Source organism: Streptococcus caballi DSM 19004 (genome assembly GCF_000379985.1).
GTDB classification, from domain to species: domain Bacteria; phylum Bacillota; class Bacilli; order Lactobacillales; family Streptococcaceae; genus Streptococcus; species Streptococcus caballi.
The window spans coordinates 1-57671 of sequence record NZ_KB904123.1; the positions used below are offsets into that span (position 1 = coordinate 1).

The 57671-nt window shown below is 41.0% G+C and carries 52 protein-coding genes, 1 other RNA gene and 3 pseudogenes (1 of these 56 running past the window's edge); 46 read left to right on the top strand and 10 right to left on the bottom strand.

Annotated features, from left to right (window positions below; translation table 11 throughout):
* Positions 1-620 precede the first annotated feature (620 nt).
* The 9 genes and pseudogenes from rimP to A3GS_RS0110900 all read left to right on the top strand — a co-directional run bounded on the left by rimP (position 621) and on the right by A3GS_RS0110900 (position 7774).
* Complete coding sequence (gene rimP / locus A3GS_RS0110865) at positions 621-1103, top strand: ribosome maturation factor RimP (protein WP_026216388.1); 483 nt, start codon at positions 621-623, stop codon at positions 1101-1103.
* 88 nt (positions 1104-1191) lie between these two features.
* Complete coding sequence (nusA, locus tag A3GS_RS0110870; protein ID WP_026216389.1) at positions 1192-2385, top strand: transcription termination factor NusA; 1194 nt, start codon at positions 1192-1194, stop codon at positions 2383-2385.
* A gap of 23 nt (positions 2386-2408) precedes the next feature.
* Entirely contained in the window at positions 2409-2705 is a 297-nt protein-coding gene (rnpM, locus tag A3GS_RS0110875; protein ID WP_018365421.1) for an RNase P modulator RnpM, read from the top strand.
* The gene (locus A3GS_RS0110880) at positions 2698-3000 is read left to right on the top strand and encodes a YlxQ-related RNA-binding protein (protein WP_018365422.1); all 303 of its coding nucleotides are present in this window, start codon (positions 2698-2700) and stop codon (positions 2998-3000) included. Before rnpM ends, A3GS_RS0110880 begins: the two co-directional genes overlap by 8 nt.
* Positions 3001-3019: 19 nt before the next feature.
* Positions 3020-3112 (top strand): annotated as a pseudogene (locus A3GS_RS13365) (translation initiation factor IF-2 N-terminal domain-containing protein); the annotation flags it as partial.
* Positions 3113-3283: 171 nt separating this feature from the next.
* Positions 3284-5863, top strand: a pseudogene (gene infB / locus A3GS_RS0110885) (translation initiation factor IF-2); the annotation flags it as partial.
* A gap of 359 nt (positions 5864-6222) precedes the next feature.
* A complete protein-coding gene (rbfA, locus tag A3GS_RS0110890) occupies positions 6223-6573 on the top strand; it encodes a 30S ribosome-binding factor RbfA (protein WP_018365424.1) in 351 nt (116 codons plus the stop codon).
* 89 nt (positions 6574-6662) lie between these two features.
* Positions 6663-7223 carry an LOG family protein gene (locus A3GS_RS0110895; RefSeq protein ID WP_018365425.1) on the top strand — a complete coding sequence of 187 codons (561 nt, stop codon included), beginning with the start codon at positions 6663-6665 and terminating at the stop codon, positions 7221-7223.
* On the top strand, positions 7223-7774 hold the full coding sequence (locus A3GS_RS0110900) for a nucleotidyltransferase family protein (protein WP_018365426.1): 552 nt from the start codon (positions 7223-7225) through the stop codon (positions 7772-7774). Before A3GS_RS0110895 ends, A3GS_RS0110900 begins: the two co-directional genes overlap by 1 nt.
* Positions 7775-7824: 50 nt before the next feature.
* Here A3GS_RS0110900 and A3GS_RS0110905 read toward each other — a convergent pair whose 3' ends face one another.
* Positions 7825-10509, bottom strand: a complete 2685-nt coding sequence (locus A3GS_RS0110905) for an SEC10/PgrA surface exclusion domain-containing protein (protein WP_018365427.1) — start codon at positions 10507-10509, stop codon at positions 7825-7827.
* A 636-nt stretch (positions 10510-11145) separates the two neighbouring features.
* On the opposite strand from A3GS_RS0110905, the gene A3GS_RS0110915 reads away from it, so the two are divergent.
* From A3GS_RS0110915 to A3GS_RS0110945, 6 genes and pseudogenes are all read left to right on the top strand, one after another.
* Positions 11146-11940, top strand: a complete 795-nt coding sequence (locus A3GS_RS0110915) for a DUF6261 family protein (protein WP_018365429.1) — start codon at positions 11146-11148, stop codon at positions 11938-11940.
* Between the two features lie 227 nt (positions 11941-12167).
* Positions 12168-12605 carry a CopY/TcrY family copper transport repressor gene (locus A3GS_RS0110920; RefSeq protein ID WP_018365430.1) on the top strand — a complete coding sequence of 146 codons (438 nt, stop codon included), beginning with the start codon at positions 12168-12170 and terminating at the stop codon, positions 12603-12605.
* Positions 12602-14836 (top strand): heavy metal translocating P-type ATPase, encoded by a 2235-nt coding sequence (locus A3GS_RS0110925; RefSeq protein ID WP_018365431.1) that lies wholly within the window; start codon positions 12602-12604, stop codon positions 14834-14836. Before A3GS_RS0110920 ends, A3GS_RS0110925 begins: the two co-directional genes overlap by 4 nt.
* 80 nt (positions 14837-14916) lie before the next feature.
* Complete coding sequence (locus A3GS_RS0110930; protein ID WP_018365432.1) at positions 14917-15120, top strand: heavy-metal-associated domain-containing protein; 204 nt, start codon at positions 14917-14919, stop codon at positions 15118-15120.
* A gap of 108 nt (positions 15121-15228) precedes the next feature.
* Positions 15229-15762, top strand: a pseudogene (locus A3GS_RS11930) (trimeric intracellular cation channel family protein).
* A 13-nt stretch (positions 15763-15775) separates the two neighbouring features.
* The gene (locus A3GS_RS0110945) at positions 15776-16585 is read left to right on the top strand and encodes a Cof-type HAD-IIB family hydrolase (protein ID WP_018365433.1); all 810 of its coding nucleotides are present in this window, start codon (positions 15776-15778) and stop codon (positions 16583-16585) included.
* A 297-nt stretch (positions 16586-16882) separates the two neighbouring features.
* Here A3GS_RS0110945 and A3GS_RS0110950 read toward each other — a convergent pair whose 3' ends face one another.
* Positions 16883-17452: a TetR/AcrR family transcriptional regulator gene (locus A3GS_RS0110950; RefSeq protein WP_018365434.1), complete on the bottom strand. Its 570-nt coding sequence runs from the start codon at positions 17450-17452 to the stop codon at positions 16883-16885.
* 121 nt (positions 17453-17573) lie between these two features.
* Between A3GS_RS0110950 and A3GS_RS0110955 the strand changes: the two genes are divergently transcribed.
* A complete protein-coding gene (locus A3GS_RS0110955) occupies positions 17574-18419 on the top strand; it encodes a DegV family protein (protein WP_026216391.1) in 846 nt (281 codons plus the stop codon).
* Between the two features lie 26 nt (positions 18420-18445).
* On the opposite strand, the gene A3GS_RS0110960 is transcribed toward A3GS_RS0110955, so the two are convergent.
* The 3 genes from A3GS_RS0110960 to A3GS_RS12090 all read right to left on the bottom strand — a co-directional run bounded on the left by A3GS_RS0110960 (position 18446) and on the right by A3GS_RS12090 (position 20417).
* Positions 18446-18937 carry a YgjV family protein gene (locus tag A3GS_RS0110960; protein WP_026216392.1) on the bottom strand — a complete coding sequence of 164 codons (492 nt, stop codon included), beginning with the start codon at positions 18935-18937 and terminating at the stop codon, positions 18446-18448.
* 1 nt (position 18938) lies between these two features.
* A complete protein-coding gene (locus A3GS_RS0110965) occupies positions 18939-19520 on the bottom strand; it encodes a hypothetical protein (RefSeq protein WP_018365437.1) in 582 nt (193 codons plus the stop codon).
* An 87-nt stretch (positions 19521-19607) separates the two neighbouring features.
* Positions 19608-20417, bottom strand: coding sequence for a RodZ family helix-turn-helix domain-containing protein (locus A3GS_RS12090; RefSeq protein WP_018365438.1), 810 nt, complete (start codon positions 20415-20417; stop codon positions 19608-19610).
* A 228-nt stretch (positions 20418-20645) separates the two neighbouring features.
* On the opposite strand from A3GS_RS12090, the gene A3GS_RS0110975 reads away from it, so the two are divergent.
* From A3GS_RS0110975 to nadE, 24 genes are all read left to right on the top strand, one after another.
* Positions 20646-20888, top strand: a complete 243-nt coding sequence (locus A3GS_RS0110975) for a hypothetical protein (RefSeq protein ID WP_018365439.1) — start codon at positions 20646-20648, stop codon at positions 20886-20888.
* A 114-nt stretch (positions 20889-21002) separates the two neighbouring features.
* Positions 21003-22151, top strand: coding sequence for an N-acetylglucosamine-6-phosphate deacetylase (gene nagA, locus A3GS_RS0110980; protein ID WP_018365440.1), 1149 nt, complete (start codon positions 21003-21005; stop codon positions 22149-22151).
* 296 nt (positions 22152-22447) lie between these two features.
* Positions 22448-23365, top strand: coding sequence for a glycine--tRNA ligase subunit alpha (gene glyQ, locus A3GS_RS0110985; RefSeq protein ID WP_018365441.1), 918 nt, complete (start codon positions 22448-22450; stop codon positions 23363-23365).
* Between the two features lie 210 nt (positions 23366-23575).
* Positions 23576-25612 (top strand): glycine--tRNA ligase subunit beta, encoded by a 2037-nt coding sequence (glyS, locus tag A3GS_RS0110990; protein WP_018365442.1) that lies wholly within the window; start codon positions 23576-23578, stop codon positions 25610-25612.
* 319 nt (positions 25613-25931) lie between these two features.
* A complete protein-coding gene (locus tag A3GS_RS0110995; protein WP_018365443.1) occupies positions 25932-26189 on the top strand; it encodes a DUF896 family protein in 258 nt (85 codons plus the stop codon).
* A 142-nt stretch (positions 26190-26331) separates the two neighbouring features.
* Positions 26332-28317: a transketolase gene (gene tkt, locus A3GS_RS0111000; RefSeq protein ID WP_018365444.1), complete on the top strand. Its 1986-nt coding sequence runs from the start codon at positions 26332-26334 to the stop codon at positions 28315-28317.
* An 886-nt stretch (positions 28318-29203) separates the two neighbouring features.
* Positions 29204-29458 (top strand): bacteriocin immunity protein, encoded by a 255-nt coding sequence (locus A3GS_RS0111010; protein ID WP_018365446.1) that lies wholly within the window; start codon positions 29204-29206, stop codon positions 29456-29458.
* A gap of 49 nt (positions 29459-29507) precedes the next feature.
* Positions 29508-30251 (top strand): ABC transporter ATP-binding protein, encoded by a 744-nt coding sequence (locus A3GS_RS0111015; RefSeq protein WP_018365447.1) that lies wholly within the window; start codon positions 29508-29510, stop codon positions 30249-30251.
* Positions 30248-31852, top strand: coding sequence for a hypothetical protein (locus A3GS_RS0111020; protein ID WP_018365448.1), 1605 nt, complete (start codon positions 30248-30250; stop codon positions 31850-31852). The genes A3GS_RS0111015 and A3GS_RS0111020 overlap by 4 nt, the downstream gene beginning before the upstream one ends.
* A 64-nt stretch (positions 31853-31916) precedes the next feature.
* A complete protein-coding gene (proB, locus tag A3GS_RS0111025; protein WP_018365449.1) occupies positions 31917-32717 on the top strand; it encodes a glutamate 5-kinase in 801 nt (266 codons plus the stop codon).
* 13 nt (positions 32718-32730) lie between these two features.
* Positions 32731-33981 (top strand): glutamate-5-semialdehyde dehydrogenase, encoded by a 1251-nt coding sequence (locus tag A3GS_RS0111030; protein WP_018365450.1) that lies wholly within the window; start codon positions 32731-32733, stop codon positions 33979-33981.
* Between the two features lie 21 nt (positions 33982-34002).
* Positions 34003-34425 carry a hypothetical protein gene (locus tag A3GS_RS11940; RefSeq protein ID WP_018365451.1) on the top strand — a complete coding sequence of 141 codons (423 nt, stop codon included), beginning with the start codon at positions 34003-34005 and terminating at the stop codon, positions 34423-34425.
* Positions 34426-34514: 89 nt separating this feature from the next.
* Positions 34515-35465: a 16S rRNA (cytosine(1402)-N(4))-methyltransferase RsmH gene (gene rsmH / locus A3GS_RS0111040; protein ID WP_018365452.1), complete on the top strand. Its 951-nt coding sequence runs from the start codon at positions 34515-34517 to the stop codon at positions 35463-35465.
* Positions 35466-35476: 11 nt separating this feature from the next.
* A complete protein-coding gene (ftsL, locus tag A3GS_RS0111045) occupies positions 35477-35800 on the top strand; it encodes a cell division protein FtsL (RefSeq protein ID WP_018365453.1) in 324 nt (107 codons plus the stop codon).
* Between the two features lie 3 nt (positions 35801-35803).
* Positions 35804-38041 (top strand): penicillin-binding protein PBP2X, encoded by a 2238-nt coding sequence (gene pbp2x, locus A3GS_RS0111050; RefSeq protein ID WP_018365454.1) that lies wholly within the window; start codon positions 35804-35806, stop codon positions 38039-38041.
* Between the two features lies 1 nt (position 38042).
* Positions 38043-39053 carry a phospho-N-acetylmuramoyl-pentapeptide-transferase gene (gene mraY / locus A3GS_RS0111055; protein WP_018365455.1) on the top strand — a complete coding sequence of 337 codons (1011 nt, stop codon included), beginning with the start codon at positions 38043-38045 and terminating at the stop codon, positions 39051-39053.
* A gap of 120 nt (positions 39054-39173) precedes the next feature.
* Positions 39174-40520 (top strand): DEAD/DEAH box helicase, encoded by a 1347-nt coding sequence (locus A3GS_RS0111060; protein ID WP_018365456.1) that lies wholly within the window; start codon positions 39174-39176, stop codon positions 40518-40520.
* 140 nt (positions 40521-40660) lie between these two features.
* Complete coding sequence (locus A3GS_RS0111065) at positions 40661-41482, top strand: transporter substrate-binding domain-containing protein (protein WP_018365457.1); 822 nt, start codon at positions 40661-40663, stop codon at positions 41480-41482.
* A 141-nt stretch (positions 41483-41623) separates the two neighbouring features.
* Entirely contained in the window at positions 41624-42427 is an 804-nt protein-coding gene (locus A3GS_RS0111070) for an amino acid ABC transporter permease (RefSeq protein ID WP_018365458.1), read from the top strand.
* Positions 42427-43170 (top strand): amino acid ABC transporter ATP-binding protein, encoded by a 744-nt coding sequence (locus tag A3GS_RS0111075; protein ID WP_018365459.1) that lies wholly within the window; start codon positions 42427-42429, stop codon positions 43168-43170. The genes A3GS_RS0111070 and A3GS_RS0111075 overlap by 1 nt, the downstream gene beginning before the upstream one ends.
* 65 nt (positions 43171-43235) lie before the next feature.
* Positions 43236-43460 (top strand): DUF4059 family protein, encoded by a 225-nt coding sequence (locus tag A3GS_RS0111080; RefSeq protein ID WP_018365460.1) that lies wholly within the window; start codon positions 43236-43238, stop codon positions 43458-43460.
* Between the two features lie 60 nt (positions 43461-43520).
* Positions 43521-44435 carry a thioredoxin-disulfide reductase gene (trxB, locus tag A3GS_RS0111085; protein WP_018365461.1) on the top strand — a complete coding sequence of 305 codons (915 nt, stop codon included), beginning with the start codon at positions 43521-43523 and terminating at the stop codon, positions 44433-44435.
* A gap of 119 nt (positions 44436-44554) precedes the next feature.
* The gene (locus tag A3GS_RS0111090) at positions 44555-46012 is read left to right on the top strand and encodes a nicotinate phosphoribosyltransferase (protein ID WP_018365462.1); all 1458 of its coding nucleotides are present in this window, start codon (positions 44555-44557) and stop codon (positions 46010-46012) included.
* Positions 46012-46836, top strand: a complete 825-nt coding sequence (gene nadE, locus A3GS_RS0111095; protein ID WP_018365463.1) for an ammonia-dependent NAD(+) synthetase — start codon at positions 46012-46014, stop codon at positions 46834-46836. Before A3GS_RS0111090 ends, nadE begins: the two co-directional genes overlap by 1 nt.
* A 51-nt stretch (positions 46837-46887) precedes the next feature.
* Here the strand turns inward: nadE and A3GS_RS0111100 are convergent, their stop codons facing one another.
* From A3GS_RS0111100 to A3GS_RS0111110, 3 genes are read right to left on the bottom strand one after another with little or no spacing between them, the layout of a single operon-like run.
* Positions 46888-47907, bottom strand: a complete 1020-nt coding sequence (locus tag A3GS_RS0111100; protein ID WP_018365464.1) for an ABC transporter substrate-binding protein — start codon at positions 47905-47907, stop codon at positions 46888-46890.
* A 21-nt stretch (positions 47908-47928) separates the two neighbouring features.
* Positions 47929-48678, bottom strand: a complete 750-nt coding sequence (locus A3GS_RS0111105; protein ID WP_018365465.1) for an ABC transporter ATP-binding protein — start codon at positions 48676-48678, stop codon at positions 47929-47931.
* The gene (locus A3GS_RS0111110) at positions 48672-49634 is read right to left on the bottom strand and encodes an ABC transporter permease (protein WP_018365466.1); all 963 of its coding nucleotides are present in this window, start codon (positions 49632-49634) and stop codon (positions 48672-48674) included. The genes A3GS_RS0111105 and A3GS_RS0111110 overlap by 7 nt, the downstream gene beginning before the upstream one ends.
* A gap of 172 nt (positions 49635-49806) precedes the next feature.
* Between A3GS_RS0111110 and pepC the strand changes: the two genes are divergently transcribed.
* Positions 49807-51141 (top strand): aminopeptidase C, encoded by a 1335-nt coding sequence (gene pepC / locus A3GS_RS0111115; protein ID WP_018365467.1) that lies wholly within the window; start codon positions 49807-49809, stop codon positions 51139-51141.
* 88 nt (positions 51142-51229) lie between these two features.
* Here the strand turns inward: pepC and pbp1a are convergent, their stop codons facing one another.
* Both pbp1a and recU read right to left on the bottom strand, forming a co-directional pair.
* Positions 51230-53398: a penicillin-binding protein PBP1A gene (gene pbp1a / locus A3GS_RS0111120; protein WP_018365468.1), complete on the bottom strand. Its 2169-nt coding sequence runs from the start codon at positions 53396-53398 to the stop codon at positions 51230-51232.
* Between the two features lie 7 nt (positions 53399-53405).
* A complete protein-coding gene (gene recU / locus A3GS_RS0111125) occupies positions 53406-54005 on the bottom strand; it encodes a Holliday junction resolvase RecU (RefSeq protein WP_018365469.1) in 600 nt (199 codons plus the stop codon).
* Between the two features lie 78 nt (positions 54006-54083).
* On the opposite strand from recU, the gene A3GS_RS0111130 reads away from it, so the two are divergent.
* The 5 genes from A3GS_RS0111130 to A3GS_RS0111145 form a co-directional block, all read left to right on the top strand.
* On the top strand, positions 54084-54602 hold the full coding sequence (locus A3GS_RS0111130) for an SLOG family protein (protein WP_018365470.1): 519 nt from the start codon (positions 54084-54086) through the stop codon (positions 54600-54602).
* Positions 54603-54715: 113 nt separating this feature from the next.
* The gene (gene gpsB, locus A3GS_RS0111135; protein ID WP_018365471.1) at positions 54716-55051 is read left to right on the top strand and encodes a cell division regulator GpsB; all 336 of its coding nucleotides are present in this window, start codon (positions 54716-54718) and stop codon (positions 55049-55051) included.
* 18 nt (positions 55052-55069) lie between these two features.
* Positions 55070-55434, top strand: an RNA gene (gene rnpB, locus A3GS_RS12580) — RNase P RNA component class B.
* An 88-nt stretch (positions 55435-55522) separates the two neighbouring features.
* Positions 55523-56677, top strand: a complete 1155-nt coding sequence (locus tag A3GS_RS0111140; protein WP_018365472.1) for a THUMP domain-containing class I SAM-dependent RNA methyltransferase — start codon at positions 55523-55525, stop codon at positions 56675-56677.
* An 18-nt stretch (positions 56678-56695) separates the two neighbouring features.
* Positions 56696-57671, top strand: partial view of a cell division site-positioning protein MapZ family protein gene (locus tag A3GS_RS0111145; RefSeq protein WP_018365473.1) — the 5' portion only. 542 nt of this gene lie beyond the right edge of the window; only the first 976 of its 1518 coding nucleotides appear in the window; its start codon is at positions 56696-56698; its stop codon lies off the right edge, out of view.

Here is a 57671-nt window from a genome sequence, read left to right on the forward strand (position 1 = left end):
AACCAAATAAAAAATCAAAAAGCCAGATTTTATAGGCTTTTTATCCAGTTAATTTCTGCATATTCAGGTACTGCAATCCCCTCCTCTCCTTTTATCCCCTTGATGTTACAAGGGCTTTTGTATATTCACCCGTTTTCCATCCGTCAAATTTGAGGTTTAGGAATTACCTAGAGCTAATTGTCTGGATTAAAACAAAAAATCTGATTGTTAAAGTATCGTCAGTTTCATTTGATCTTGGAACGAAAAACTAGATGTTAAGCAAAGTAATACAAACTCAAGTAAAAACTGATCAGATGATTAAGCTGCTCAGAAGCTGGCCGTTTGGGTGAATGTTGAAGAGTTGTTTTGTTACATACCATGGTTGGAATTTTCCTGTGATAATGTTAGCTAACTTTAGAATTGAATGAAGGTAAGAAGAACTTAATTCTGAATTGGATTTATCAGCCTATTAATATCTTTAGAAGTGAGTTTTTTTCTTTGCATTTTCAAATAGTTGTGCTATAATACATATTAATAATACAGAGAGGGGCGGAGTTGATTCTTCGCCTCTTATGTGTGTCATTATCTTTTAGCTTGAAGAGAGGCTTTGTAGACTCTGTTCTGTTTTAGTTAAGGAGGGGATAGCAATCGCAAAAGTTGATATTATTGATATCGTGACGCAAGTTGTCGCACCAGTTATAGAGGCACCTTTTGAACTAGTTGATGTCGAATATGGAAAAATGGGCGGCGACTATGTACTCAGTATTTTAGTAGATAAGCCTGATGGTATTACGGTTGAAGATACGGCTGTTCTAACGGACATCATTAGTCCGCTGTTGGACACCATCAAGCCTGATCCATTTCCCGACCAGTATATGCTGGAGGTTTCCAGTCCTGGTTTAGAGCGCCCTTTGAAAACAAAGGAAGCTCTTAAAAATGCCATTGGTTCTTACATTAATGTTAGTCTCTACAAAGCCATTAATAAGGTTAAGGTTTTTGAAGGTGACTTGGTTTCTTTTGAGGATGGGACTTTAGTTATTGATTATTTGGACAAGACTCGTCACAAGATGGTGGAAATCCCTTACGAGGCAGTAGCTAAAGCACGTATGGCCGTTAAATTATAAGTGTTAGGACAAGTTTAGCTAGCTGGATTTGTCGAGTTTTAGAAAGAAAGGATGCTAGCTCTGCTATTGGGCACGAGCAAGAAAGAAAATGAGCAAGGAAATGCTAGAAGCCTTCCGTATTTTGGAAGAAGAAAAACACATTAACAAAGAAGACATCATTGATGCTGTTACTGAGTCATTGAAATCTGCTTACAAACGTCGCTATGGTCAATCAGAATCATGTGTCATCGAGTTCGATGAGAAAACAGGCGACTTTAGAGTTTTCACAGTGCGTGAAGTGGTTGAAGAAGTTTTTGACAGTCGTCTTGAGATTAGCCTGTCAGATGCTCTGAAAATTAGTTCAGCTTATGAACTTGGCGATAAAATTCGCTTTGAAGAATCTGTTGCTGAATTTGGTCGCGTCGCTGCGCAATCAGCTAAACAAACTATCATGGAAAAAATGCGCCGTCAAATGCGTGAAGTGACTTATAATGAGTACAAACAGCATGAAGGTGAAATCATGACTGGTACGGTTGAACGCTTCGACCAACGTTTCATCTACGTTAATCTTGGCTCTTTGGAAGCTCAACTGTCTCATCAAGATCAAATTCCCGGTGAAACATGGAAATCACATGACCGTATTGAAGTTTACGTTTATAAAGTTGAAAATAATCCAAAAGGTGTCAACGTTTTTGTCAGCCGTAGCCATCCCCAATTCATCAAACGCATCATGGAACAAGAAATTCCTGAAGTTTTTGATGGAACAGTGGAAATTATGAGCGTATCTCGTGAAGCGGGTGATCGTACTAAGGTTGCCGTTCGCAGTCATAATCCTAATGTTGATGCTATCGGAACCATTGTTGGTCGTGGTGGTTCAAACATCAAGAAAGTCATCAGCAAGTTCCATCCAAAACGTTACGATGCTAAGACTGGTGTCGAAGTGCCAGTAGAAGAAAACATTGATGTTATTCAATGGGTTGACGATCCAGCTGAATTCATCTACAATGCTATCGCGCCAGCTGAAGTTGACATGGTTCTCTTTGATGATGAAGATTCAAAACGTGCGACAGTTGTTGTTCCTGACAACAAATTGTCACTTGCTATTGGTCGCCGTGGTCAAAACGTTCGCTTGGCTGCTCACTTGACAGGCTACCGCATTGACATCAAGTCAGCTTCTGAGTACGAAGCCCTCGAAGCAGAACGTGAAGCTCAAGCTGCCGCTTTAGAAGAAGCCGCACCAACAGAAGCAGTGTCAGCCGAAGAAGCAGCAGTTGAGCCAGAAGTATTAGAAGACGCAGAATAAAAAAAGAAATACAGAGGTGTTTTATGGCCAAAACAAGAAAAATACCTTTAAGAAAATCAGTTGTTTCAGATGAAGTGATCGATAAGCGTGATTTGCTTCGCATTGTCAAAAACAAAGAGGGTGAGATTTTTATCGACCCGACGGGCAAGAAAAACGGCCGTGGTGCTTACATCAAGCTAGACAATGAAGAAGCTCTCCTAGCGAAGAAGAAAAAGGTCTTCAATCGCAGTTTCTCTGTAGAAGTTCCAGAAGAATTTTACGATGAATTGATTGCCTATGTCGATCACAAAGTCAAAAGAAGAGAGTTAGGACTTGAATAATTTAGATCACTTGTCAAATCTTATTGGCCTTGCGCAGCGTGCAGGAAAAGTCATTTCAGGTGAAGAGCTAGTAGTGAAGGCCATTCAAAATGGTAAGGCACAGCTTATTTTCCTAGCTAGTGATGCAGGCCCAAATCTGACTAAAAAAGTAACTGATAAAAGTCACTATTATAAAGTAGAAGTCTCCACAGTGTTTGATACACTGGAATTAAGTGCTGCACTCGGTAGACCGCGCAAGGTGGTCGCTATTGCAGACGCTGGATTTTCAAAGAAAATGAGGACTCTTATGGTATAAAAGAATAGGAGGACATCAATTGTCAAAGAAAAGATTACATGAAATTGCTAAAGAAATTGGCAAAACCAGTAAGGAAGTTGTTGAGCATGCGCAAGCACTTGGGCTTCCTGTTAAGAGCCATTCTTCTAGCGTTGAAGAAAGTGATGCTAAGCGCATCGTAGCAAGTTTTGGCGACAAGCCTAAGGCTGAAAAGTTAGCACCTGCTACGGTTGAAAAAGCTACATCAGCACCTAAACAGGAAAGTAGGCTAGGAGCACAGCCTCAAGCAAAAGCTGAGGTGCAAGCTGCTCCTGCCAAACCGGCTGAGGAAGCACCTGTTAAGCCAAAACCTCAAAGCCGTAATTTCAAGGCGGAACGCGAAGCGCGTGCTAAAGCAGAAGCGGAACGTCGTGCTAACGGTGGTGGGCGCGATAATCGTAATGGCAATCGCAATAATGATCGTCGCGATAACCGTCGTAATAATAACCGTAACCAGAGTCACAACGACCGTAATCAAGGTAATGGTCGTCAGGATAATCGCAACACCCAAAGTCGTGACCGTAATTTCCAAGGAAATAATCGGAACGACAACCGCCGCAATGACAATCGCAATCAAAATCGTCAGCAGCAGACTGGACCACGTATTGATTTCAAGGCGCGTGCAGCTGCTCTGAAAGCGGAGCAAAATGCGGAGTATTCCCGTACTAGTGAAGCCCGTTTCCGTGAACAAGAAGAAGCCAAGCAGCGTGCTGTTCGTGAAGCACAGGCTGCGAAACAAGCTGCTATCAAAGCTCAAGAAGCGGAGCGTCAGGCACAATTAGCTGCGCAAGCACAGGCTGATGCTCCTAAGAAAGCAGAAGCTAAGAAGCAAACTGTAGCTACTCAAACAGCGCCAAAGGTACAGGATACTCGTCGGAAGAAACAAGCTCGTCTAGAGAAATCACGCGACCATGATTATCGTCATGAGGATGGACCAAAGCAAGCTAAGAATAAAAAGTGGAATAGTCAAAACCAAGTGAGAAATCAAAGAAATAGTAACTGGAATAACAGCAAGAAGAATAAAAAAGGGAAGAATAATCGTAACGCAGCGGCTAAGCCAGCTACCGAGCGTAAATTCCATGAATTACCTAAGGAGTTTGAATATACTGAAGGTATGACAGTTGCGGAAATCGCAAAACGTATCAAACGCGAACCTGCAGAAATTGTAAAAAAACTCTTTATGATGGGTGTCATGGCAACTCAAAACCAATCTTTAGATGCAGATACCATTGAGCTCCTTATGGTGGATTATGGCATTGAAGCTCACAAGAAGGTTGAGGTGGATAATGCCGACATCGAACGTTTCTTTGTTGATGAAGACTATCTCAATCCGGAAAATATGGTTGAGCGTGCACCAGTCGTAACCATCATGGGACACGTTGACCACGGTAAAACAACCCTTTTAGATACTTTGCGTAATTCGCGTGTAGCAACAGGCGAAGCTGGTGGTATCACTCAACATATTGGTGCTTATCAAATCATTGAAAATGGTAAGAAAATTACTTTCCTTGATACACCAGGACACGCGGCCTTTACATCAATGCGTGCACGTGGAGCTTCAATCACTGATATTACTATCCTGATTGTTGCTGCGGATGATGGTGTTATGCCACAAACTATCGAAGCTATCAATCATTCAAAAGCTGCTGGAGTTCCAATTATTGTTGCTATCAACAAGATTGATAAACCAGGTGCTAATCCAGAGCGTGTTATCGGGGAATTGGCAGAGCATGGTATTATTTCGACTGCATGGGGCGGTGACTGTGAATTTGTTGAAATTTCAGCTAAATTCGGTCAAAACATCGAAGAATTACTTGAAACAGTCCTTCTTGTTGCTGAAATGGAAGAACTAAAGGCAGATCCAACAGTTCGTGCTATCGGTACAGTTATCGAAGCTCGTCTTGACAAAGGTAAAGGGGCAGTTGCAACCCTTCTTGTTCAACAAGGTACCCTTCATGTTCAAGACCCAATCGTTGTTGGAAATACCTTTGGGCGTGTCCGTGCTATGGCTAACGACCTTGGCCGTCGTGTGAAATTCGCAGAGCCTTCAACGCCAGTTTCTATCACAGGTCTGAACGAAGCACCTATGGCAGGTGACCACTTTGCCGTTTATGAAGATGAAAAAGCTGCGCGTGCAGCAGGAGAAGAACGTGCTAAGCGTGCTCTCATGAAACAACGCCAAAAAACACAACGTGTATCACTTGAAAATCTCTTTGATACCCTCAAAGCTGGTGAAGTAAAATCTGTCAATGTCATCATCAAAGCTGATGTTCAAGGTTCTGTTGAAGCCCTTGCTGCCTCGCTTCTCAAGATTGATGTTGAAGGTGTCAAAGTTAATGTAGTTCATAGTGCAGTCGGAGCTATCAACGAGTCAGATATTACCCTTGCTGAGGCATCAAATGCTGTTGTCATCGGATTTAACGTCCGCCCTACACCGCAGGCCCGTCAACAAGCTGAAACAGATGATGTGGAAATCCGTCTTCACTCTATCATTTACAAGGTGATCGAAGAAGTAGAAGATGCCATGAAAGGGATGCTTGACCCAGAATTTGAAGAAAAAGTCATCGGTGAAGCTATTATCCGTGAGACCTTCAAAGTTTCCAAAGTGGGAACTATCGGTGGATTCATGGTTACTAGTGGTAAAATCACTCGCGATTCAAGTGCTCGCGTTATCCGTGACGGTGTCGTTGTCTTTGATGGCAAACTTGCTAGCCTTAAACATTACAAAGATGATGTGAAAGAAGTTGGTAATGGTCAAGAAGGTGGTCTCATGATTGAGAACTATAACGATATTAAAGTGGATGATGTGATTGAGGCTTATGTCATGGAGGAAATTAAGCGCTAATTGAAGAGCCAGTCAGTTTATCTTTTATGACTTCGGTAAGTTGGTTTATCCTACTCAAGTACAGTCTTCGCCTCCTGGCCGTGTGCTAAATGAAAACTGAACATACATGTATATTGTTGTTTGGTGTTTCCTAAAATCTTGCTCCCACCTTGCCTATTGTTTGAGGCTTTATAAAAAAGAAAAAGCTAGACTGTCTAGGTCTGGCTTTTCTAACAAGGCTGGTTTATCAGCTCTAAGACAAAAGAAAGGAATGGAACCCGAGCGGAAAACTAAGAATTAGAGGAGCCCCTTCTAGAATCAGACTTTCAGGCGACTTTCCAAATTTCAGTTGTTTTCTGTTTGTTCTTGGTATCATAATTATGGCTAACCATCGTATTGACCGTGTTGGTATGGAAATCAAGCGTGAAGTTAATGAAATCTTGCAAAAGAAAGTGCGTGACCCACGTGTGCAAGGTGTGACCATCACTGATGTGCAAATGCTGGGTGACTTGTCTGCGGCTAAGGTTTACTACACTATTCATAGTGATTTAGCTTCTGACAATCAAAAAGCACAAATTGGACTGGAAAAAGCAACAGGCACTATCAAACGTGAACTGGGTAAGAATTTGACCATGTACAAGATTCCAGATTTGATTTTCATTAAAGACGAATCCCTCGAATATGGAAACAAAATTGACCAGATGCTTCGTGACCTTGAAGCTAAAAAATAAGGAAAATCATCAAAAGGACTGGGCGCAGACGCTCAGTCCTTTTGTGCTATAATAAGGAGTGGTTTTTAGATTGGAGTTGTAAGTTTGACATGAATATTACAGTTTATCTCGGTGCCAGTCTTGGTAAGGACAGCATCTATGAAGAGGCAACTATTGAGCTTGCCAAATGGATTGCGGCTAGGGGCAATAGCCTCGTTTACGGTGGTAGCAAGGCTGGTCTCATGGGCGTCCTCGCTGATACTGTTTTGGCAAATGGCGGTAAGGCTATTGGCATTATTCCTGAATTTCTCAAAGAGCGCGAAATTGCCCACGACAAGCTGACATCACTGACAGTGGTTGAGAGTATGAGTGAGCGTAAGCATCTGATGATGGAGATGGGTGATGTCCTCATTGCTCTGCCTGGTGGTCCGGGCACGCTTGAGGAAATCACGGAGGTCATCTCGCTGGCCCGGGTTGGCAAAAACAGCAAGCCCTGCGTATTACTCAACATCAATGGCTACTATAACCCGCTCAAGGCTCAGTTTGACGCCATGGTGGCAGAAGGCTTTTTGACGGCTGATGCCCGCGCTAAGATCCTCTTCACTGACAACTTCGAAGCTATTGAGCGCTTCGTTGCGACCTACATCCCACCTGCCTGGAGGAAATATTGATGGATTTGCATAAACTTTTTGAGAGTGACCCAGAACTGATGCGCCTTTTGAGGATAATAGCAGAGCTAGGCTTACAAGACTGCTGGCTGGCAGCGGGCACTCTGCGCAACTATGTCTGGAATGTCCTATCAGACCGACCAGGCTTAGAAGACGCCAGTGATTTAGATGTGGTTTTCTATGACCAAGCAGTTTCCTATGAGGACACGCTGGCGCTGCAGGCAGACCTCAATCACCGCTACCCCACCTATCAATGGGAAGTCAAAAACCAAGTCTATATGCATAGCCATAGCCCCAATACCCAGCCCTACCAGTCGGCTACTGATGCAATTTCCAAGTATCCTGAACGCTGCACTGCAATTGCTGCGCGCTTGAACGAACAAGGCCACATAGACCTTTTTCTTCCCTACGGCGCAGCAGACATTGAGCAATTTATCGTGCAGCCTACCCCGCACTTTGTTGCAGATCCTGAGCGCATGACCGTCTACCGCAAGCGCATGGCAAAGAAAGACTGGGCGGATAAGTGGGAGAAGTTGAGAGTGGAAGAGATGTAAACAGAAAAAAGCATTCGATCTATGAGCGAATGCTTTTCATTAGGGATAAATTAGTTTTCTTTGCGTTTCCAAGCTAGACCAAGTGTTCCAATGAGGGCTAGTCCTGTGAGAGTGAAGGCAATAGATCTATCTTCACCTGTAACGGGAAGTTGTGTTTTGTAGCTTGCTGCTGTATCACGATGGTTAGTAACCTTTTGAGTGACTGATTTGGTAATAGTCGCATTGTAAGCAGTTTGAATTTGCTTAGCTGTAGGCATTTGTGATGCAGCAGTTGGTTTACTAGCTTGAACAGCTTTGATAGGTTGTTTAGTTGGTTTCTCTGGTTCAACAAGTTTACTGATATCAAGCGTAGGTTTTTCTTCTTCGGTAGGAGCATCTTTCGGAATAGCAACGATAGTACCATCTGGGAGTGTTGAGATAATGCTAGTCTTTGCTTTTTCTTCCAAATCTTTGGCCTTGTTATAGTCAGCTAATATCTTGTCATAAGATGTTTTAGCACTCGTGTAGGCTGCTTGTGCGTCAGCTTGTTTGGCTTTAAGGTCAGCCAAGCTTGCTTCCTCAGTCGCGAGGTTTTCTTTGGCTGTAGCCAATGTGGCTTGCGCTTGGTCATAAGCTGTTTGAGCTGTCGCTAGCTTGTCCTTAACTGTGAGGAGAGCTTTATATGCCGCTTCGGCATCAATGAGCTTAGCCTGAGCCGTTTGTAAGTCTTGATTAGCCTTGTCACCGTTTTCCTTAGCTTGCGCAAGTTGCGTGTTAAGGTCGGCTAGGCTTTGTTTAGCATCACTAACAGCTTTTTGCGCCACTTTTTGGTCTCCTTGAGCGGATGCCAATGTTTCAGCTGTAGCTTTTGCTTTCGTCGTAGCAGTTGTTACAGCACTTTGAGCGTCCTCAACAGCCTTAGTTGCCGCATTTAATGTTTCTTTAGCTGTCGCCAGTTCTTTATTGAGGTCATCCGGACTAATGAGTTGTGCTTTTAAGTCACTGAGTTTTTGTGCTTGACTATCATAATTAGCTTGAGCAGCAGTTACATTGTTTTCAGCGTTTCTTGTAATGTCCTTTACTTTATTTACGAGCGCATTTTTTTCATTGGTCAATGAAGTAGCTTGTTTTTCAAATTGAGTAATTTGATTTTGTAAGTCAGTAACAACACTTGTATCTGGAATCTTGATTTCAGTAGTGTTGAAAGTTGATGTCTCAGAAGTAGCTTCGCTTTCTGGAATGGTGAAGAGTCTGACATAGTAGTTTTGGTCATCACTAGATACGGACACTGCTAAGTAGCCATTTACATCAGTGATGTTTTTGAAGTTATCAGGATCTTTTAAGTATTGATCAACTAAGTCATAGGCAGCATATCGAATCTTGTTTAGGCTTGTATCATCATAGCTGTATTTAGTCTCACTTCGTGAATAACCGTTGATAGTGATAGTGCTAATTGACCGACCAGTTATATTTCGATTGTCCTTGGTGCCGTAGTTACTAATTTTTGAATTATCTAAACCTTGCTTTTTAGCCGCTAGTCGTTTAGCATTGAGTTCTTTAAAAACATAATTGCTATCTTGGAAATTAGCGGTATAATCACTTGCAAAATCTAAACTACCTTCAGCAAGTCTCACTTTGGATTTACCTAATTGATTTAAAATACTGTTGATTAAGCTAGCAACATAAACATTTAGGTTTTTACTGTCTTCGCGGTTAATATCAGCAGGATCGTTATAACCTCGATCATATTGACTAACTGATTGGTACGTATTTGAAGCGTTAGTTAAATCTTCGAGAGCTTTATTCCAATCAGTGCTCTTGCCATTGACGTAGTCAACGTAACTTTGAGGTAAAGTGTAAGTTCCTAGACCAGAGAGCTGGCTTTGAGCAGTTTCCTGTTTTTGTTTAAGGCTAGTAATGCTGTTATTAACAGATGCAATGTCATTCTCTTTAGCTGTAATCTCTGCTTGCAGTTCATTGGCCTGTGCGATAGCTTCAGACTTATTAGCATTTGCTTGCTTGAGTTCATCGTTAGCCTTTGCCAGTACTGTTTCTTGTGCTTGGATATTCTCAGCAGTCTTTTGGTTTTTGGCTGGAATTTCAGCAATTTCTGTTTCGATAGATGAAACGCTATCTTGAGCTTTTTCTTCCTGCGCTTTAGCATCAGTCAATGCAGCTTCAGCCTTTGAAAGAGCTTCTTGAGCACTCACATTGGCAGTAGCGGCTTGACTGACAGCATCATTGGCCTTGTCCTGTTTAGCTTGTGCTTGCGCGGCTACGGCGGTTTGGCTGTCTACGGCTGCTTGTATAGCGCTTTGTGTAGTTGATGTAGTAGCTACTTCTGATGTTGCGGTAGCCACTTCTGTTTGCGCTGTGGTGATGGCTTGGCTAGCGGCAGCGATATTTTCTGATGTTGCCTCTTTAGCCGCTTCGCTAGTAGCTGCCAAGGATGAGTTTGCTGTGTCAGCTGCACTTTCAGCGGTAGCCACTTGTGATTGAGCATCAGCGACAGCTTGTTCTTGTTTAGCGACAGCTTGATTGGTTTGTGTCACATTAGCCTGCGCATTAGAAACAGTTGTTTCTTGTTTAGCGACTTGTCTAGCCAGTTCTTGTGCCATTGTTGCAGTGGCATAGCTGGTTTGGTCGGCGTTTGCTGTCGTGTCAACAGCATCGTCAGCAAATGTGGTGTTAGCAAGACTAACTGCTGCAATGGTAGTTGTTGAAAGGGTGAGTGATTTAATAAGCGTCTTTTTCATGTAAAACTCCTTTTTTGAAATTAGATTATCGTACAACGGAATATTAAATTAATGCCATACCAAAGACCTCCAAAATTTTTAAACTCTCTCTCTTTTCAAGAGAGTTTAATGTATAATACTACCATATTATACATTAAACTACTTGTCCTTCTGACGCTCTCTTATAGATCATTGAGTTTTGCTGATGTGACTTGTTGGTGTAGGAATTTTCTGAAAAATGTTAGTTTTCTCTTGCCATAAGTTTAGGGTCTATGGTATGATTAAACCTCTCTTAATTTTGCCAACGTTTTCATTTACTTCGTTTGACTGGGACAGCGTGCTGTTCCTTTATAAGGGAGCCCTTTTTCTTTGGTGCAGGAGGCCGATCCCCCAGGGGTTTTTACTCTCACACGCATGCAGGAGGCCGATCCCCCAGGGGTTTTTACTCTCGCGCACATGCAGGAGGTCGATCCCCCAAGGGGGTTATCTCTCGCACATTTGCAGGAGGTCAAACCCCTGAGGATTTTGTTTCTTGCATGCTTGCTTTGAGCACTTCCCTTTGAAAAGCTGCTCTAAGGCTGGCTACTAGGGTATCAGCTCTGCTATTTCCCATCAAAAAAAGAAAGAGAGGGTGCGGCAAGGCGAGGAGAGAAAGAAATGATAAAAGACTGGAGATTTGCCATGGAAAAAGACAAATACAGCCTAACGGTTTTAAATACCAAGAACCTTCCCCTTGTGGATGCGGCACAGTTGTTGCAGCGCTTTGTCACACAGGTGGATGAGGAGCAGTTGACCCTTGGCGGTGACGAGGTTATTGAAACCTTGATGTCCGCTATTCGCACCCAGCTTCCCCTCTTTCAAAATAGCCTCAATAAGGTCAAGGGGAGTAGCGAGACCAGCACATTGCTTGATTTGGATAGGGAGCGCGACCAAGATTTGCAGGTGCTCTTTGATGCGATTAGCCTGCATCGCTATACCAAAGACCTCAATAAGAAAGCGGCCTATGACTATCTGCGTCGCTTATTTGCCTCTTATAAGGGGATCAAGCGTGCTGACTACGAACGTGAGTCCGCTCTGCTGACAGGTCTGTTGAAAACTCTGGCTCAAGGAGAGGCAAAAGAAGCCGTTGAAGCCCTGAACATCAAGCATTATGTGACGGCTTTGGAAAATAGCCAAGCTGCTTTTGAAGAGATCTTTAGCAAGCGAGCAAGAGTAGAAAGCAAGAAAGTCACCATTGATAGCAGGCAGCTGCGCGACGATCTCTTGAAGTCCTATCGTAAGCTTGGGCTTTATCTAGAATTGCGTGCCGATGTCATCAAAGACCCAGTTGCCCAAAATTTATTGGTCGCTTATAATTCAGGCCGCAAATACTTGGCTGATAAGCTGGCACGCCAAACGATCAAGAAAAAAACAAAACCATCTGATGATGAAGCAGACGATAAAGAACAGTAAGAAGCAGACAGGTCGTTTTAACTGACCTCTAGCTGACTTTCCTGACAGGAGCAGGGGCTAGTGATGGCTAGCTGGTCTTGCTCTGAAAAGACTTCTTTTAGCCGATAAAGCGTCATCTGTCTGTCAGAAAAACTCACCTTCACGAACTAAGGTGAGTTTTTATTGTTGACAAATGTAGACGATGGGGTTATAATAAATCTACAAATGTAGACGAAAGGAGTGCTGATATGACCATTTCCAATAGTGAATGGGAAATCATGCGGGTGGTGTGGACTAAAAGCCAGACCACTAGCAGCGAGATTCTAGCGGTCCTCAGTCAAAAGACAGACTGGACAGCCTCAACAATCAAAACCCTGCTCAAACGCTTGGTGGATAAGGGTTATCTGACCACGACTAGGCGCGGTAAATCCTTTATTTACAGTGAGCTCATGTCAGAAGAAGATGCCCAGAATGCGCAGGCTGATGAGCTTTTTGATAAATTCTGCCAGCGCAAGCATGGGGCTATCATCAGGCATTTGGTGGACAAAACGCCCATGACCCTAGATGATATAGACCAGCTGCAAGCTCTGCTATTAGCCAAAAAAGCCAGCGCCGTGGAAGAGGTAGCTTGTAATTGTGTACCAGGACAGTGCCGCTGTCATGAGCATGTGGAGGTGAGAGAATGAAGGAAGAAACGTTTGTGATTGAGGGCATGACCTGTGCGTCCTGTGCTCTCACAGTAGAAAATGCGGTGAAGAAGATACCCAATGTCCAGTCGGCCGTGGTCAACTTGACGACTGAGAAGATGACGGTGGACTACGATCCAGCCAAGATTTCTGAGGCAGAGATTGAAAAAGCTGTCGCTGATGCGGGTTATGGTGCTAGCGTCTTTGACCCCGCTACTGCTAAATCTCAGGCAGAGCGCCAAGACGAGGCCACCCATAATATGTGGCACAAGTTTCTCTGGTCAGCCGTCTTTGCGGTGCCCCTGCTTTACCTGTCTATGGGCAGCATGATGGGGGCTTGGGTGCCAGATCTGCTTAACATGTCTACCCACCCTATGACCTATGCCTTAGTGCAGTTGCTCTTGACCCTGCCTGTCATGTATTTTGGCCGTCGTTTCTATGTCAATGGCTTTCGCACTCTCTTCAAGGGCCATCCTAATATGGACTCGCTTGTAGCCTTGGCTACTTCGGCCGCCTTTCTTTACAGTCTTTATGGCATCTATCACATCGCTTTGGGGCATGGCCATCACGCGCATGAGCTTTACTTTGAGTCGGTCGCCGTTATCCTGACCCTCATCACGCTGGGCAAGTATTTTGAAACCCTGTCAAAAGGTCGCACGTCAGATGCTATCCAAAAGCTCATGAAGCTGTCCGCCAAGGAAGCGACTGTCATCCGAGATGGTGTGGAAATGGCCGTGCCTATCGAAGATGTGGTTATCGGTGATGTGATGATCGTGAAACCTGGTGAAAAGATTCCTGTGGACGGTGTCGTTGTTTCCGGTCATTCGGCTATTGACGAGTCCATGTTGACAGGGGAATCTATTCCTGTGGAAAAGACCATAGACGACAAGGTTTACGGTGCTTCCATAAATGGACAAGGTTCACTCACCCTGCGTGCCGAAAAAGTCGGCGATGAGACCCTCTTGGCTCAAATCATCAAGCTGGTAGAAGACGCTCAACAAACCAAGGCGCCTATCGCCAAGATTGCAGACAAGGTGGCTGCGGTCTTCGTACCTGTGGTCATAGCCATTGCCCTTGTTTCTGGCCTCTTCTGGTACTTTGTCATGGGAAAAGATTTTGTCTTTGCCATGACCGTCGCCATTGCTGTGCTCGTTATCGCCTGCCCTTGTGCTCTGGGTCTGGCTACTCCAACGGCTATCATGGTCGGAACTGGCCGTGCTGCTGAAAACGGTATTCTCTACAAACGCGGTGACACGCTAGAAAATGCTCACCACATTGATACCATTGTCTTTGACAAAACTGGAACTATTACCCAAGGCAAACCTGAAGTTGTTGATGTCTTTACTTATGCGGGGGATGCTGGGGAACTTTTGGCTCGGGTAGCCTCTGTTGAAAAACTGTCTGAACATCCTCTTAGTCAGGCTATTGTGGAAAAAGCTGCCGCAGACGGCCTTGATTTGCAGGTAGTGACCAACTTCACCTCGCTAACAGGACGAGGCTTACAAGCTGACCTAGCTGGGCAAACCCTCTATATCGGTAACCGCAAGCTCATGCAAGACCAAAAGGTTGACCTAAGCGCAGCTGAATCAGCGGTGCTGGCAGCGACAGAAAAAGGACAGACGCCGATTTTCGTCTCGGCTAATGCGCAACTACTTGGCTTCATCGCTGTAGCTGATACCGTCAAAGAAGATAGCAAAGCTACCGTTGCTAGACTGCAAGAGAGAGACATTGACGTGGTCATGCTGACAGGGGACAATGCTAAGACTGCGCAAGCTATTGCCAAACAAGTTGGCATTAAAACCGTCATAAGCGAAGTCTTGCCAGACCAAAAATCGCAAGCCATCCAAAACCTGCAAAGTAAGGGCAAGATGGTTGCCATGGTCGGTGATGGCATCAACGATGCGCCCGCTTTAGCAACGGCTGATATCGGTATTGCTGTTGGTACAGGGACGGATATCGCTATTGAGTCGGCTGACATCATTCTCATGAAGCCTGAATTGTCCGACATCATCAAGAGCCTAGCTCTTAGCCGCCTGACCATCAAGGTCATTAAGGAAAACCTCTTCTGGGCTTTTATTTACAATATCTTGGCTATCCCAGTTGCTATGGGTGTCCTCTATCTATTCGGCGGTCCTCTGCTCAATCCAATGATTGCCGGTCTGGCCATGAGCTTCAGTTCAGTCTCCGTTGTCCTCAACGCACTGAGATTGAAATACATCAAGCTGAACTAGTGGCTTACTGATCCCAGAAAGAAAATCCCCTACTGGGTTAAAATCAAAAACACGTTTTTAAATAGCAAAGGAGTTTTAAAATGGAAAAAACATACGGAGTTATTGGCATGAAATGTGACGGTTGTGCCAAGACCGTTACTGAAAAATTATCCGCTGTCAAAGGTGTGGAAAAAGTTGTGGTTGACTTGGACAAAAAACAAGCAACCGTCACTGGGAAACCTTGGACCTTGTCCCTTAAACGTGCCTTGAAGGGCACTAAATTTGCCCTCGGCAAAGAAATTTAAAAAAGGTGGCGCAAGCCCCTTTTTTTCTATGATAAAAATGATACACTAGAGAAGTATGATAGTAGTCTTGGGTAAGGTAAGATAATGATAGATGTTTGATAGATTTTAATGATAATTGGAACTATCGCTTTTGTCCTCTCAGGATCTTTTGTTGCTATGAGTGAAGATTTTGGCATCCTGAGGATGTTCATCTTGGACTTTGTGACGGCCTTCGGTGGGGGAGTTATTCGTAATCTTCTCATCGGTCTGCTTATTAGTGCCCTCTGGAGCTAAGGTTCAGATTCCTATTTTGCCTTGGGGACTTGCTCATTTGCTGTTTCCAAACAGCATTGCCAAGGGGTGGATGAAGGCGGAGGTACTGGTCTTTCGGTCGTTAGCATTCAAGGTGCCTTGCAGGCAATCACATTAGGGCAATCTTTAAGTGCAGTGATTGTGGCAGCAGTCTTGACGGGAGCTGTTGGAGGTGTGGTTCGTGATGTCTTGGCTGGACGCAAACATGGTGTTCTCCGCAGTGAAGTCTATGCTGGCTGGTCTATTTTAGATTAGCATGGCACGCTGGATTATTATATACTAGTTGTCCTCTTGACCAGCCTGCGCATGATTGGCCGCTGGCGTCAAAGGTACTTACCCAAAATCAAATGAAAGGTAGAAGAAAATGATCAAACTAATTGCAATTGATATGGATGGCACCCTGCTCAACTCTAAAAAGGAAATTCCTACGGAGAATATTGAGGCCATCCAAAAAGCGGCAGCAGCGGGTGTTAAAATTGTCCTCTGTACTGGCCGGCCAAAATCAGGTATCGTGCCGTACTTTAACCAGCTTGGCTTGACTGAGGAAGAATATATTATTATGAACAATGGCTGTACCATTTACAATACCAAAAATTGGGAGTTGATTGACTACGCTCAAGTATCTCATCAAGAATTAGACATCCTCTATGCGGCTACTCAAAATCATCCAGAGGTCTGCCTGACTTTGACAGGTGAGAAGACTTATTTTGCGGTTGGTGACCGTGTGCCAGACCTTGTCCAGTACGATGCAGGTTTGGTCTTTGCTAGGGCCAAGGCTATCTCTTTTGAAAAACTAAAGGCAAATGATGAGATTATCTTCCAAGCTATGTATATGGCTGAAAAACCTTTACTTGATCCTTTTCAAGCTGAAAAAGAAGCAGAGCTGGCAGAGGATTTTTCTGTGGTGCGTAGCCAACCTTATATCTTTGAGGCTATGCCTAAAGGATTTACTAAAGCAACTGGTCTCAAGATTCTGGCTGACCAGCTAGGCTATTCTTCCGAGCAAGTCATGGCGTTAGGTGATGCAGCCAATGATCTTGAGATGCTAGAATTTGCCAGCCACAGCGTTGCCATGGGCAATGCCAGCGATGATATTAAGAAACATTGCCGCTATGTAACTAACAGCAATGATGAAGCAGGTGTCGCACAAGCTATCTACGATTATGTACTGTAGAGGAAAAATCTATAAAGTTACTCCTAGTTTTAAATCTCAGGTACACTATGATTTTGAGCTAAATGTGTTTTAAAATCTGTTTGAAAAGCCCAAATTGAGTGATCTGGCGGATTTTAAATAAAGATTTTTCGCTGTGATAAAGAAGCCTAAAACCACATGTGGTTTTAGGCTTTCAGAACTCATTTATTAGGAATGAAAATTTGACGGAAGTCATTACCGTCTGCCATCCCCTAAAGACGGTCTAAATTTTTGTTTACAAGCTAAGGCTAGGAAATCTTCCTAGCCTTGATTTTATAGTTAATTATCGGTCAGCGGAGACAAGGGAAGTCCGATTGAGGCCAAATCTTCTGCCGACACGGTCAGGTCATCAGCTACCCAATTGGACAGTACCGAGACAATGGCATTGCTCCAGAAGGAATTAGCATAGTGGGAATGTTGTCTACGTTTGTAACGTTGGTAGGCCTTGAGACGTTTGGAGACTACGGCGGTCAAGTTTGATTCAAGTTTTTGCTTGAAAATAAGTCTTAAAACCTGCGCTTCTTTTTGGGCTTCTGTCAGCAAGAAGAGCCAAGCCTGATAAGCCTGCGTTGTCAGATTGAAAGCTTTGATTCCTCTGAAAATACGTCGCACAATGTTAGATAAAATCCTATCAAAGATAGCTTCCTTGGAAGAGTAGTTGCGGTAGAAGGCATTTCTAGATACCCCAGCCTTGACAACTAGTTCGGATATGGTGATTTGTTGGAGTGGCTTCTTTTCTAGTAGCAAGAGCAGAGCTGTCTCAATGGCTTCGCGAGTGATTTTGCGAGCCTCTTGATTAGACTGCTGCAGATTTTGCAAGGATTTTTTAGATAATTTTTTTTCGGTCATTACAAATCCCTCCCAACTGTTACACCCGACGGTTTTTATGAGTAAATCAAAGTTTATAATGATATAATTTTAGGAGAAAATACTTTGTTTGTCAAACAAAAATCAGATCGGAGACTTTACTATGTCTTGGAAAATTGTTACAGATTCGGGTTGTGATTTCAGAAGTTTAGAAGATTTGTCACCTTACACGCAATTTCAGAATGTTCCTCTGACCATCCAGATTGGGTCGGAAGTTTTCATCGATGATGAAGGTCTTGATGTGGATAGGATGATGGCCAGCATGTATGCGTCGCAAAGCTCGGCCAGTTCAAGCTGTCCTAGCCCAGATTCCTTTCTAGAAGCCTACAAGGGAGCGGAGAATGTTATTGTTATCACTATCACAGGCTCTCTATCGGGCAGTCAAAATAGTGCGCAGCTAGCTAAGAATATCTTTTTAGAAGATCATCCTAACATCAACATTCACGTTATTGATTCCTTATCAGCAGGTGGTGAGATCGACTTGATTGTTTTGGAGCTCAATCGTCTGATCAAGCAAGGTTTATCTTTTGAAGAAGTGGTCGAGGCTATTACAGCTTATCAAGCTAAAACCAAGCTATTGTTTGTCTTAGCAAAAGTTGACAATTTGGTGAAGAATGGTCGTCTAAGTAAGTTAGTTGGTAAGGTAATTGGTCTGCTCAATATTCGTATGGTTGGGGAGGCTAGTGACCAGGGCACCTTGAAACTGTTGCAGAAGGCGCGCGGTCAGAAGAAGGCTGTACAGGCCAGCTTTGATGAGATGGTTAAAGCTGGCTATCAAGGCGGCCGTCTGGTTATTGCTCATGCTAACAATGAAAAAATCTGTCAGCAAATTTCTGAGAAAATTCGCGCGCGGTTTCCGGGTGCTGATATTATTTGCCAGCCTACCTCAGGTCTTTGCAGTTTCTATGCGGAAGATGGTGGTATTTTGATTGGCTATGAAATTGTTTAATATAAAAAAGGACTGAGTTGTAAAATTCAGCCCTTTTTAGCATGTTTTCGGATGGCAATTAGTGTAGTTAGAGTGATGAAAATATCCATGAGCAGGGCTGGATAGGCTTTGATGGTAAAATCATAAAAGGCCCAGAGTAGCATATTTTCAATGATAACCCAGCGCAGCCATTGAACCTTAGAGGTTAAAAAGGTTGTCACTGTGTAGGAAATGGATGATATGATGGGTAGCATCCCAATTATTCCCAAAGTGTTGACATAGCTACCTAAGGCCACTTGAATGACCACCAAAATGATGGTTGTCAGTAAAGAATCCCATTTCTTAATCATGAGAAGATTTCTGATAGTGGAGACAGCGATAGAAATAGCACCTGAAAAGCCACCCAGTAAGATGTTGGCAATCATGGTGAAAAAATAATCGGCAATCTGCCAAGTTAACATGCTTTCCTTGTTTTTGGCGAAGGAAGATGTAGCTAGACAAATAGCGCCGATTGTTGAAAATAGAAGTCCGATTGACATCTTATTGACCGCTGACTTCAGAATAATTAGTGCTAGTATCTGCTGTTTGCGACGCATAGGTTGCATTCGCTTCGGCACTGTAGCTGCTGACACTTGATTGAGCAGCAGTTTGATTAATAGCCTCTTGAACAGCATTTAGCCTGTTTTGTAACTCATTTTTCTTAGCTTCATTTGTCAAAGTATCAACCATAGTTTGAGCTTGTTCAACTTTAGTAGTGTTTTGATCTGCCTCTGCTTCACTGACAGCCCGTTCAGCTGTTTCTTGATTACCAACCTCGGTTGCTACTGCCTCAAGTCGAGTTTGCAATTCTTTTTTCTTGCTATCATCTTTGAGTTTATCAACAATTTCTTGTGTCAATGTAAGTGCTTTACGAGAAGGATTAGCTTCTAGGTCAGACAACAGAGCTTCTGCGTGGACCACTAGGTCTTCACTTGAATCTGAAGAAGATGAGCTTTGTTGTGTCTTGGTTACTGGTGACGATTCTGTTGTCTTGTGACCAAAGACGAAGTAGGTTCCGCCGGCAACAGCAATTAGGATAATACTAAGAATTAAATAAGCTATTTCGCTTTTTGAAGTTTTCATCTAGGCTCCTTTTTTATTTATCTATAAAATAAAATCATCTTACCTATTATAACGTGATTTAAGGAGAAATGAAACAGAAAAGTGAAATTATTCATTAGAATCAGTGGTAGGTACTTGGTTACTGTTATTATTACCTGAAGCAGGAGTTGGTATATCTGATGTACCACTATTGTTATTAGGCACTTCAGAAGGTGGAACGGGTGTTGTTTGATTAGAGCTACTTGGTGTAGGTACTGCTGATGGCTGGTTTACTTGATTGTTCTGAGCTTGGCTAGGTGTGGCAGGAGCAGCGGGTTGGTAATAAGGAACAGAGTTATCATCATCAGATGTATCATCGCTAGATTGGTAATAGCTTGAATCACTTGTAGCGCTTGCTTCAGTATAATCCGGTGATGCTTGTATTTGAGCATTTAGGGCTTGAGCCTCTAAAATAGCTTTCACGGTGTCGATGCGAGCCTGAAAGGCATCCTTTTTATCTTTCGTTTTAACCTTATTAATGCTATCTTGAGCAGCAGTCAGATTAGCATTGTTCTGCTCCTCTTCCAGTTTTTTTACAGCTGTTTCAGCTGATTTGATAGCCTTTTCTTCGGCTTTTTTTTCGGCAAGCTTGATTTTGATTTCATCTAACTTATTTCGCAATTTTTTCTTTTTATCTGAATCAGGAAGCTTGTTAAATTCTTTGTCAATAGCATTAATAGCAGATTCTGTCGGATTTTTCTCGATGTTGGTCAGTTCTTTTTCAAGCTTAGACCAGCTAACTTGTTGAACACTATGAGTTGCTTTTCTTTCCTTACTGCCTAATTTGGTACTTCCAAAATTAAAAAAGATAATTGTTGCACAAAGAAGCAATAGTACACTTGCAAGAAGGGCCCAGAGTTCTTTTTTTTCCAGTTTCATAATCTCTCCCAATGTTAGTTAATTTTTATCATTATATCATAAAATAGAGATTGTTTTATGGGATTTTCCTAATTTTATCCAATAATTGTTGTTGAAAATAGTTTCACAGCGTAGGACTGAAAGAAGCAAGCTTTGCTTATAGTCCGTGTTAGCGTTACTTTAAGGCTTTTTTAATCTATAATCTGATGCCTCTATAAAAATAGCGGCTACTTAAAAAATGGAATTTAGATGTTATTAAGAGTTGTAGCTGATACTGATTGCTACCTAGCCGAGGAGCTGGTTGACTGCCACAAAAAGACTGCTCATTTTGAGCGTAAAATTCGCAAGAGTCAAATTGAAGGTAAACGTATGAATAAAGGTGAATGCACTCCACTTGCTGGTATCAATTTCATTGATTTAATCACCCCCTGCACGAATATTACTAATCATGCTATGAACTTAGCAGAGAAGGTTCTTGAAAATATGATTTAATAGAGGGACCTTGCAATTTGAAAGGATTTCTTTATTTTTGAGTTTTGGTATAGACCGTTTACAAAGAAGATCAATAAGCGTATAATGGAGACGAGAAAATACGGAGGCTAAGACATGAAACAATTTGTAAAAGCAGACAAATTTTACTATCCGACAGAGACTAAAGAAGGCGGCTACTTGGCTTTGATTGATGGACGTTTTGGACAATGGCAGAGTCATGTGCCAGATGGAGCGGATGTTCTTGATTATTCAGGCTACCAAATTGCGCCTGGGTTGGTAGATACTCACATTCACGGCTATGCTGGTCACGATGTCATGGATTGTGACCCAGAGGGGATTTTAAAAATGAGTCAGGGTCTGCTCTCAACTGGTGTGACATCATTTCTCCCAACGACACTCACGTCCTCATTTGAACAGCTAGCAGAGGCTTCGGCAGTGGTTGCGGCAGTTGCTGGGACTGAGAAAGGTGCTAAAATCCGTGGTATCTATTTTGAGGGACCTTATTTTACTGAAAAGTACAAAGGAGCTCAAAATGCTTCTTACATGAAAAATCCTAGTTTGGAAGAATTCAATGTCTGGCAAAATGCGGCGCAAGGTCTTATCAAAAAAATCGCGCTAGCTCCTGAGCGTGAAGGGGTCGCAGACTTCGTCTCAACCCTGACAGCGCAAGGTGTGACGGTGGCGCTTGGTCATTCTAACGCAACCTATGACGAAGCTAAGGCCGCTGTTCAAGCAGGTGCTTCGGTCTGGGTGCACGCCTATAATGGCATGCGCGAACTTAATCACCGCGAACCTGGTATGGTGGGAGCAGTCTACAATCTTCCTAACACCTATGCTGAGCTGATTTGTGACGGTCACCATGTTTCACCTGTGGCATGCGATATTCTCATGCAGCAAAAGGGGCACGACCATGTGGCTATGATTACCGACTGTATGGCAGCTGGTGGTCAGCCAGATGGCGACTATATGCTGGGTGAATTTTCGGTGCTTGTAGAAAATGGTACAGCTAGGCTCAAGGATGGGGGAAATTTAGCTGGTTCAATTCTCAAACTAAAAGATGGGCTTAAAAATGTTGTTACTTGGGGGATTGCTAGTCCAGAGGAGGCTGTGCGCATGGTCAGTCTTGTTCCAGCTGTTTCAGTAGGTGTTGATGATGTCTGCGGACAAATCAAAGGTGGCTATGCAGCAGATTTTATCGTTTTGGACGAAGAGCTCAACCTAGTGGCAACATATCTGGATGGACAAAAGGTCTGGGAAGGGTAAATTCTGATTTTTCCTAGACATTCAAATGCATTTGTGCTAAAATAATCGTCAAGAAAGAATATTATTTCTAACCTTCTCTCAAGCGAGTTCGAGATAGTGGGAGTCGAACAGAGATGAGAAGTAATTGGCGCTTTCTCTTGATAGATTATCAAGTACAATCAGATAAAATGAAGTAATAAATTAGGGTGGAACCGCGTTTCAGACGCCCCTATGTCAGTTGGCATGGGAGCGAAGAAGACGGGGTTCTTTTGATTTCCCAGCGTCAGCTATTTTACAAAAATAAAAAAGGAGTTTATATGTCTAAAAAACTAACCTTCCAAGAGATTATCTTGACATTGCAACAATACTGGAATGACAAGGGTTGCATGCTGATGCAGGCTTACGATAATGAAAAAGGTGCTGGTACTATGAGTCCCTACACTTTCCTGCGCGCAATCGGTCCTGAGCCATGGAATGCAGCTTATGTTGAGCCATCACGTCGTCCTGCTGATGGCCGTTACGGTGAAAATCCTAACCGTCTTTACCAACACCACCAATTCCAAGTTGTCATGAAACCATCTCCATCTAACATCCAAGAACTTTACCTTGAATCATTGGAAAAATTGGGCATCAATTCGCTTGAACACGATATTCGCTTTGTTGAGGATAACTGGGAAAATCCGTCAACTGGTTCAGCTGGTCTTGGTTGGGAAGTTTGGCTCGATGGTATGGAAATCACGCAGTTCACCTACTTCCAACAGGTCGGAGGTTTGGCAACCAACCCTGTCACAGCTGAGGTGACTTATGGTTTAGAACGTTTGGCGTCTTATATTCAAGAGGTGGATTCTGTCTACGACATTGAGTGGGCACCGGGTGTTAAATACGGTGAAATCTTCTTGCAGCCAGAATATGAACATTCAAAATACAGCTTTGAAGTGTCTGACCAAGATATGCTGCTTGAGAACTTCGAAAAATTTGAAAAAGAAGCAGAGCGAGCTTTAGAATTAGGTCTGGTTCATCCAGCTTATGACTATGTTCTCAAATGTTCACATACCTTTAACCTGCTTGATGCACGCGGTGCGGTTTCAGTAACAGAGCGTGCTGGTTATATTGCTCGTATCCGTAATCTTGCTCGTGTTGTAGCCAAAACTTTCGTTGCAGAACGCAAGAAACTCGGCTATCCACTCTTGGACGAAACGACACGGGCAAAATTGTTGTCTCAAGAGCAAGAATAATAGTATATGACAACGATAGAGCAAATGGAGTGAGCCTACACTAGATCATTACCGCATATAACAGTATCATAAGCATTGCTCCTGACAACACGAGGAAACTAGCAAGACTTTAGAATCGACATGGTAGCAATGGAATACTAAAAGCAGTCGCTTATGTCCCCACTGCATAAGGTAATGACTACAAAGAAAGTAATTCTCGGAGAAATAAACATGACAAAAAATTTACTCGTAGAACTTGGTCTGGAAGAACTACCAGCCTATGTAGTTACACCAAGTGAACAACAATTGGGTCAACAGATGGCAGACTTTTTGAAGGAAAATCGTTTGTCTTTTGATACCATTCAAACTTTTTCAACGCCACGTCGTTTGGCAGTGCGTGTGATTGGACTTGCTGACCAGCAGACAGATCTGACTGAAGATTTTAAAGGGCCTTCTAAGAAGATTGCTTTGGACGCTGAAGGTCATTTCTCAAAAGCAGCGCAAGGCTTTGTTCGTGGTAAAGGCTTGACTGTTGACGATATCGAATTTCGCGAAGTCAAAGGCGAAGAATACGTTTACGTGACTAAACATGAAGCAGGAAAGCCAGCTCGCGAAGTGCTTGCAGGTATTCCAGAAGTGCTTGCCAGTATGACATTCCCAGTCAGCATGCACTGGGCTGGCAACAGCTTTGAGTACATCCGTCCTGTCCACACCTTGACCGTTCTTCTCGATGATGAGGCTTTGGATATGGATTTCTTGGACATTCATTCTGGTCGCATCAGCCGCGGACACCGTTTCCTTGGTCAGGAAACAGAGATTGCTAGTGCAGATAGCTATGAAGATGATTTGCGTAAAGTCTTTGTCATTGCAGATGCCAAAGAACGTGAAGCGCTGATCGTTGAGCAAATCAAGGCTATCGAAAAAGAGCAGAACGTTGTCGTAGACATTGATGCAGAGCTCCTTAATGAAGTACTCAACTTGGTTGAGTACCCAACTGCCTTCATGGGTTCTTTTGACACCAAATACCTTGAAGTACCTGAAGAAGTTTTGGTGACTTCTATGAAAAATCACCAGCGTTACTTTGTTGTCCGTGATTTGAATGGCAAGCTGAAACCAAACTTTATCTCAGTCCGTAATGGTAACGCAGAATACTTGGAAAATGTTATCAAAGGGAACGAAAAAGTTCTTGTTGCCCGCCTTGAAGACGGTGAATTCTTCTGGCGTGAAGACCAAAAGCTTAAAATTGCTGACCTGGTAGCTAAACTCGACCACGTCACCTTCCATGAAAAAATTGGTTCACTTTCTGAACATATGGAACGCAGCCGTGTTATCGCCAAGTATTTGTCAGAAAAAGCTGGTCTTTCTGCTGATGAAGCGGCATCTCTTGACCGTGCCGCTCAAATCTACAAATTTGACCTTTTAACTGGTATGGTGGGTGAATTTGATGAACTGCAAGGGATCATGGGTGAAAAATATGCTCTCTTAGCTGGTGAAGATGCGGCCGTTGCAGCGGCTATTCGTGAGCACTATTTGCCGAATTCAGCTGATGGAGATCTCCCAGAGACCAAGGTAGGGGCTGTTTTGGCTTTGGCGGATAAATTGGATACGCTGTTGAGTTTCTTCTCAGTTGGTCTCATTCCGTCAGGTTCAAATGACCCTTATGCGCTTCGTCGCGCGACTCAAGGAATTGTTCGTATCCTAGATGCTTTTGGTTGGCATATTCCAATGGATGAGCTTATTAATAGCCTATATGCTTTAAGTTTTGACAGTTTGACTTATGATAATAAGGTTGATGTTATCAATTTCATTAAGGCACGCGTGGATAAGATGATGGGCAAAACACCTAAGGATATCAAAGAAGCAGTCTTATCAGGTTCCACATTTGTCGTGCCAGATATGTTGGCAGCAGCAGAAGCGCTTGTAAAATCTGCTAAAGCTGACAATTACAAACCAGCGGTTGAATCCTTATCACGCGTCTTCAATTTGGCTGAAAAAGCTGACGCTGATGTGTCAGTTAACAGTAATCTCTTTGAAAATGATCAAGAAAAGGCTTTGTTTGACACTGTTTCAGCTCTTGAACTCAAAGGTACAAAAGCAGAACAACTTGCACAGCTATTTGCCCTTAGCCCAGTCATTGATGCCTTCTTTGACAATACCATGGTCATGACTGAAGATGAGAAAGTCAAAAATAATCGCTTAGCTATTCTCGTAACTCTAACCGATAAGGCTAAAACGGTTGCAGCTTTTAACAAGCTGAATACTAAGTGAGAAAACTTATAATATATATCGTTAATCTAACTTACACTAAACAACTTGAGGTTGTGGAAGAATATTTACCAAAACATATTTGATTTTTAGAGAAATATTATGCATCTAGGAACTTTATCTGTTATGGGAGAAAAGTCCACGGACAGGTGATATTATCCTCTGCTATGCGGAAACGAGAGAGAACTTGGATAAGATGATAGCAGATGATTCTTTTTTCAAAAATCAAGTAGCTAGCTATGAGGTAACAGAGTTCTTTCCAACAAAGTATGCAACTGATTTTAAACCATTTATTAACTCAATAAAGAAAGGAGACTTTCTAATGGAACCTAAAAAAATCGCTCGTATCAATGAGCTTGCTAAAAAGAAAAAAACAGTTGGTTTGACCAGTGAAGAGAAGGTTGAGCAAGCGAAACTTCGCGAAGAATACATTGAAGGTTACCGTCGCTCTGTTCGACACCATATCGCAGGCATTAAGATTGTCGACGAAGAAGGAAATGATGTAACACCAGAAAAACTCAAACAATTGCAACGTGAAAGAGGATTGCACGGCAGAAGCCTTGATGATCCAAATTCGTGATTTTCCTGAAGACGAATAAAGTGGCTGTTAGGCCACTTTTTTGTTTGTTTTTCTCAACCGTTTTCAGAAAAATATGTTAATTTGTGTTACAATAGAAGTTGGAAATCGTTTATTTGTTTTTTAATAGAAAGGTTGTGTCGTCATGACATTTGATGCTATTGATCAATTGGCAGTAAATACTGTCCGTTTCTTGTCTGTCGAGGCTATTCAAGCTGCGAATTCTGGTCACCCAGGTCTTCCTATGGGGGCTGCGCCTATGGCCTATGTTTTATGGAATCATGTGATGAATGCTAATCCTAAAACTAGCCGTACATGGACTAATCGTGACCGTTTTGTCCTTTCAGCTGGACATGGTTCAGCTTTGTTATACAGTTTGCTCCATCTTTCAGGCTACGATCTTAGTCTAGATGATTTGAAGAATTTCCGTCAATGGGCCTCTAAGACACCAGGTCATCCAGAAGTGGGTCATACTGATGGTGTTGAAGCTACGACTGGTCCACTTGGTCAAGGGATTGCTAATGCCGTTGGTATGGCTATGGCAGAAGCGCATTTGGCTGCAAAATTCAACAAACCAGGTTTTGATATCGTTGATCACTACACCTACGCCCTTAATGGTGATGGCTGTTTGATGGAAGGTGTCAGTCAAGAAGCTGCAAGCTTAGCAGGTCATCTAAAACTTGGCAAATTAGTGCTTCTCTATGATTCAAATGATATCTCCCTTGATGGTCCAACATCTATGGCATTTACCGAAGATATCAAAGGGAAATTTGAAGCTTACGGCTGGCAACATATCCTTGTCGAAGATGGTAATGACTTGGAAGCAATTGCTAGCGCTCTCGAAGCTGCTAAAGCTGAAAAGGAAAAACCAACCATTATTGAAGTGAAAACTATCATCGGTTTTGGTGCCGAAAAACAAGGAACGTCAGCGGTCCATGGTGCGCCGCTTGGTCAAGAAGGTATTGATTACGCAAAAAAAGCTCTTGGTTATGATTATCCTGTCTTCACTGTTCCAGGTGAGGTCGCTAAACGTTTTGAGGTAGGAATCAAGTTCCGTGGCGAAGCTGCTGAAAATGCTTGGAACACTAAGTTCCGTGAATACGAAAAAGCCTATCCAGAATTGGCTGCAGAATATAAGACGGCTTTCGCTAATGAAGCTGCACAAGTCAAATTGGCTGCACATGAGCTTGGTACAGCAGTAGCTAGCCGCGTTTCAAGCCAAGAGGCTATTCAACAAATCTCAGCACAGTTGCCAAACTTTTGGGGAGGTTCAGCCGACTTGTCAGCTTCAAATAATACCATGGTAAAAGCCGAAAGCGACTTCCAGTCAGATAATTATATTGGCCGCAACATTTGGTTTGGTGTTCGTGAATTTGCTATGGCTGCTGCAATGAATGGTATTGCTCTTCATGGGGGTACTCGCGTTTACGGAGGGACTTTCTTTGTCTTCTCAAACTATCTTCTTCCTGCTGTTCGTATGGCTGCACTGCAAAAATTACCAACTGTCTATGTCATGACGCATGATTCTATTGCCGTTGGGGAAGACGGACCAACTCATGAACCTATTGAACAGCTTGCAAGTGTTCGTTCAATGCCAAATCTCAATGTTATCCGTCCAGCAGATGGCAACGAGACCAATGCTGCTTGGCAACGTGCGCTTGCAGAGACAGATCGTCCAACCATGCTGGTTTTGACGCGCCAAAATCTTCCTGTTCTTGAAGGAACCAAAGAATTGGCTGCTCAAGGTATCAATAAAGGGGCCTATATCTTGTCAGAGGCTAAAGGAAAACTTGATGGTATCCTTATTGCCACTGGTTCAGAAGTTAAATTAGCGCTTGATACGCAAGCTGCTCTTGAAGAAGAGGGTATTTATGTACGAGTTGTTTCAATGCCAGCCCAAAATATCTTTGATGAACAAGATGCGGCCTATAAAGAGGAAGTTTTACCAGCCAAAGTGACTAAACGCTTGGCCATCGAAGCTGCTTCAAGTTTTGGTTGGGGCAAATATGTGGGCTTAAATGGTAAAACATTAACCATTGATACTTGGGGAGCTTCTGCACCAGGTAATCGAATCTTTGAAGAATATGGATTCACTAGCGAAAATGCAGTTAAGCTTTACAAATCATTGTAACTTGTGTGTTCTTTCTAGTAAGAGCATAGAAATTAACAGACTATAAAAAGATAGGTTAGAATGAAGCTTATCCTAATAAGACTATCGGGGGATAGTGAATGAAAAAACTATCCCCTTTTTGGCGACAGGCCTTTCACTTTTAACCTTGGTAGCTTGTGATTTTGATGATAGAGAGATCAGGTTCAGACTTATTCGTCAAGTCTGGTCTCATCAAGAAGTTCTGCTGCGTCATCATCAGCTTCTAGTGTTAGTTCATCTGCATCAGCCAGTATCTCAGAAGATGCTACCAAAAAGACAGCTCTTGCGGGTGCAGGTCTTTCAGCAGACCAAGTCACTTTTACGAAGGTCAAACAAGACTTAGAAGATGGCAAAACAGTTTACAAACTTGAATTTGTTAAAAATTTAGTGGAATATAGTTATACTATTGACAGTCGCGACGCTGCTATTCTTGAAAAAGAATCAGAAATTGTTAATGACTAGCCCTAATATGAGGAAACTTAGAAAGAAAAGCTGAAGAGTTGAGCTCGATGAGTTCAGCTCTTTTTTGCTAGCCTCAAATCTGCTAATCTGAGAGTTAAAGAGAATGGCTGAGCGCAGATTGTTTATTTAGGTCTGTTAGTTGCCTTTGTAGCACTGCAAAGCCATTTTTGCCAGCTCAAAACTTCTTCTGTAGTAGTCAGAAAATTAGTTCATTAACAAAATTCATTGTCCTGGACTGATCCTTACCAGTTTATGACAAAAGGATGTCAAGCGTTAATTTTTTATCATATTACCCTCATTTTACAGGAAATTGATTGACAAAAAAGAAGTTTTTTTGTATGATTTAGATAATTATTTTGTATTATTTTTGTAGTACAAATAATTTTATATCAAGAGGAGGGAAGCTATGGAAAAGGCTTGTCAAGCTCTATACAATGAAATTAAGTCAGTCTATGATAATAAGGATATTCGTTCCAATCCAGCCTTATCAAATATCCTGTTGAAGGCCTTGAATAAACTGATTAAGGCTAAAAATGTTCAGCAGATAGCGCTTAGTCTAAATCGCGAACTTCGCCTTTATGAAATGAGCCAGAAGGTACTAATGCCCAAGGATCTGCTTTTCTTAAAAAGCCTGACAAGAAAATTGTCAGCAGCTGGCTAAAATTGTTTTACTAAAGTCTAAGATGAGATTAGAAAAGAAGGGAATAACAATGATTGAGTTTAAACATGTTTCAAAACTATATGGTGATAAGACTGCTCTCAGTGATTTATCTCTGACAATCAATAATGGTGAAATTTTCGGTCTGATTGGTCACAATGGCGCTGGCAAGACAACGACAATTAGTATTTTGACCTCTATTATTGAGGCTAGCTATGGTGAAGTTTACGTTGATGGGGATTTATTAAGTGAGCATCGCGATGCTATCAAGAAAAAAATTGGTTATGTTCCAGATTCACCCGATATTTTTCTTAATTTGACAGCTAATGATTACTGGCATTTTTTGGCTAACCTTTATGAAGTTCCCAAAGAAGCGGCTGACCAGCGCATTAGTGAATTAAGCCGCCTGTTTGACCTGACTGAACAGTCTAATGATACGATTGATAGCTTCTCACATGGGATGCGACAAAAGGTTATCGTTATTGGAGCTCTCGTTTCCAATCCCGATCTCTGGATTTTGGATGAGCCTTTAACAGGACTAGACCCCCAAGCCTCTTTTGACTTAAAAGAAATGATGAGGGAGCATGCGAGAAGCGGAAAAACCGTCCTTTTCTCAACTCATGTCTTGTCTGTAGCGGAACAATTATGCCATCGTATCGGTATTTTGAAACAAGGGAAGCTCATTTTTGTCGGTACCTTGGAAGAATTAAAGACTAGTCATCCTGGTCAGGATTTGGAGAGCATTTATCTGGATATTGCAGGACGTAAAGCCCAAGAAGAGGGGGGAGTATCATGAGATGGTCTACCGTTTGGGAATTATTTAAAATTAATATTCTCTACTCTAATCCACAAGCTCTTACCAATATTAAAAATAAGCAGAAAAAGAGACCCAAGAAGAATTTTTCAGCCTATAAAAGCGTCTTGAACCAGCAGATTATGACCATGGTTCTTTTCCTCTTTATCTATATTTTTATGTTTGTTAATATAAACTACAAAAACTACCCTGGTTTCTTTTCCTTTTATATGGCTATCTTTTTTATGCTATCCTTGGTGTCTGCTTTTTCGGCTATGTACTCCGTTTTTTACGAAAGCAATGATGTCAAACTCTATGTTTACTTGCCAATCAAGCCATCAGAGCTCTACTTAGCTAAATTATTGTCCTCAATGGGCATGGGATCTATTTTCTTGATGCCGATTTTGCCTTTAATGCTCATAGCTTATTGGCAAATCTTAGGTGGACCGCTAGCAATCTTTCCAGCCCTTTTGAATTTCATCGTTATGGTCGTTAGTTCAAATGCCCTGTCTCTTTATATCAATAGTTTGTTTGGAAAAATTATTATGAGGAGTCCTCATCGTAAGCTAATTTCAACGATTTTGTTGCTTCTTTCGACTATGGGCGCTATGGGATTTGTTCTTTATTTGAATGTTATTAATCAATCTAGTCTTTCAAGTCAAGGACAGCTTACAGATCGTGCTTTGATTCCTTATTTTAGAGGTTTTTATGATGTAGTTCATGTTCCTTTCAGGTTGGTAACTCTTGTTAATTATTGGTTGCCTCTTATACTTGTCGCAGGGCTGATTGTCCATATCATCAAATCTGTCATGCCTAAATACTATGAAGAGAGCCTCTATCAGACAATCTCAGGATCTAAAAAGAAGGTTAGGACCTTTAAGGAGCAAACCATCACTAAAGTGATGGTCAAACACCATTTGTCTACGCTGGGCAATGCCTCTCTCTTGGTTCAGTCTTTCATCATGCCTATTACTTTCTTCATTATTTTTCTGACACCTAGTCTGTCTAATGGTCTTGACTTTGCTGCCTTGATTCCTTGGCAATATTTTGGGGTAGCTCTCTTGACTGGTGCCCTTATCGGGACAACTTGTTCCCTCCCCACCTCACTTTTAGCTGTTGGCATGTCCTTGGAAAAAGATAATTTCATTTATTTTAAATCCTTACCCCTGAATTTCAAGCAATTCTTGAAGCAAAAATTCTTGGTTCTCTATTTAGTTCAAATCGGAGTGCCTCTCCTTATCTATCTTTTGGTGACGCTCTTATTAATGCATTTAAATCCTCTCATTGTCCTCTTTTTCCTACTTGGGCTTGCCTTAGGAACCCTCATTCAAGGACAGTTCATGTACAAGCGTGATTACAAGAATTTGGTACTTAACTGGCAGGATATCACCCAGCTGTTTTCTCGCAGTGGTGGACAATGGCTGAGCTTCGGTCTGATGATGGGAGATTTCTTTTTAGGAGCCATACTGATTGGATTAACTGTTTTCCTATCTCTAGTGACCAATGCCTTGGCTGTTAACCTTGTTTTAGTCATTTTAGTGGTCTTTGCCGGTCTTCTTTTGCAAGTTTTTCTTCATAAGAGTTTCTGGGCAAAGCTAAAATAATAAGTCAGCACTAATTTAGTAAAAATTAGTGCTTTTTAATATTTATTTATGCTATAATCGTCTTATGAAACGAAATTTTGAAGCTATAAAACGTATTGTTATTAAAATCGGGACCAGTTCACTGGTTTTGCCAAATGGGAAAATTAATTTGGCGAAAATTGACCAATTGGCTTTTGTTATTTCAAGCCTGATGAATAAGGGATTGGAAGTTACCTTAGTCTCATCAGGTGCTATGGGTTTTGGGCTGAATATGCTTGACCTAGCTAAGCGCCCCAAAGAACTTGCTCAGCAACAAGCAGTTTCTAGTGTTGGTCAGGTGGCCATGATGAGCCTTTATTCGCAGATTTTCTCTCACTATCAGACCACCGTATCGCAAATTCTATTGACACGGGATGTTGTGGAGTATCCAGAAAGTCTAGGAAATGTTACCAATGCCTTTGAGAGCCTCTTCAAACTGGGCATTGTTCCCATTGTTAATGAAAACGACGCCATCAGCGTCGAAGAAATGGATCACATCACCAAATTTGGTGATAATGACCGCTTATCGGCTGTTGTTGCTAAAATCACAAAGGCAGATTTGTTAATTATGCTGTCAGATATTGATGGTCTCTTTGACAAAAATCCAACAGTTTATGAAGACGCTCAATTGCGCAGCTATGTTCCTGAAATTACTGATGAGATCCTTAAATCAGCTGGTGGAGTAGGTAGTAAATTTGGAACGGGTGGCATGCTCAGCAAAATCAAGAGTGCCCAGATGGTTTTTGAGAATGGTGGTCAGATGGTCTTGATGAATGGAGAAAAACCACGCGATATTCTGCGTGTTTTAGATGGTGCACCACTTGGAACCCTCTTTGCTCAGAAATAGAAAGGGAGCAGCTATGACATATATTGAAGAACTAGGAAAAAAGGCCAGACAGGCTAGCACAGACTTAGTTAAGCTTGGAACAGCACAAAAAAATGCCCTTCTCATACAAGTTGCGGCTGATTTGATTGAAAATACTGATTATATCTTGTCTGAAAATCAGAAAGACCTCGACTTAGCTGAAAAACACGGTATTTCGTCTATCATGTTGGATCGCTTACGCCTAGATGCTGACCGTTTGCAAGGCATTGCCCAAGGTGTGCATCAGGTAGCCGATTTGCAGGATCCCATTGGTCAAGTGGTTCGCGGCTATACTAATTTAGATGGTTTAAAGATTGTTCAAAAACGCGTACCCCTTGGTGTCATTGCTATGATTTTTGAAAGCCGTCCAAATGTTTCTGTAGACGCTTTTAGTTTGGCTTTCAAGACTGGCAATGCTATTATTCTTCGTGGTGGTCGTGATGCTATCGCCTCAAATACAGCTTTAATCAATGTCATTCGTCAAACCTTGGTCAATGCTGGAATTAATCCCAATGTTGTGCAATTAGTAGAAGATACAAGTCATGAAGTGGCCGAGGAGCTCATGCAAGCCATCGCTTACATTGATGTTCTTATTCCACGTGGAAGCGGTCGTCTTATCCAAACTGTTAAGGAAAAATCCAAAGTTCCTTTCATTGAGACAGGCGTTGGTAATGTGCACATTTATGTTGACGATTCAGCGGATCTTGAAATGGCGGTGCAAATTGTAATAAATGCTAAGACACAGCGTCCTAGCGTTTGTAATGCAGCAGAAAGCTTAGTCGTTCATCGAGCGATAGCAGAGCAGTTTCTGCCAAAATTAGAAGAAGCTTTGGATGCTGTACAAGCAGTGGAATTTCGTGCAGACTCAGCAGCGCTAGCTATTTTCCGAAAGGCAGTTCCAGCTGAAGAAGAAGATTATGGTACAGAATTTTTGGACTATATCATGTCTGTCAAAGTGGTTGACGACTTAGATGAGGCGATTGGGTGGATAAACAAGTATAGCAGCCACCATTCGGAAGCTATTGTGACGCGCGACATCACTCATGCAGAACAATTCCAAGAACAGATTGATTCAGCCGCTGTTTATGTTAATGCTTCGACACGTTTTACAGACGGATTTGTCTTTGGATTGGGTGCAGAAATCGGTATTTCAACGCAAAAACTACACGCGCGTGGGCCAATGGGCTTGGAAGCTTTGACCAGTACAAAATTCTATATCAATGGGAATGGTCAAGTTAGAAAGTAAGTAAGCTGTTAGGTGAGATTGATGAGCAGGAAAAAGGAATTATTGGAAGCTAGAAGCGCTTTAGAGAGGGCTTTAACTCAAGTGACATTAGTCAAAAAAGAGGTTCAATCAGCTCAAAATTGGGGTCTTTTTGATATTTTTGCAGGTGACTTCTTTATTAGTCTCCTTAAGCGAAATAAGATTACTCGAGTCAATGAGTACATGGAACAATTAAAACAAACCTTGGTTCAAGCGCAAAAAGAGTTGGCTGATATCAACATGGAGCTGCTTACGGATATTTCAAACAACTCAAGCGATTATTTCTGGGATGTTTGGTTTGATAATATTTTCACCGATTTTCGTGTCCAAGGTCAGTTAGATAAGGTTGCAGATCAGCTGGAAAAACTGGAACATCAGCTGAAGTTCATATTAAAGGATATTCAAAAAATTTTGACGACTTTGTAAGAAAAGATAAATCAGGAGCTTGCTATTAAGGCGGTCCCTGATTTCTTTTTTCTTTTATAAAATAGATAAATTATGGTAAAATAAGAGCTATGACAAGAGATTTTCATCATATTACTGTGCTCTTACGTGAGACGATTGATATGCTTGATGTCAAACCAGATGGCATCTATGTTGATGCTACGCTTGGAGGAGCAGGGCACAGTAAATACTTACTTTCGCAATTAGGCCCAAATGGACATTTATATGCCTTTGATCAAGATCAAAAGGCAATTGATAATGCTAAAAATCGTTTGAAAGATTATGTAGACAATGGTCAAGTGACGTTTATCAAAGATAATTTTAGAAATCTTCAATCTTCCTTAGCTGATTTAGGTGTTACAGAGATTGACGGAATTTGTTACGATTTAGGTGTTTCTAGTCCGCAGCTGGACGAGCGTGAGCGTGGCTTTTCTTACAAACAAGATGCTCCGCTCGATATGCGAATGAATCAAGACCAGCCTTTAACAGCTTATCAAGTTGTTAATACTTATGACTACCATGATTTGGTGCGCATTTTCTTTAAATACGGCGAAGATAAATTTTCAAAACAAATTGCTCGAAAGATTGAGCAGGCTAGGCAAATCAAGCCCATTGAAACAACGACTGAACTGGCTGAGATTATCAAGTCAGCTAAGCCAGCCAAAGAATTGAAGAAAAAAGGGCATCCTGCTAAGCAAATTTTTCAAGCTATTCGTATTGAGGTTAATGATGAGCTAGGAGCAGCAGATGAGTCCATTCAACAGGCTATAGATTTGTTGGCGGTGGACGGACGTATCTCGGTGATTACTTTTCATTCGCTTGAGGATCGTTTGACCAAGCAATTATTCAAGGAAGCTTCAACAGTTGAGGTTCCTAAGGGATTACCTTTTATTCCAGAAGATTTGCAGCCTAAATTAGCATTAGTCAATCGCAAACCCATCTTGCCAAGCCAAGAAGAATTGGAAGTTAACAATCGTGCCCACTCAGCGAAGTTAAGAGTGGCTAGAAAAATTCGACAATAAAGTGAAATCTTATGACAAATGAAAAACAAACTGAAGCGTTGACAGATGTCTTGCAAAGAAGAATTAGAACTTTCTCCCGTGTGGAGAAGGTCTTTTATGGTTCTATCATTCTAACAGCTATTACCATGGCTATTGGCATTATTTTTCTACAAAGTCGCAATCTACAAGTTCAACAGGATATTACTAGCCTGAATAAAGCCATTAGCGAGCAACAAGTACAGCTTGATAATGCCAAACAGGAAGTCAATGAGTTATCTAACCGTGATCGCATTACTAAGATTGCTGAGAAAGCAGGCCTTAGTAATCAGCAGAATAATATCCAAAAGGTGGACTAGTCAATGAAGAAATTAATCAATCGCTTTTTAGACTATGCCACGAGAGATAGGAAAACGCCAGCTCAAAATCGTGAGCGTGTTGGACAAAATTTGATGATTTTAGCGATTTTTATCTTCTTTGTCTTCATCATCAACTTTATTATTATCATTGGTACCGACCACAAGTTTGGGGTTGACTTATCAAAAGGTGCATCTAATGTTTATCAGCAGAAAGTGCGTGTTCAGGCCAAACGTGGAACCATTTATGATCGAGATGGAAATCCTATCGCAGAAGATGCAACAACTTACAGCATCTATGCCATTATTTCTAAGTCGTATGTGTCCACGACGGGTCAAAAACTTTATGTTCAACCTTCTCAATATGAAAAAGTAGTTGAGATTCTTAATAAAGAATTGGGAATCAAGAAGAAGGAAGTTCGTAAACAACTAAACCAAAAGAATCTTTTTCAGGTTTCTTTCGGTACTAAGGGCTCAGGCCTTTCTTACAGCACCATGACAGCCATTCAAACTGCTATGAAGGATGCTAAGATTGAAGGTATTGGTTTTACAACTAGTCCAGGGCGTATGTATCCAAATAATATATTTGCCAGTCAATTTGTAGGACTTGCTCAGCTTGAGGAGTCTGAAAATGGCTCAAAGTTGGTTGGTAAATCTGGCTTGGAGTCATCTCTTAATGATATTTTGTCTGGGACAGACGGCCTTGTGACCTATCAGAAGGATAAAAATGGCAATGTTCTGCTAGGAACAGCCACAACGGTTAAAAAGGCTGTTGATGGGAAGGATGTTTACACAACCTTATCAGAACCCCTTCAGACAAGGCTTGAGACCCAGATGGACGTTTTCCAAGAAAAGGCCAAGGGTAAGTTTGCCAGTGCAACTCTTGTCAATGCTAAAACGGGGGAAATCCTCGCAACCACACAGCGTCCGACTTATAATCCCAGTACCTTAGATGGTTACAATAAGGATAACTTGCAAACGTGGAATACTCTCCTTTTCCAAAACTATTACGAACCTGGTTCAACCATGAAGGTCATGACTCTGGCATCTGCTATTGATAATGGTACCTTTAATGCAAACGAGGTTTTTGACAGCTCAGGTATTAAAGTTGCTGATACGACTATTCAAGACTGGGATGTCAATGAGGGAATTTCAACTGGGCAGTATATGACTTATGCTCAAGGTTTTGCTCACTCTAGTAACGTTGGGATGACTAGTCTTGAGCAAAAAATGGGTAATGATAAATGGCTCAATTACTTGACTAAGTTCCGCTTCGGTTACCCCACTCGTTTTGGGATGGTCGGAGAAACTGGCGGAACGTATCCATCAGATAATGAAGTAACTACAGCCATGAGTTCCTTCGGCCAAGGTATCGGGGTAACTCAGGTGCAGATGTTACGGGCATTCTCGGCTATATCAAATAATGGGGTCATGCTTGAGCCGCAATTTATCAGCAAAATCTATGATCCTAATAGCAAGACAACGCGAACATCCAGTACAGAAGTGGTTGGTAAGCCTGTTTCTTCCGAGGCAGCGAGCAAAACGCGTGATTATATGGTGACAGTTGGTACCGATCCTTATTATGGAACCTTAATTTCAGGAGGGGTTCCTATTATTCAGGCGGGCAATGAGTCTATTGCCGTTAAATCAGGGACAGCTCAGATTGCAGAGAATGGGGCTTACTTGGAAGGTAATAACAACACGCTGAACTCTGTTGTAGCTATGGTGCCGTCCGCTGATCCTGATTTTATCATGTATGTGACCATTCAACAGCCACAAAATTGGCAAGCTATCTTCTGGCAAGATGTGGTTAATCCGATTTTAGAACAAGCTTTACTGATGAAGGATACCTTGATGACATCAGCAGCAGTTGAAACAAGCGGTCAGACATCGTATAAACTAGCAAATGTTATAGGAAAAGATCCAGGTAACACTGCTGAAGAGATGCGGCGTAATCTTGTACATCCAATTATCATTGGCACAGGCAGCAAGATTGCCCATGTTTCTAAAAAAGTTGGCTCCAATCTGACTGAAGGTGAGCAAGTATTACTTATGACCAACAAACTTACAACCATGCCAGATATGTATGGATGGACCAAGAAGAATGTCAAGAAATTTGCTAAGTGGTCTGGTATTAAAATTAAATTTAAAGGTTCCAAGTCAGGAACTGTAAAAAAACAAAGTTTAGATATCGGAAAGAATCTTTCAAAGACTAAAAAATTAACAATAACAATAGGAGAATAAGATGTTTTTAAGTATATTAGCGGGGCTGATGGCTTTTGCCTTGACAGTCTTCGCTATGCCTCACTTTATTAAATTTTATCAGCTGAAAAAAATTGGTGGTCAGCAAATGCACGAAGATGTTAAGCAACATTTGGCCAAGGCCGGTACGCCAACAATGGGAGGAACGGTCTTCCTAGCTGTTGCCCTACTTGTTAGCTTGATTTTTTCTTTCTTAATTTTGAAAACAGAGGGCGCTGCTGTTGGTGCAACGGTGGGGATTCTTCTTGTTGTTCTCATCTACGGTATCATCGGATTTTTGGATGATTTCTTAAAAATTTTTAAGCAAATCAATGAAGGATTGACTCCTTGGCAAAAATTAGCTTTGCAAATTATTGGTGGCTTGCTCTTTTATTTTATTCATGTTAGACCGAGTGGAACAGGCAGCCTCAATCTCTTCGGTTTCAATTTGCATCTGGGAATTTTATATCTACTCTTTGTTCTTTTCTGGGTTGTTGGCTTTTCCAATGCTGTTAATCTGACAGATGGTATCGACGGACTGGCCTCAATCTCAGTTGCCATTAGCTTGGTTGCGTACGGCGTTATCGCCTATGTTCAACAGCAATTTGATGTGTTACTGATTATTGTTACGATGATTGGTGCTCTTCTAGGCTTCTTTGTTTTCAATCATAAACCCGCTAAGGTTTTTATGGGAGATGTCGGCAGTTTAGCGTTAGGAGCTATGTTGGCTGCGATTTCCATTGCTCTGAGACAAGAATGGACCTTACTTATCATTGGTATTGTCTATGTCTTTGAAACAAGTTCAGTCATGCTGCAAGTTTCTTATTTCAAGTATACCAAAAAGAAATATGGTGAGGGACGGAGGATTTTTCGCATGACGCCTTTCCACCATCACTTGGAACTGGGGGGCTTATCTGGTAAAGCTGAAAAATGGTCTGAATGGAAAGTTGATACTTTCCTTTGGACAGTGGGTGCGTTAGCAAGTTTGATTGTACTAGCTACTCTTTATTTATAGAGTAAAAATCAGCCTCTTCGGCTGATTTTTTATACTTGAGTCTTGAAAGGAGACTTGTTCTCTTTGCTAAAATGCACTTTTTAATGCTATAATGTTTAGGAAGAAAAAACGAGGTAAGACATGTCATTATTTACAGATTTTAATTTTAAGCCCTACATCCAGGAGGCTTTGGACGATCTTAAGTTTGTCAAGCCAACAGATGTTCAACAAAAACTAATTCCGGTCGTTCGTTCAGGCCGTGACTTGGTCGGTGAATCAAAAACGGGTTCTGGGAAAACGCACACTTTTTTGCTGCCTATTTTTGAAAAACTAGATGAGACTAGCAAGGATGTTCAGGTGGTTATCACAGCTCCAAGCCGTGAATTAGCGATGCAGATTTATCAAGCCACTAAACAAATCGCTGATCATGCTAAGGAAGACATCCGTGTGGTCAACTATGTTGGTGGAACAGACAAGCTTCGACAGATTGAAAAGCTTAAAACAGCACAGCCACATATTGTGATTGGGACACCTGGTCGTATTTATGATTTGGTTAAGTCAGGTGATTTGGCTATTCACAAGGCGCATACCTTTGTTGTTGACGAAGCGGATATGACACTTGATATGGGCTTCTTAGACACGGTTGATAAGATTGCGGCTAGTCTACCAAAAAATGTCCAAATTTTGGTCTTTTCAGCAACCATTCCGCAAAAATTGCAACCCTTTTTGAAAAAATACCTGACTAATCCAGTCGTGGAACAAATTAAGACAGCCACTGTTATTGCGGATACTATTGATAATTGGCTGATTTCAACTAAAGGACGCGACAAAAATGCACAGATTTTAGAGATTGCTAAGACGCTCAATCCATATCTAGCTATGATTTTTGTTAATACTAAGGAACGTGCGGATGACTTGCATTCCTACCTATCAAGTAACGGGCTTAAGGTCGCTAAGATTCATGGTGGTATTCCACCACGTGAACGCAAGCGTATTATGAACCAAGTTAAAAACTTGGATTTCGAATATATTGTGGCGACTGACTTGGCAGCGCGTGGCATTGATATTGAGGGTGTCAGTCATGTCATCAACGATGCCATTCCTCAAGATTTATCATTCTTTGTGCACCGCGTCGGGCGTACTGGTCGTAATGGGCTATCAGGCACAGCTATTACCCTTTACCAACCAAGTGACGATTCTGATATCAGAGAACTTGAGAAGATGGGCGTAGCCTTTGTGCCAAAAATTCTTAAAAATGGCGAATTCCAAGATACTTATGACCGTGACCGCCGTGCCAACCGCGAAAAATCTTATCAGAAATTGGACACTGAAATGATTGGTTTAGTTAAGAAGAAAAAGAAAAAAATCAAGCCAGGTTATAAGAAAAAAATCCAATGGAAAGTTGATGAAAAACGTCGCAAGGAACGTCGTGCAGCTAATCGTGCCAAGGGTCGTGCTGAGCGTAAAGCTAAAAAACAAAGTTTTTAAGAGTGGGGGAGCTGGACAAGGGTTCAGCTCTTTTTCAATTGTGATATTGATTGTCTATCAGCTGATAGACAATAGGTATTGGTCAAAGTCAACTGTGAGTGATAAACTAGAAGCATAAATATATTTAGGGAGATTAAGAGATGAAAAAGATTTATCAATTATTTTTATTAACGGCTCTTGCTGCTCTGAGCCTTGCAGGGGCTAGTCAAGCTCAGGCTTCAAGCAAGAAAGTCTTGAAAGTAGCGACGGATTCAGATACAGCACCATTCACTTATAAAAAGGATGATAAATTTAAAGGATATGATATTGATTTGATCAAAGCTATTTTTAAACATTCAAATTACAAAGTTACTTTTCAGACAGTGCCTTTTGATACCATTTCAACTGGGATTGATGCTGGGAAATACGATTTGGCTGCTAATGATTTTAATTATAATAAGGAACGAGCTGAAAAATACCTTTTCTCAGACCCAGTTTCAAAATCCAACTATGCTGTGACAGGAGCGAAAGGTAAAAAGTATGCATCTTTGAATGATTTATCTGGCAAAACAACGGAGGCTCTTTCAGGTTCAAATTATGCACAGATTTTAGAAAATTGGAACAAGGAAAATCCCAATAAAAAGCCGATTACAGTTAATTATGTTTCAGGAACAACCGGTATTTCAAATCGTTTGAAAGACATTGAAAATGGAAAGATTGATTTCATTCTCTATGATGCCATTTCATCTAGCTATATTGTCAAAGATCAAGGGCTGGATTTAACGGTTTCTCCGATTAAAGAAAGTCTAGGAGAATCAACAGATGGCTTGGAGTATATCTTGTTACCCAAGGACGAGGAAGGTAAAAAGTTGCAAAAGTTTATCAATCGCCGTATCAAGGTCTTGTTGGATGATGGCACTCTATTAAAATTGAGCAAAACCTACTTTGGTGGTGACTATGTTTCAACGATTAACAAAGATTAAAAACACTTCTGTTCAAAATACTTCTCGAAAACTATCATCAAAGTGATAGTTTTTCTTTATCACTATGATAGGTATTTCTTATTTTACATGTTTTCTAGAGCATGATAGAATTAAAAGATAAGATATGCAAAGGAAAAAACAATGAATTTTTTAACTTTAACAACCGATTGGACTTGGTATGATAAACTCATTGCCCATATTCCTAAAGGACGATTATTTAGTTGGCATGCGGTTTTTGATGCCATTCCATCTATTTTGCAGCATTTACCAACGACGCTTGGACTGACCGTTGCAGGTGCCTTTTTTGGTTTGATTTTAGCCCTCCTTTTTGCAATCGTTAAAATCAATCGTGTCAAGATTCTTTATCCTATTCAGGCCCTTTTTGTCAGTTTCTTGCGTGGGACACCTATCTTAGTTCAGCTCATGCTGACCTATTATGGGATTCCGCTTTTCTTAAAATATTTGAATCAAACTTATGGTTTCAATTGGAATATCAATGCCATTCCAGCATCTATTTTTGCGATTACGGCCTTTGCTCTGAACGAGGCGGCTTACACTAGCGAAACCATTCGTGCGGCGATTCAATCAGTAAATACTGGTGAAATAGAAGCTGCGCGCAGTCTTGGTATGACATCAGCTCAAGTCTATCGCCGTGTTATCATTCCTAATGCGGCAGTTGTAGCGACACCAACTCTGATTAACACCTTGATTGGTTTGACTAAGGGAACTTCACTGGCTTTCAATGCTGGCATTGTGGAAATGTTCGCTCAGGCTCAGATTCTCGGGGGAGCGGATTACCGTTACTTTGAACGCTATATTTCAGTGGCACTTGTTTATTGGGCAATCAGCATCATTATTGAAAATGTTGGTCGCTTGATTGAAAAACGCATGGAGATCAATTCTCCTGAAAATATTACTGATGAAATTGCAGGAGGTGTCCGTTAATGATTAAGATTAGAAATTTGACTAAGGAATTTTCTGGTCAGAAAGTCTTAAATGGTCTTGACTTGGACATTGAGAAGGGAGAGGTAGTTGCTCTTGTAGGTGCTTCAGGAGCAGGGAAGTCAACTTTCTTGCGTAGTATGAATTATCTAGAAGAACCAGACTCTGGCACCATTGAAATTGATGATTTTAAGGTGGATTTTGAAAAAATCAGCAAAGAAGAGATTCTAACACTACGTCGCAAGCTAGCGATGGTTTTTCAACAATTTAATCTTTTTGAGCGACGCACAGCCCTTGATAATGTTAAAGAAGGGTTGAAAATTGTCAAAAAAATCTCAGATAGTGAAGCGACAGCCATTGCGAAGGAAGAGTTGCGTAAAGTCGGCTTAGCTGACCGTGAAAATCACTACCCACGACATTTGTCAGGTGGTCAAAAGCAACGTGTTGCTTTGGCGCGTGCTTTGGCTATGAAACCAGACGTTCTCTTGCTTGACGAGCCGACATCAGCTCTTGACCCAGAATTGGTTGGTGAGGTTGAAAGATCTATCGCTGACGCTGCTAAGTCAGGTCAAACCATGGTTTTAGTCAGTCATGACATGAATTTTGTCTACCAAGTAGCTGATAAGGTACTTTTCCTTGAAAAAGGGCATATTTTAGAGCAAGGTACACCAGATGAGGTTTTTAATCATCCTAAGGAAGAACGTACTAAAGAATTCTTTGCCAGTTACACAAAAACATATATTTAATGATATAATGAAAGTTGAGAAAAAATCTCAACTCTTTTTATAGTTGAGATGACAAGGTGAGAGTTATGTTTTTGAAAATTTTTGGCTTTTATATACAAGGCCTTCTAATGGCTGTTTTCTTTGTTTTGTTAATTGGTTTGTGTTGGATTTTATGGCGTGCTAGACAACATAAGGATAAGACAGTCAGGGAACGTCAGGCTTTTCTCTATGAGGTTCTTATGATGGCTTTGGTGACAGCGCCCATCCTATCTTTTGCTTTCATGGCCATTATAATGATGCTCAAGTCATAATTTTTGCAATTTACTGTACCAATTGGTACAATGAGGAAAACAAAGTAATGAGGTTAAGTTATGTATGATACGCTGATTATCGGGTCTGGACCTGCAGGAATGACAGCTGCACTTTACGCTGCTCGTTCTAACTTGAAAGTTGGGATTATTGAACAAGGTGCTCCTGGTGGGCAGATGAATAATACCTTTGAAATCGAGAACTATCCTGGTTATGAACATATTTCAGGACCCGAATTGTCCATGAAAATGTATGAGCCTTTGGAAAAATTTCAGGTTGAAAACATTTATGGGATTGTACAGAAAATTGAAGTTGATGGTAATGTTAAACGTGTCATCACAGAAGACAATAGCTACGAGTCTAAGACGATTATCCTTGCAACAGGAGCTAAATATCGCCTTCTGGGTGCTCCTGGTGAGGAGGAGTACACTAGCCGTGGTGTTTCCTATTGTGCAGTTTGTGATGGTGCTTTTTTCCGAAATCAAGATTTACTTGTTGTCGGTGGTGGCGATTCAGCAGTCGAAGAGGCTATCTATCTGACTCAGTTTGCTAAGTCCGTGACAATTGTTCACCGTCGTGATGAATTGCGTGCGCAAAAGGTCATCCAAGACAGAGCTTTTGCTAACGAGAAAATCAAGTTCATCTGGGATTCTGTCGTCAAAGAAATCAAAGGGAATGACATCAAGGTTTCTAGCGTCATGGTTGAAAATGTCAAAACAGGTGAACTCAGTGAACATGAGTTTGGTGGGGTCTTCATCTATGTTGGCATGAACCCAGTAACTAGTATGGTGGCTGATTTGGCAATCACTGATGATGCTGGCTGGGTTTTGACAGACGATAAGATGCAAACAAGTCTTTCAGGTATTTTTGCTGTAGGTGATGTTCGTCAAAAGGATCTCCGTCAAATTACAACAGCCGTTGGAGATGGCGCTATTGCTGGCCAAGGCGTTTACAATTATATTGTTGAACATAGTTAATAAGAGTAGCTCAGACCGTTCCTAGGTTTGAGTTTTTTAGTAGACAGATATAAACTTTTAGAAGCTGTCTTGACAGCATTATGTTATAATAGTAACAATAAATATAAAGGAGAAGATGTATGTATAAGGATGATAGTTTAACCTTACATACAGATTTGTATCAGATTAACATGATGCAGGTCTATTTTGACCAAGGAATTCATAACAAAAAGGCTGTTTTTGAAGTTTATTTCCGCAAGGAACCTTTTGCCAATGGCTACGCTGTATTTGCGGGATTACAGCGCATGATTGAGTACCTGCAGAGCCTACGTTTTTCTGATACGGACATTGCCTACTTAGAAGAATTAGGTTATCCAGCAGATTTTATAACTTACCTAAAAGAACTGACTTTGGACTTAACAGTTCGCTCTGCGCAGGAAGGTGATTTGGTCTTTGCGAATGAGCCTATTGTTCAAATTGAAGGACCGTTGGCGCAGTGTCAGCTAGTTGAAACGGCTCTACTAAACATTGTCAATTTTCAAACCTTGATTGCAACCAAGGCTTCTCGTATTCGTTCGGTTATCGCTGATGAACCGCTTTTGGAATTTGGGACTCGTCGTGCTCAGGAAATGGACGCCGCCATTTGGGGAACTCGCGCAGCAGTTATCGGTGGTGCTAACGCAACTAGTAATGTTCGCGCAGGAAAACTTTTTGGTATTCCTGTATCTGGTACGCACGCTCATGCTCTTGTCCAAGCCTATGGTGATGATTATAAAGCTTTCAAGGCTTATGCGGCAACGCACAAAGACTGTGTTTTTCTTGTGGATACCTACGATACGCTTCGTATCGGTGTCCCAGCAGCTATTAAGGTAGCCAAGGAACTAGGCGATAAAATTAATTTTCTCGGTGTCCGTTTAGACTCCGGAGACTTGGCTTACCTGTCTAAGAAAGTACGCCAGCAGTTGGACGATGCAGGTTTTACTGATGCAAAAATTTACGCTTCAAATGACTTGGATGAACACACTATCTTAAACTTAAAAATGCAGAAAGCTAAAATTGATGTTTGGGGTGTGGGGACTAAGCTGATTACAGCATTTGATCAGCCTGCTCTAGGAGCAGTTTACAAAATTGTTTCTATAGAAGATGAAGATGGCGTTATGCAGGATACTATCAAGTTGTCAAATAATGCGGAGAAGGTTTCTACACCAGGCAAAAAACAGGTTTGGCGTATTACTAGCCGTGAAAAAGGCAAGTCTGAGGGAGATTATATTACATTCACAGACATTGATGTCAATGAATTAGATGAACTAGATATGTTCCATCCAACTTACACTTATATTAGTAAAACAGTTCGCGACTTCGATGCCGTGCCGTTATTGGTAGATATTTTTGATCAAGGTAAATTAGTTTATAAACAACCTAGTCTATCTGAAATTCAAGCTTATGCTCGTAAGGAATTTGACAAGCTTTGGGATGAATATAAACGCGTCCTTAATCCGCAGGATTACCCAGTTGACTTGGCACGTGATGTTTGGCAAAATAAGATGGATCTTATCGACCGCATCCGCAAAGAAGCCTATGAAAAAGGAGTGAAATAATGTCTTTACAAGAAGAAATAATAGCCTACGAAGGTGTTCAGGCTTCCATTGATCCCAAGGAAGAAATTCGCAAATCCATTGATTTTCTTAAAAATTATATGCTCAAACACCCATTTTTGAAGAGTTATGTTTTGGGAATTTCTGGTGGACAGGATTCTAGTCTAGCCGGGCGCTTAGCGCAGTTAGCAATGGAAGAATTGCGTGAAGAAACTGGTAATCACGACTATAAATTTATTGCTATTCGTCTGCCTTATGGTATTCAAGCTGATGAAGAGGATGCTCAAAGAGCTCTGCAATTCATCAAACCTGACTTCAGTTTATCGGTAAATATTAAACCAGCTGTTGACGGTCAAGTGGTAGCTTTAGCAGAAGCCGGGGTTGATGTGTCAGACTTTAATAAAGGTAATATTAAGGCACGTCAACGCATGATTACGCAGTATGCCGTTGCTGGTGAAAATAGTGGAGTTGTCATAGGTACTGACCATGCTGCTGAAAATATCACAGCATTCTTTACTAAGTTTGGTGATGGCGGAGCTGATATCTTGCCGCTTTATCGTCTCAATAAACGTCAAGGAAAACAACTCTTGGCGGAACTAGGCGCAGATCCGGCCATCTATGAGAAAATTCCAACGGCAGATTTGGAAGAAAATAGGCCAGGCATTGCTGATGAAGTTGCACTTGGTGTAACTTACAATGACATTGATGATTATTTAGAAGGTAAACAAGTTTCGGAAGAAGCACAGTCTAAAATAGAAAATTGGTGGCATAAAGGTGAACATAAACGTCATCTGCCGATTACAATTTTCGATGATTTTTGGAAATGAGGTAGTAAAACCCACTTTACGCAAAAGTCGTAAAGTGGGTTTTACTTAAACTTATTTGACATCATTGACTTTTAAGAAAGAATTTTTACGCAGGGCAGCAATATTGGTATCTTTTGAAATGACACCAATGTCTTGCAAGTCACTAGCGATGGCTTTGAAGGCTTTGTAGGATCCTGAGTAGCTTGGAATAAAGCTATATGAATTCAGACTGGTCAGGTTAATGTCTTTATCTCCAGCGACATAATGTTTATCTAATTGAATGTCAACAGTTTCTTCCTTGTGATTTTCTACCCATTTAGCTGCTTTTTGCATAGCCAAAGTGTATTTAGCCGCTATGGCTGGGTGTTTTTCAGCAATTTTATCAGAAACATAGGCTACGCAGCAGTATTCGTTGGCGTAAGGCTTATCAGTAGCAGAGTTTGCTAAGGTTTTGAAACCGTACTGCCGTTTCAAAATTTCAGTATCTGGATCGCCAAGAGCGATGGCATCGACCTCACCATTTTCAAGAACAGTACCAAGTTGGTCGCTTTGATAAGTGACAAATTCCACTTCCGAACTTTCAGTAGTGACATCAAGTCCAGCTGCGGATAGGACGCGTTTAGAAAAGGTAGCGGGGCTACCAGCAACAGCTGTCACTCCAATTTTCTTACCTTTTAGCTGACTGACATCAGTAATACTGTCGTCTTTGGTTAAAATTTGCAAACAGCCTGTGTGCAGACCTGTCGTGATTTTCAGTCTTGCCCCATTTTCTAAAGGCTGGATAAGACTGGCTAAAAGCGAATTTGAAGCATCAATTTTACCAGAGTTCAAGGCTTCTAAGTTGGAGGTATCCTGTCCGATTTTGACCACTTTGTAATTTAGTCCGACTTCATCAAAGAATCCTCGTTCAACAGCAATCTGTTGTGGGGCACCACACAAGTCAGAGTTCTCGGAAATTTTCAAAACGTAATCATCATCCTCAGAGGCATCGTAAGATGATGATGTTTTGGAACTACTGGAACTTCCACACGCGGCTAAGCTGCAAACTGCTAGAAAAGTGAGTAATCCTGTGAGTAAAGTTCTTTTTTGCATATTGGTTTTCTCCTTTTATGATTAAAAATTAAGGGTGTGTAATACTTTTTCTTTAATACCGATAAACTCTGGAGCATCGCGTAATCTCGGACGCTTCAAATCAACGGGGATAATATCTTTGATGATAGCTGGTCTAGGGGTCATAGCGAAAATGCGATTGGACAGGAAAACAGCCTCTTCTACATCATGAGTTACCATAACCATTGTGATATGACGTTTTTGCCAAATATCAATTAAGTCATTCTGCATTTTACTACGTGTGAAGGCATCTAGAGCGCCAAAAGGCTCGTCTAGTAGCAAAACATCAGGATTATTGATAAGTGCACGTGCAATATTCACACGTTGCTGCATTCCACCTGAGAGATTGTGAGGGTAGGCTTTTTCAAAACCTTTAAGTCCAACCAATTCAATGTAATCGTTAACTTCCGGGAGACGTTCTTTTTCTTTATTTAACCTAAGTCCAAGAGCAATATTTTCATATACCGTCAACCAGGGATATAGAGTAGCCTCCTGAAAAACAAAGCCAACTTTACGTGAAGGTTTTTCGATCTCATGATCATCAATTGTGACAGTTCCTGAAGTTGCTGTTTCTAAACCTGCTAAAATTCTAAGTAAAGTTGTTTTTCCACTACCAGAAGGTCCAACTAGTGAAATAAATTCACCAGGATTGATTGTTGCTGAAATCTGACTCAATGCCTCAACGTCAGAATGCTGTTCATCTTGGGCTGGGAAAATTTTACGAATATTGTGAAATGAAATTGATCCTACCATTTGATAAATCCTTTCTGCCAAGCTAGTAATTTATCGCGTACTTTAAAGAGCAAAGTGATGATAAGGCTAAAGGTGATAGCAATCGTAATGAGGCCCGCATAAACATTAGCATAGCCAAGCACTTCGCGCTGCCAGTTAATATACCACCCAATTCCAAATTTAACACCCAGCATTTCGGCGGTCATTAAAGTAATAAAACTTGAGCAGGCACCATTGAAAATCCCAACAAAAACATTTGGGAGACTAGCTGGAATAGCCACCCTTGTGATTTTTTGGAAGGTTGTAGCTCCCAATGTGTCTGCTACCTCAAAATAGGTTTTTTTCACGTTTTGAATACCCGAATTGGTCAAAATGGTTACTGGAAACCAGACAGATAGGCTGATGAGGAAAACACTGGCCATAAAACTTGTCGGGAAGGCAGTCAAAGCAATGGGAACAAAGGCTGTTGATGGAATTGGACCTAGGATTTTAACGACAGGATCTAACCAGTAATTGAAAGATGTAAACCAACCGACTAAAATACCTGTTAAAATGCCTAGACTAATGCCGATAACCCAAGAAATTGCAAGCAAGCGCAGTGAGAATAAATCACATTTTAAAATAAAGGCCCAGCTGTCGGCAAAAACTGCTAAAATTTTATTGGGACTTGGGAAAAACAACTCAGGAAAAATAACAAATTTTTCAGTTGCTAGATTATAAGCTGCCAATAAAAAATAACTCGTACCGATAAAATAACTTTTGTGGAAAAATTTTCCTTTCTTACCTTTGACTAGAGTTAGCACTGCAAAGAATAAAGTGACTCCTAGTGAAATCCATAGGAAGTAGAGGTACCAAGGTAAGTTTTTACTAAAATTAACAGCTGACTTGGGAATGAGCACCTGTAAGAGAATGGTGATAAAGATAGCAAAACTTGCAAAAAATAGACGCCAGAGATCTTTCTTAGACTGTATTTTCATAACTCCTCCTCTAATCAACTAAGATAGTTTTATTATATGCCTGTCCTCTCCATTTGCATAATTAGAAAAATTTATGTTTGGCTATAATGTTTCCTTATAGTTCGCGCACAAAACCGCTTGCATAAATTTTGTGAAGGGATATAATAGAAAGGTAATAAGAATGGAGGTTTATATGTCAGAATTAACACAGACATTTACAGACAAACTATTTATGGATTATGAAGCCAATGCTAAATTCCGTGCTGTTGAAAATGCTGTAACTCATAATGGCTTGCTTAAATCCTTAGAAACACGTCAAAGTGAAGTGGAAAACGACTATGTTTTCTCAATTGATTTGACTAAGGATGAAGTAGCTAACCAAAAAGCGTCAGGTCGTTGCTGGATGTTTGCGGCTCTCAATACTTTTCGTCACAAATTGATTTCAGAATTCAAATTGGAGAACTTCGAGTTATCGCAAGCTCACACCTTCTTCTGGGACAAATATGAAAAATCAAACTGGTTCTTGGAACAAGTGATTGCGACTGCTAATCAAGAACTGGGTAGCCGTAAGGTTAAATTCCTTTTAGATATCCCTCAACAAGATGGCGGACAGTGGGATATGGTCGTGGCTCTTTTTGAAAAATATGGTGTCGTGCCAAAATCTGTTTACCCAGAATCTATTTCTTCGAGCGCTAGTCGTGAACTCAATCAATACCTCAATAAACTTTTGCGGCAAGATGCTCAGATTTTGCGCGAGCTCATTGCAGGAGGAGCAGATAGAGCAACTGTTCAAAATAAAAAAGAAGAGCTTCTTCAAGAAGTTTTTAACTTCCTTGCTATGAACCTTGGTTTGCCACCGCGCAGCTTTGACTTCGCTTACCGTGATAAAGACAACAACTACCAAGCTGAGAAAGAGATCACACCGCAAGCTTTCTATGAAAAATACGTTGGTTTGAAATTATCTGACTATGTTTCAGTTATTAACGCGCCTACGGATGATAAGCCTTATGGAAAATCTTACACTGTTGATATGCTTGGTAATGTGGTTGGTAGCCGCGCTGTGCGTTACATCAACCTTGATATGAAACGTTTCAAGGAATTGGCTATCGCCCAAATGAAACAAGGTGAAACTGTTTGGTTTGGTTCTGATGTTGGTCAAGTTTCTGACCGTCAAAAAGGTATCCTTGCAACAAACACTTACGATTTCGGTTCAGCGATGGACATTCAGTTGACTCAAGATAAAGCTGGTCGTTTGGATTATAGCGAAAGCCTTATGACGCATGCCATGGTCTTGACAGGGGTTGATTTGGATGATCAAGGTAATCCAGTCAAATGGAAAGTTGAAAATTCTTGGGGTGATAAAGTTGGTCAAAAAGGTTACTTTGTTGCTTCAGATGCTTGGATGGACGAATATACTTACCAAATCGTTATTCGTAAAGAATTCTTGACAGCAGAAGAGTTGGCAGCCTATGAAGCAGAGCCACAAGTTCTTGCACCATGGGATCCAATGGGAGCTTTGGCAAAATAAAAAATAGCCAGTCTATCCTCGTGGATATCTGGCTATTTCTATCAAGATAAAATCCTCGAATGAATTTTCATTCGAGGATTTTTAGAGGTTAGTTGCTTGAACTTTCTGATTCAGAGGATTGGCTGGAACTTGTTGAAGTAGTATCAGTGGATGATGCTTGACTAGAGTTCGCTTCTGTTCCATCTGTATCATCAGCCTTTTCATCATTTTCTTGACTAGAAGAAGTTGAGTATGTGTTATAAAGGTTATTATATACGCTTGATGAATAATAGCCATTGGTAGTTGTACCACTTAAATAAAGATAACCTCCACTACGGTAAACCCCACTAGGAGCTTGCCAATCTTCACTATAACCACCAGTTAGGTAGGACATCATTGACCTGTAGACTTCTGCAGCTACATCTAATCCATCACCGTAGATAGGTGTCAAACGATTCTTGTAGCCGGTCCAGACTGCCATAGCGTACTTTGTTGTATAGCCAACGAAGTTTTCATCTGGTGCCATTGTTCCAACATAATCAGTATAGAGACCAGTATCAGCGCCAATTTGTGTCAATTCGTCATCAGTATAGTTTGAAGTACCAGTCTTACCTGCTTGGACTACGCCAGAAATTGCTGCCTTGGTACCTGTACCATAGGTGAGAACTGTTTTTAGCATATCTGTCATCATGTAAGCTGTAGTTTCTTTCATCGCCTTGGTACCTTTAGGATCGTAACTCTCTGTAGTACCATCGCTAAACTCAATCTTGTTCACGTATTGTGGTTTATAATAGGTACCACCATTGGCAAAACTAGCATAGGCAGCAGCCATCTTTTCACTACTTGCACCATATTTTTGGTCGCTACTACTTGTATTACTTGAAATAGCATTTGAATAATGCATTTCAGGATAGTCAATACCGAGGCCGTTTAGGAAGCTTTTAGCAGTATCAAGCCCAGCGGCTTCTAGAGCACGAACTGCAGGAACATTACGAGATTGCTGAATAGCGGTTTGAATGGTCATCCATCCATTATACCTTCGATCCCAGTCGTAGAGCTGAGTTCTTGTTCCTGGCCAATAGTAGACTGAGTCATTTGTTGACTGAGAAGTAGAGGTGTAGGCACCACTTTCAATAGCTGGAGCGTAAGCTGAAATAGGCTTCATGGTAGAACCCCAGTCACGATCAGTTAAAACGGCTTGGTTAGTACCAAATGAAACGTTAGTATCTTGATTTCGTCCACCAAGTTGAGCAATAACGTGTCCGTTTGTCACATCAATGACAGTAGAAGCAACTTGAAAATCAGCACTAGGGTAATAGATGTATGTGTCTGAATTATAAATATCGTAAAGCTGCTTTTGTGCTTCTGTATTGATATTTGTATAAACTTTTAAACCAGATGAGAAAATATCTTTACCGGTTTTTGAAGAAACTTCCTCAATGACTTGTTTCAAGTAGTTATCCATATATTTAGGGTAACTACTTGTTTCTTGAAGCTCTTGTAGTCCATCACTGACAGGGGTCGCAACAGCAGCATCGTATTCAGCTTTTGTGATATTTTTTTCAGAATACATTTGCTGAAGAACGGTATTACGTCTTTCCTGAGCGGCGTCAGGATTTTGATAAGGATCATACTGAGTCGGAGCCTGAGGAATACCAGCTAAAAGAGCCAACTGCGCAATGGATAAATCTTTCAGGTTCTTCCCATAGTAGGACTTAGCTGCAGTGAGCATACCGTAATTCCCATTTCCCATATAAACTTTGTTAATGTAGAAAGTAAGAATTTCCTGCTTGGTGTATTTTCGCTCCATCTGAAGTGCCAGCCAAACTTCCTGAGCCTTGCGCTTAAGAGTCTGGTCAGATTCTTTAGTTGAAAAATAAGCAAGCTTGATAAGCTGTTGATCCAGAGTAGATCCACCTTGAGTTGAACTACTCATCATGTTATGCCAAGCTGCTCCCATGATACGGTAAATATCGACGCCTCTGTGTTTGAAGAAACGTTTGTCTTCGATTGAGGTAATCGCATTTACCAGATTAAGAGGAATATTATCTGCCACAACGCTTTCACGTTTTTCGGAGCCTAAATCAGCGACAAGGCTATTATTACTGTCATAAATAAGACTAGAATTGGTTGATTTAAGCTTGCTCTCTGATAATTTCGGTGTGCTACTTACATAGTAGGTGAAGAGTAACCCACCTGAGACAATAGCTAAAATAATAAGCCCTAATATGGTGGCTAACCCATACTTCAAAACTTTAAGGACTGTTTTGTTTTTCATATTAAGTTTAATTGTGATCACCGCCTAAAAAAATTTCTTCAATAACATTTAAATAAGGAATTTGAGGGCGTACCCCTCTTTCCACCCAATACCCATTTTTTTTGATATAATCAAGAGGCATTGACTTACCACCATGATCAATGTGGTAAAAATCAATCAGGTAATTGGCAGGAAGCAAATAGGTTTCCTTAAGTGTCGAGAAGTGAAGTAAGACAAAGCAAATACCATCTTGCTTTAAAACATTTGCCATGTGCTCAATTTGATGGGCATGAAAATTTTTCATAGGCATAGCTGTTTTTTGCCGCGTTTCTTTTGCTTCAAAATCGATATAGTGTCCTTTATAGACACCCGAGTAGTCAGTTGTAGAAGCATGTCTAAAATAAGCTTCTACAATCTTAGCTCGGCTTCGTCTGGGGTAATCTACCTTGACGATTTGAATGGGGGTAGGCTTCTTATGAATGACCGCAATGTTACGTGACAAATAGTAATCGTTACTAGCATTGATGGCCGACTCAAAGGACATCCCCCGATTGGCAAAATTAACGCTGTTCCCCTTTTGAGGAGGTATTGCTTTTTTTTGAATAAGATTATGAGGGTAGTTAACCATAGTTCTCCTAACGTCATACACTTAATGATAACATAAAGCACTACTATTATAACATATTTTTGGAAAGGATAACAAAATATGTCATCAATTCTAATTTCAGGCTACAAAAGTTTTGAATTGGGAATTTTTCAAGATAAGGATGAGCGCCTGAAAATTATCAAAAAGGCAATCAAAAGCGACCTTGTTCGATTTTTGGAAGAAGGTGTTGACTGGCTGATATTTACAGGAAATCTAGGCTTTGAATACTGGGCGCTAGAGGTTGCTAAAGAGCTTCAGTTAGAATATGATTTTCAAATAGCAAGTATTTTTATATTTGAAAATCAGGGTCAGAATTGGAATGAAGCTAATCAAATTAAATTAGAAAAATTTAAAAGTGTAGACTTTGTCAAGTACAGCTACCCTACCTACGAAAATCCGAACCAATTTCGAAGCTATAATCATTTTTTGATTAGTAACACAGACGGCGCTTACATCTTTTACGATCAAGAGCATGAAACGAATTTAAAGTATCTCCTCAAGCAAATGCGAGACGAGCCTAACTATGATATTACTTTTCTAACTTTTGAACGCTTGAATGACATCGCTGATGAACTTTAATTTTGCCTAGCGTCTTTAAAAGTTTAATACTTGATTTTTCTCTTTTTTTTATGTATCATAAGGTGTGATAGTGCAAGCTATTAATAAAGAATTGATAAGTGTGAGGGAATAGAATGGCAGGTATAATTTACAGTCCTAAAGACATTTTTGAACAGGATTTTAAGATAGCTATGCGTGGCTATGATAAGAGAGAAGTAGACGAATTTCTTGATGAAGTCATTAAAGACTATGAGTCTTATATTTCACAAATCAAAATTTTACGTGAAGAAAATGAACGATTAAGAGATGAATTAGCTACAAAGGTAAAGGCTAGCTCTTCTCAAGAGCGAATTCCTGTAACACCAGTTCCTGACATGGGACATGTTGCTCAGTCAGCAACTAATTTTGATATTTTAAAACGTATCAGCCGTTTGGAAAAAGAAGTTTTTGGCAAGCAGATTGTAGAATAGTTAAGTTAATAACGTGCAATTTTTGGATAATCGCGTAGTATTTAAATACTATGAGGAAAGTCCATGCTAGCACTGGCTGTGATGCCGGTAGTGTTTGTGCTAGGTGAATGAATAAGCCTAGGGAGGCAACGATGCCTTACGGCGAGTAAAATGGCTAAGTCTTAGGATAAGTCAAACTAACTCTGAAAGTGCCACAGTGACGTAGTTTCTGGGGAAACCTGGAAAGTGGAACGCGGTAAACCCCTCAAGCTAGCAACCCAAACTTTGGTAGGGGCATGGGATAGCTGGAAACGAACGGTCTATCCTGACTGGAAACAGTAGACAGATGATTATCGAAGGAAGCAATGCCTAGTTGCTTCTGGAACAAAACATGGCTTATAGAAAATTGCATATAGGTTTATAGCTAGCTTTTGCTAGCTTTTATATTACTCATTTTAGATAAAAAACACAACAATAGAGGATAATATTGAAATGAAAGAGAAGTTCAAATTGGTAGCAACCGTGGCGGCTGGTCTAGAAGCCGTTGTCGGAAAAGAAATTCGCAATCTTGGAATAAATTGTCAAATCGCTAACGGAAAGGTATTCTTTGACGGAAGCGTTGAAGTCATTGCTAGAACTAATTTATGGCTGCGTGCGGCAGATCGTGTCAAGATTGTTGTGGGAGAATTCCCTGCACGAACCTTTGAAGAATTATTTCAAGGAGTCTTTACTTTAGATTGGGAAAATTATTTACCACTGGGAGCAAAATTTCCAATTTCAAAGGCCAAGTGTGTCAAATCCAAATTGCATAATGAGCCAAGTGTTCAAGCAATTTCCAAGAAGGCTGTTGCCAAAAAATTGCAAAAATATTTTCACAGACCTGAGGGAGTACCCCTTCAGGAAACTGGAGCTGAGTTTAAAATTGAGGTCTCTATTCTAAAGGATAAAGCAACAATCATGATTGATACAACCGGGGCCAGTCTTTTTAAGCGTGGTTACCGTACAGAAAAAGGTGGAGCTCCTATAAAGGAAAATATGGCAGCGGCCATTATTGAATTGTCCAATTGGTTTCCTGATAAGCCTTTCATAGACCCAACTTGTGGCTCGGGAACCTTTTGTATTGAAGCTGCAATGATTGGTATGAACATTGCACCAGGATTCAATCGTGATTTTGCCTTTGAGGCTTGGCCTTGGGTAGACAAAGAGTTAGTTCAGCGTGTACGTGATGAAGCTGAAAATCAGGCTAATTATGATATTGAGTTAGATATTTCAGGATTTGACATTGATGGTCGTATGGTTGAAATTGCAAAGAAAAATGCTGCGGAAGCGGGTCTTTCAGATGTTATCAAATTGAAACAAATGCGTCTGCAGGACTTGAAAACCGATAAAATCAACGGAGTTATCATTTCTAACCCACCTTATGGCGAACGCATGCTTGATGACAAAGCTGTTGATATCTTGTATAATGAAATGGGACAAACCTTTGCTCCTTTAAAAACATGGAGTAAGTTTATCTTGACAAGTGACGAAAATTTTGAAAAAAAATACGGTAGCCAAGCTGATAAAAAGCGAAAATTGTACAATGGGACTTTGAGGGTTGATTTGTATCAATATTACGGCCAACGTGTGAAACGCAATTTAAGTTAAGAATAAGAGGTGATGTGAGTGGCAGAGGATAAAAAGGATCAAATTCAAGAAAATGAAGATGTCCTTGATTTCAAAGATGCTAAAAATATGACAGTCGGTGAGGCTGTCCGTAAGGATTCGGAAATTAAGGCGGGGGTCACAGAAGAAGACAGTGTACTTGATAAATATATCAAGCAGCACCGCTCAGAAGTGGTTTCACAAAAATTTGAATCCAAGAAAACGGATTTTGATAATCTAGATACAGCAGCCTTGGATGATTTCATCAAAAAACAGCGTGATGAGTTATCCAAGTCAGGTCTGATTGAAGATAATTTTCAGGTAAAGAATCCTACTGTTGAAGAAAAAGTAGAGGAAACTAAAACAGTTCAAACTGAGTTGGTGCCTTCTCCAGAATCAGACTCTCCTGCTAAGCCGCAGTTTGAAGAACAAGAAGAACAAGTTGAATCAGTTCAAGAGAAGCATTCCGAAACTGAAAGACCTGTTCCTGATTACCTAGAAGATGCCCAAAAGAATGAAAAAATTCCTTTTTATAAAAGAAAAGGTTTGATATTAGGTGTTTTATTTGCCCTGTTATTTGTGATTTTTGGATCAGCTTATGGTTTAAATCGTCTGAATAAGAACAATAACAAAGCAGTAGCATCGTCAAGTTCCTCTTCTAAAAAAGTTAGTAAAGCAAGTAGTTCATCGGAGCAAAAGCAAACTAAAGCAGACAAGAAAGCCTTTGATGACAAGTATGCGACCTTTTTTACAGATGCCAATAAAACTAAAATCAAGAATAGTGAACTATCTAAGCTACCAGAACTTGAAACGCTTCTGAAAAAGCTAGAAAAAACAACTTACTATAAATCCGCTAAAGAAAAATATGATGGTCTCAAACGTCAAATTGATGCTATTCAGGCGGTTAACAGTAAGTTTGATTCTGCAGCAGTTGTTGATGGTGCTAAAACTTCTGCTACAGTTAAATCCTCTGCTAATTTTGATGATTTATCAAGTC

What these genes read in the sequence shown, in the direction of transcription:
- recU (WP_018365469.1), bottom strand. Translation starts at nt 54,005, where the DNA reads ATGGTTAACTACCCTCATAATCTTATTCAAAAAAAAGCAATACCTCCT.
- A3GS_RS0111130 (WP_018365470.1), top strand. Translation starts at nt 54,084, where the DNA reads ATGTCATCAATTCTAATTTCAGGCTACAAAAGTTTTGAATTGGGAATT.
- A3GS_RS0111105 (WP_018365465.1), bottom strand. Translation starts at nt 48,678, where the DNA reads ATGGTAGGATCAATTTCATTTCACAATATTCGTAAAATTTTCCCAGCC.
- A3GS_RS0110925 (WP_018365431.1), top strand. Translation starts at nt 12,602, where the DNA reads ATGAAGGAAGAAACGTTTGTGATTGAGGGCATGACCTGTGCGTCCTGT.
- A3GS_RS0111110 (WP_018365466.1), bottom strand. Translation starts at nt 49,634, where the DNA reads ATGAAAATACAGTCTAAGAAAGATCTCTGGCGTCTATTTTTTGCAAGT.
- A3GS_RS0111015 (WP_018365447.1), top strand. Translation starts at nt 29,508, where the DNA reads ATGATTGAGTTTAAACATGTTTCAAAACTATATGGTGATAAGACTGCT.
- gpsB (WP_018365471.1), top strand. Translation starts at nt 54,716, where the DNA reads ATGGCAGGTATAATTTACAGTCCTAAAGACATTTTTGAACAGGATTTT.
- proB (WP_018365449.1), top strand. Translation starts at nt 31,917, where the DNA reads ATGAAACGAAATTTTGAAGCTATAAAACGTATTGTTATTAAAATCGGG.
- A3GS_RS0110930 (WP_018365432.1), top strand. Translation starts at nt 14,917, where the DNA reads ATGGAAAAAACATACGGAGTTATTGGCATGAAATGTGACGGTTGTGCC.
- A3GS_RS0110950 (WP_018365434.1), bottom strand. Translation starts at nt 17,452, where the DNA reads ATGACCGAAAAAAAATTATCTAAAAAATCCTTGCAAAATCTGCAGCAG.
- trxB (WP_018365461.1), top strand. Translation starts at nt 43,521, where the DNA reads ATGTATGATACGCTGATTATCGGGTCTGGACCTGCAGGAATGACAGCT.
- A3GS_RS0110905 (WP_018365427.1), bottom strand. Translation starts at nt 10,509, where the DNA reads ATGAAAAAGACGCTTATTAAATCACTCACCCTTTCAACAACTACCATT.
- A3GS_RS0110960 (WP_026216392.1), bottom strand. Translation starts at nt 18,937, where the DNA reads ATGTCAATCGGACTTCTATTTTCAACAATCGGCGCTATTTGTCTAGCT.
- ftsL (WP_018365453.1), top strand. Translation starts at nt 35,477, where the DNA reads ATGACAAATGAAAAACAAACTGAAGCGTTGACAGATGTCTTGCAAAGA.
- A3GS_RS11940 (WP_018365451.1), top strand. Translation starts at nt 34,003, where the DNA reads ATGAGCAGGAAAAAGGAATTATTGGAAGCTAGAAGCGCTTTAGAGAGG.
- A3GS_RS0110895 (WP_018365425.1), top strand. Translation starts at nt 6,663, where the DNA reads ATGAATATTACAGTTTATCTCGGTGCCAGTCTTGGTAAGGACAGCATC.
- mraY (WP_018365455.1), top strand. Translation starts at nt 38,043, where the DNA reads ATGTTTTTAAGTATATTAGCGGGGCTGATGGCTTTTGCCTTGACAGTC.
- tkt (WP_018365444.1), top strand. Translation starts at nt 26,332, where the DNA reads ATGACATTTGATGCTATTGATCAATTGGCAGTAAATACTGTCCGTTTC.
- A3GS_RS0111010 (WP_018365446.1), top strand. Translation starts at nt 29,204, where the DNA reads ATGGAAAAGGCTTGTCAAGCTCTATACAATGAAATTAAGTCAGTCTAT.
- A3GS_RS0111100 (WP_018365464.1), bottom strand. Translation starts at nt 47,907, where the DNA reads ATGCAAAAAAGAACTTTACTCACAGGATTACTCACTTTTCTAGCAGTT.
- A3GS_RS0111140 (WP_018365472.1), top strand. Translation starts at nt 55,523, where the DNA reads ATGAAAGAGAAGTTCAAATTGGTAGCAACCGTGGCGGCTGGTCTAGAA.
- A3GS_RS0111020 (WP_018365448.1), top strand. Translation starts at nt 30,248, where the DNA reads ATGAGATGGTCTACCGTTTGGGAATTATTTAAAATTAATATTCTCTAC.
- nusA (WP_026216389.1), top strand. Translation starts at nt 1,192, where the DNA reads ATGAGCAAGGAAATGCTAGAAGCCTTCCGTATTTTGGAAGAAGAAAAA.
- A3GS_RS0110975 (WP_018365439.1), top strand. Translation starts at nt 20,646, where the DNA reads ATGTTATTAAGAGTTGTAGCTGATACTGATTGCTACCTAGCCGAGGAG.
- A3GS_RS0111090 (WP_018365462.1), top strand. Translation starts at nt 44,555, where the DNA reads ATGTATAAGGATGATAGTTTAACCTTACATACAGATTTGTATCAGATT.
- A3GS_RS0110945 (WP_018365433.1), top strand. Translation starts at nt 15,776, where the DNA reads ATGATCAAACTAATTGCAATTGATATGGATGGCACCCTGCTCAACTCT.
- A3GS_RS12090 (WP_018365438.1), bottom strand. Translation starts at nt 20,417, where the DNA reads ATGAAACTGGAAAAAAAAGAACTCTGGGCCCTTCTTGCAAGTGTACTA.
- A3GS_RS0111030 (WP_018365450.1), top strand. Translation starts at nt 32,731, where the DNA reads ATGACATATATTGAAGAACTAGGAAAAAAGGCCAGACAGGCTAGCACA.
- glyQ (WP_018365441.1), top strand. Translation starts at nt 22,448, where the DNA reads ATGTCTAAAAAACTAACCTTCCAAGAGATTATCTTGACATTGCAACAA.
- A3GS_RS0111065 (WP_018365457.1), top strand. Translation starts at nt 40,661, where the DNA reads ATGAAAAAGATTTATCAATTATTTTTATTAACGGCTCTTGCTGCTCTG.
- rnpM (WP_018365421.1), top strand. Translation starts at nt 2,409, where the DNA reads ATGGCCAAAACAAGAAAAATACCTTTAAGAAAATCAGTTGTTTCAGAT.
- A3GS_RS0111080 (WP_018365460.1), top strand. Translation starts at nt 43,236, where the DNA reads ATGTTTTTGAAAATTTTTGGCTTTTATATACAAGGCCTTCTAATGGCT.
- pbp1a (WP_018365468.1), bottom strand. Translation starts at nt 53,398, where the DNA reads ATGAAAAACAAAACAGTCCTTAAAGTTTTGAAGTATGGGTTAGCCACC.
- A3GS_RS0110965 (WP_018365437.1), bottom strand. Translation starts at nt 19,520, where the DNA reads ATGAAAACTTCAAAAAGCGAAATAGCTTATTTAATTCTTAGTATTATC.
- A3GS_RS0111070 (WP_018365458.1), top strand. Translation starts at nt 41,624, where the DNA reads ATGAATTTTTTAACTTTAACAACCGATTGGACTTGGTATGATAAACTC.
- A3GS_RS0111060 (WP_018365456.1), top strand. Translation starts at nt 39,174, where the DNA reads ATGTCATTATTTACAGATTTTAATTTTAAGCCCTACATCCAGGAGGCT.
- pbp2x (WP_018365454.1), top strand. Translation starts at nt 35,804, where the DNA reads ATGAAGAAATTAATCAATCGCTTTTTAGACTATGCCACGAGAGATAGG.
- nagA (WP_018365440.1), top strand. Translation starts at nt 21,003, where the DNA reads ATGAAACAATTTGTAAAAGCAGACAAATTTTACTATCCGACAGAGACT.
- A3GS_RS0110915 (WP_018365429.1), top strand. Translation starts at nt 11,146, where the DNA reads ATGATAAAAGACTGGAGATTTGCCATGGAAAAAGACAAATACAGCCTA.
- nadE (WP_018365463.1), top strand. Translation starts at nt 46,012, where the DNA reads ATGTCTTTACAAGAAGAAATAATAGCCTACGAAGGTGTTCAGGCTTCC.
- A3GS_RS0110955 (WP_026216391.1), top strand. Translation starts at nt 17,574, where the DNA reads ATGTCTTGGAAAATTGTTACAGATTCGGGTTGTGATTTCAGAAGTTTA.
- rsmH (WP_018365452.1), top strand. Translation starts at nt 34,515, where the DNA reads ATGACAAGAGATTTTCATCATATTACTGTGCTCTTACGTGAGACGATT.
- A3GS_RS0111075 (WP_018365459.1), top strand. Translation starts at nt 42,427, where the DNA reads ATGATTAAGATTAGAAATTTGACTAAGGAATTTTCTGGTCAGAAAGTC.
- A3GS_RS0110920 (WP_018365430.1), top strand. Translation starts at nt 12,168, where the DNA reads ATGACCATTTCCAATAGTGAATGGGAAATCATGCGGGTGGTGTGGACT.
- glyS (WP_018365442.1), top strand. Translation starts at nt 23,576, where the DNA reads ATGACAAAAAATTTACTCGTAGAACTTGGTCTGGAAGAACTACCAGCC.
- A3GS_RS0110900 (WP_018365426.1), top strand. Translation starts at nt 7,223, where the DNA reads ATGGATTTGCATAAACTTTTTGAGAGTGACCCAGAACTGATGCGCCTT.
- rbfA (WP_018365424.1), top strand. Translation starts at nt 6,223, where the DNA reads ATGGCTAACCATCGTATTGACCGTGTTGGTATGGAAATCAAGCGTGAA.
- pepC (WP_018365467.1), top strand. Translation starts at nt 49,807, where the DNA reads ATGTCAGAATTAACACAGACATTTACAGACAAACTATTTATGGATTAT.
- A3GS_RS0110995 (WP_018365443.1), top strand. Translation starts at nt 25,932, where the DNA reads ATGGAACCTAAAAAAATCGCTCGTATCAATGAGCTTGCTAAAAAGAAA.